Source organism: Streptococcus sanguinis (genome assembly GCF_020729765.1).
Taxonomy (GTDB): Bacteria; Bacillota; Bacilli; order Lactobacillales; family Streptococcaceae; genus Streptococcus; species Streptococcus sanguinis_Q.
The window spans coordinates 1-57,337 of the sequence record NZ_JAJEPD010000095.1 but is presented as its reverse complement, the minus strand read 5'-3'; the positions used below and the strand labels follow the sequence as shown (position 1 = coordinate 57,337).

61 protein-coding genes and 1 tRNA gene are annotated in these 57,337 nt (G+C 43.1%); 55 read left to right on the top strand and 7 right to left on the bottom strand.

Going from position 1 to position 57,337, the window contains the following annotated elements; all coding sequences use genetic code 11:
* Positions 1 to 212: 212 nt before the first annotated feature.
* The 31 genes from rpoB (at position 213) to K4H96_RS12085 (ending at position 30,194) form a co-directional block, all read left to right on the top strand.
* Entirely contained in the window at positions 213 to 3,779 is a 3,567-nt protein-coding gene (gene rpoB / locus K4H96_RS12235; RefSeq protein ID WP_223337975.1) for a DNA-directed RNA polymerase subunit beta, read from the top strand.
* 40 nt (positions 3,780 to 3,819) lie between these two features.
* On the top strand, positions 3,820 to 7,467 hold the full coding sequence (gene rpoC, locus K4H96_RS12230) for a DNA-directed RNA polymerase subunit beta' (RefSeq protein ID WP_227956549.1): 3,648 nt from the start codon (positions 3,820 to 3,822) through the stop codon (positions 7,465 to 7,467).
* A 762-nt stretch (positions 7,468 to 8,229) separates the two neighbouring features.
* Positions 8,230 to 9,387: a non-hydrolyzing UDP-N-acetylglucosamine 2-epimerase gene (gene wecB / locus K4H96_RS12225; RefSeq protein WP_124765839.1), complete on the top strand. Its 1,158-nt coding sequence runs from the start codon at positions 8,230 to 8,232 to the stop codon at positions 9,385 to 9,387.
* Positions 9,380 to 10,168 (top strand): hypothetical protein, encoded by a 789-nt coding sequence (locus K4H96_RS12220; RefSeq protein ID WP_002903501.1) that lies wholly within the window; start codon positions 9,380 to 9,382, stop codon positions 10,166 to 10,168. Before wecB ends, K4H96_RS12220 begins: the two co-directional genes overlap by 8 nt.
* Before the next feature lie 11 nt (positions 10,169 to 10,179).
* Positions 10,180 to 10,323 (top strand): hypothetical protein, encoded by a 144-nt coding sequence (locus K4H96_RS12215; protein WP_002896778.1) that lies wholly within the window; start codon positions 10,180 to 10,182, stop codon positions 10,321 to 10,323.
* Positions 10,316 to 11,626: a glycosyltransferase family 2 protein gene (locus K4H96_RS12210; RefSeq protein ID WP_002896777.1), complete on the top strand. Its 1,311-nt coding sequence runs from the start codon at positions 10,316 to 10,318 to the stop codon at positions 11,624 to 11,626. Before K4H96_RS12215 ends, K4H96_RS12210 begins: the two co-directional genes overlap by 8 nt.
* Positions 11,627 to 11,634: 8 nt before the next feature.
* Positions 11,635 to 12,741: a glycosyl hydrolase family 8 gene (locus K4H96_RS12205; RefSeq protein WP_002898648.1), complete on the top strand. Its 1,107-nt coding sequence runs from the start codon at positions 11,635 to 11,637 to the stop codon at positions 12,739 to 12,741.
* Between the two features lie 376 nt (positions 12,742 to 13,117).
* A complete protein-coding gene (locus K4H96_RS12200; protein ID WP_223337973.1) occupies positions 13,118 to 13,498 on the top strand; it encodes a DUF1033 family protein in 381 nt (126 codons plus the stop codon).
* A 129-nt stretch (positions 13,499 to 13,627) separates the two neighbouring features.
* Positions 13,628 to 14,569 (top strand): competence type IV pilus ATPase ComGA, encoded by a 942-nt coding sequence (comGA, locus tag K4H96_RS12195; protein ID WP_223337972.1) that lies wholly within the window; start codon positions 13,628 to 13,630, stop codon positions 14,567 to 14,569.
* Positions 14,499 to 15,533, top strand: coding sequence for a competence type IV pilus assembly protein ComGB (comGB, locus tag K4H96_RS12190; protein WP_263281050.1), 1,035 nt, complete (start codon positions 14,499 to 14,501; stop codon positions 15,531 to 15,533). The genes comGA and comGB overlap by 71 nt, the downstream gene beginning before the upstream one ends.
* Complete coding sequence (gene comGC / locus K4H96_RS12185) at positions 15,533 to 15,850, top strand: competence type IV pilus major pilin ComGC (protein WP_002896769.1); 318 nt, start codon at positions 15,533 to 15,535, stop codon at positions 15,848 to 15,850. Before comGB ends, comGC begins: the two co-directional genes overlap by 1 nt.
* A complete protein-coding gene (gene comGD / locus K4H96_RS12180; RefSeq protein WP_060976240.1) occupies positions 15,810 to 16,244 on the top strand; it encodes a competence type IV pilus minor pilin ComGD in 435 nt (144 codons plus the stop codon). Before comGC ends, comGD begins: the two co-directional genes overlap by 41 nt.
* Entirely contained in the window at positions 16,210 to 16,503 is a 294-nt protein-coding gene (gene comGE, locus K4H96_RS12175) for a competence type IV pilus minor pilin ComGE (RefSeq protein ID WP_061592327.1), read from the top strand. The genes comGD and comGE overlap by 35 nt, the downstream gene beginning before the upstream one ends.
* Positions 16,487 to 16,924 carry a competence type IV pilus minor pilin ComGF gene (gene comGF / locus K4H96_RS12170; RefSeq protein WP_061592326.1) on the top strand — a complete coding sequence of 146 codons (438 nt, stop codon included), beginning with the start codon at positions 16,487 to 16,489 and terminating at the stop codon, positions 16,922 to 16,924. Before comGE ends, comGF begins: the two co-directional genes overlap by 17 nt.
* Positions 16,905 to 17,297, top strand: coding sequence for a competence type IV pilus minor pilin ComGG (gene comGG, locus K4H96_RS12165; protein ID WP_223337970.1), 393 nt, complete (start codon positions 16,905 to 16,907; stop codon positions 17,295 to 17,297). Before comGF ends, comGG begins: the two co-directional genes overlap by 20 nt.
* Before the next feature lie 81 nt (positions 17,298 to 17,378).
* The gene (locus K4H96_RS12160; RefSeq protein ID WP_223337969.1) at positions 17,379 to 18,344 is read left to right on the top strand and encodes a class I SAM-dependent methyltransferase; all 966 of its coding nucleotides are present in this window, start codon (positions 17,379 to 17,381) and stop codon (positions 18,342 to 18,344) included.
* 36 nt (positions 18,345 to 18,380) lie between these two features.
* Positions 18,381 to 19,574 carry an acetate kinase gene (locus K4H96_RS12155; RefSeq protein WP_223337968.1) on the top strand — a complete coding sequence of 398 codons (1,194 nt, stop codon included), beginning with the start codon at positions 18,381 to 18,383 and terminating at the stop codon, positions 19,572 to 19,574.
* A gap of 143 nt (positions 19,575 to 19,717) precedes the next feature.
* A complete protein-coding gene (locus K4H96_RS12150; RefSeq protein WP_002907443.1) occupies positions 19,718 to 20,467 on the top strand; it encodes a CPBP family intramembrane glutamic endopeptidase in 750 nt (249 codons plus the stop codon).
* 117 nt (positions 20,468 to 20,584) lie between these two features.
* On the top strand, positions 20,585 to 21,223 hold the full coding sequence (locus K4H96_RS12145; RefSeq protein ID WP_223337967.1) for a CAAX protease family protein: 639 nt from the start codon (positions 20,585 to 20,587) through the stop codon (positions 21,221 to 21,223).
* Between the two features lie 193 nt (positions 21,224 to 21,416).
* Entirely contained in the window at positions 21,417 to 22,376 is a 960-nt protein-coding gene (gene folP / locus K4H96_RS12140) for a dihydropteroate synthase (protein ID WP_223337966.1), read from the top strand.
* A gap of 1 nt (position 22,377) precedes the next feature.
* Entirely contained in the window at positions 22,378 to 23,772 is a 1,395-nt protein-coding gene (locus K4H96_RS12135; RefSeq protein ID WP_002907440.1) for a bifunctional folylpolyglutamate synthase/dihydrofolate synthase, read from the top strand.
* Positions 23,753 to 24,307 carry a GTP cyclohydrolase I FolE gene (gene folE, locus K4H96_RS12130; protein WP_002896758.1) on the top strand — a complete coding sequence of 185 codons (555 nt, stop codon included), beginning with the start codon at positions 23,753 to 23,755 and terminating at the stop codon, positions 24,305 to 24,307. Before K4H96_RS12135 ends, folE begins: the two co-directional genes overlap by 20 nt.
* 87 nt (positions 24,308 to 24,394) lie before the next feature.
* The gene (gene folK / locus K4H96_RS12125; protein ID WP_125353225.1) at positions 24,395 to 25,207 is read left to right on the top strand and encodes a 2-amino-4-hydroxy-6-hydroxymethyldihydropteridine diphosphokinase; all 813 of its coding nucleotides are present in this window, start codon (positions 24,395 to 24,397) and stop codon (positions 25,205 to 25,207) included.
* 94 nt (positions 25,208 to 25,301) lie between these two features.
* Positions 25,302 to 26,009: an ABC transporter ATP-binding protein gene (locus tag K4H96_RS12120; RefSeq protein WP_223337965.1), complete on the top strand. Its 708-nt coding sequence runs from the start codon at positions 25,302 to 25,304 to the stop codon at positions 26,007 to 26,009.
* 1 nt (position 26,010) lies between these two features.
* Entirely contained in the window at positions 26,011 to 26,799 is a 789-nt protein-coding gene (locus K4H96_RS12115) for a lantibiotic ABC transporter permease (RefSeq protein ID WP_223337964.1), read from the top strand.
* Entirely contained in the window at positions 26,799 to 27,521 is a 723-nt protein-coding gene (locus tag K4H96_RS12110; RefSeq protein WP_223337963.1) for a lantibiotic ABC transporter permease, read from the top strand. Before K4H96_RS12115 ends, K4H96_RS12110 begins: the two co-directional genes overlap by 1 nt.
* A 12-nt stretch (positions 27,522 to 27,533) precedes the next feature.
* Positions 27,534 to 28,232 carry a response regulator transcription factor gene (locus K4H96_RS12105; protein WP_223337962.1) on the top strand — a complete coding sequence of 233 codons (699 nt, stop codon included), beginning with the start codon at positions 27,534 to 27,536 and terminating at the stop codon, positions 28,230 to 28,232.
* Positions 28,199 to 29,236 (top strand): sensor histidine kinase, encoded by a 1,038-nt coding sequence (locus K4H96_RS12100; protein WP_223337961.1) that lies wholly within the window; start codon positions 28,199 to 28,201, stop codon positions 29,234 to 29,236. The genes K4H96_RS12105 and K4H96_RS12100 overlap by 34 nt, the downstream gene beginning before the upstream one ends.
* 149 nt (positions 29,237 to 29,385) lie before the next feature.
* Complete coding sequence (locus K4H96_RS12095) at positions 29,386 to 29,589, top strand: helix-turn-helix transcriptional regulator (protein WP_002927075.1); 204 nt, start codon at positions 29,386 to 29,388, stop codon at positions 29,587 to 29,589.
* A complete protein-coding gene (locus K4H96_RS12090) occupies positions 29,586 to 29,750 on the top strand; it encodes a hypothetical protein (RefSeq protein WP_223337960.1) in 165 nt (54 codons plus the stop codon). Before K4H96_RS12095 ends, K4H96_RS12090 begins: the two co-directional genes overlap by 4 nt.
* 9 nt (positions 29,751 to 29,759) lie before the next feature.
* Positions 29,760 to 30,194 (top strand): hypothetical protein, encoded by a 435-nt coding sequence (locus K4H96_RS12085; RefSeq protein WP_223337959.1) that lies wholly within the window; start codon positions 29,760 to 29,762, stop codon positions 30,192 to 30,194.
* A gap of 54 nt (positions 30,195 to 30,248) precedes the next feature.
* Here the strand turns inward: K4H96_RS12085 and K4H96_RS12080 are convergent, their stop codons facing one another.
* Positions 30,249 to 31,733, bottom strand: coding sequence for a DUF1846 domain-containing protein (locus K4H96_RS12080; RefSeq protein ID WP_223337958.1), 1,485 nt, complete (start codon positions 31,731 to 31,733; stop codon positions 30,249 to 30,251).
* Between the two features lie 119 nt (positions 31,734 to 31,852).
* Positions 31,853 to 32,917, bottom strand: coding sequence for a glutamyl aminopeptidase (gene pepA, locus K4H96_RS12075; RefSeq protein WP_223337957.1), 1,065 nt, complete (start codon positions 32,915 to 32,917; stop codon positions 31,853 to 31,855).
* 170 nt (positions 32,918 to 33,087) lie between these two features.
* Between pepA and K4H96_RS12070 the strand changes: the two genes are divergently transcribed.
* From K4H96_RS12070 to K4H96_RS12050, 5 genes are all read left to right on the top strand, one after another.
* Positions 33,088 to 33,375, top strand: coding sequence for a DUF4651 domain-containing protein (locus tag K4H96_RS12070; RefSeq protein WP_223337956.1), 288 nt, complete (start codon positions 33,088 to 33,090; stop codon positions 33,373 to 33,375).
* Complete coding sequence (locus K4H96_RS12065) at positions 33,372 to 33,707, top strand: thioredoxin family protein (protein ID WP_223337955.1); 336 nt, start codon at positions 33,372 to 33,374, stop codon at positions 33,705 to 33,707. The genes K4H96_RS12070 and K4H96_RS12065 overlap by 4 nt, the downstream gene beginning before the upstream one ends.
* A complete protein-coding gene (gene ytpR, locus K4H96_RS12060) occupies positions 33,704 to 34,330 on the top strand; it encodes a YtpR family tRNA-binding protein (RefSeq protein ID WP_223337954.1) in 627 nt (208 codons plus the stop codon). Before K4H96_RS12065 ends, ytpR begins: the two co-directional genes overlap by 4 nt.
* Before the next feature lie 84 nt (positions 34,331 to 34,414).
* Entirely contained in the window at positions 34,415 to 34,846 is a 432-nt protein-coding gene (locus tag K4H96_RS12055; RefSeq protein ID WP_223337953.1) for a MarR family winged helix-turn-helix transcriptional regulator, read from the top strand.
* A complete protein-coding gene (locus K4H96_RS12050) occupies positions 34,839 to 35,198 on the top strand; it encodes a rhodanese-like domain-containing protein (protein ID WP_223337952.1) in 360 nt (119 codons plus the stop codon). Before K4H96_RS12055 ends, K4H96_RS12050 begins: the two co-directional genes overlap by 8 nt.
* Before the next feature lie 89 nt (positions 35,199 to 35,287).
* On the opposite strand, the gene K4H96_RS12045 is transcribed toward K4H96_RS12050, so the two are convergent.
* A complete protein-coding gene (locus K4H96_RS12045; RefSeq protein ID WP_223337951.1) occupies positions 35,288 to 35,875 on the bottom strand; it encodes a hypothetical protein in 588 nt (195 codons plus the stop codon).
* 128 nt (positions 35,876 to 36,003) lie between these two features.
* Here K4H96_RS12045 and K4H96_RS12040 point away from each other — a divergent pair, with 128 nt between their 5' ends.
* The 13 genes from K4H96_RS12040 (at position 36,004) to K4H96_RS11980 (ending at position 48,616) form a co-directional block, all read left to right on the top strand.
* Positions 36,004 to 36,399, top strand: coding sequence for a single-stranded DNA-binding protein (locus K4H96_RS12040; RefSeq protein WP_223337950.1), 396 nt, complete (start codon positions 36,004 to 36,006; stop codon positions 36,397 to 36,399).
* A 280-nt stretch (positions 36,400 to 36,679) separates the two neighbouring features.
* Entirely contained in the window at positions 36,680 to 37,666 is a 987-nt protein-coding gene (locus K4H96_RS12035) for a substrate-binding domain-containing protein (RefSeq protein WP_223337949.1), read from the top strand.
* The gene (locus K4H96_RS12030) at positions 37,666 to 38,982 is read left to right on the top strand and encodes a sensor histidine kinase (RefSeq protein WP_223337948.1); all 1,317 of its coding nucleotides are present in this window, start codon (positions 37,666 to 37,668) and stop codon (positions 38,980 to 38,982) included. Before K4H96_RS12035 ends, K4H96_RS12030 begins: the two co-directional genes overlap by 1 nt.
* Positions 38,975 to 39,658: a response regulator transcription factor gene (locus K4H96_RS12025; protein WP_002896732.1), complete on the top strand. Its 684-nt coding sequence runs from the start codon at positions 38,975 to 38,977 to the stop codon at positions 39,656 to 39,658. Before K4H96_RS12030 ends, K4H96_RS12025 begins: the two co-directional genes overlap by 8 nt.
* A complete protein-coding gene (locus tag K4H96_RS12020) occupies positions 39,655 to 40,938 on the top strand; it encodes an ABC transporter substrate-binding protein (protein WP_223337947.1) in 1,284 nt (427 codons plus the stop codon). The genes K4H96_RS12025 and K4H96_RS12020 overlap by 4 nt, the downstream gene beginning before the upstream one ends.
* A gap of 219 nt (positions 40,939 to 41,157) precedes the next feature.
* Positions 41,158 to 41,595 (top strand): PTS sugar transporter subunit IIA, encoded by a 438-nt coding sequence (locus K4H96_RS12015; protein WP_002919851.1) that lies wholly within the window; start codon positions 41,158 to 41,160, stop codon positions 41,593 to 41,595.
* Between the two features lie 43 nt (positions 41,596 to 41,638).
* Complete coding sequence (locus tag K4H96_RS12010; RefSeq protein WP_002919850.1) at positions 41,639 to 42,133, top strand: PTS system mannose/fructose/N-acetylgalactosamine-transporter subunit IIB; 495 nt, start codon at positions 41,639 to 41,641, stop codon at positions 42,131 to 42,133.
* A 27-nt stretch (positions 42,134 to 42,160) separates the two neighbouring features.
* The gene (locus tag K4H96_RS12005; RefSeq protein WP_002896728.1) at positions 42,161 to 43,006 is read left to right on the top strand and encodes a PTS mannose/fructose/sorbose/N-acetylgalactosamine transporter subunit IIC; all 846 of its coding nucleotides are present in this window, start codon (positions 42,161 to 42,163) and stop codon (positions 43,004 to 43,006) included.
* Positions 42,990 to 43,844 carry a PTS system mannose/fructose/sorbose family transporter subunit IID gene (locus K4H96_RS12000; protein WP_002896727.1) on the top strand — a complete coding sequence of 285 codons (855 nt, stop codon included), beginning with the start codon at positions 42,990 to 42,992 and terminating at the stop codon, positions 43,842 to 43,844. The genes K4H96_RS12005 and K4H96_RS12000 overlap by 17 nt, the downstream gene beginning before the upstream one ends.
* Before the next feature lie 94 nt (positions 43,845 to 43,938).
* The gene (locus K4H96_RS11995) at positions 43,939 to 44,229 is read left to right on the top strand and encodes a hypothetical protein (RefSeq protein ID WP_049553014.1); all 291 of its coding nucleotides are present in this window, start codon (positions 43,939 to 43,941) and stop codon (positions 44,227 to 44,229) included.
* 209 nt (positions 44,230 to 44,438) lie between these two features.
* The gene (groES, locus tag K4H96_RS11990; RefSeq protein WP_002916854.1) at positions 44,439 to 44,720 is read left to right on the top strand and encodes a co-chaperone GroES; all 282 of its coding nucleotides are present in this window, start codon (positions 44,439 to 44,441) and stop codon (positions 44,718 to 44,720) included.
* A gap of 23 nt (positions 44,721 to 44,743) precedes the next feature.
* Positions 44,744 to 46,366, top strand: a complete 1,623-nt coding sequence (gene groL, locus K4H96_RS11985) for a chaperonin GroEL (RefSeq protein WP_002928978.1) — start codon at positions 44,744 to 44,746, stop codon at positions 46,364 to 46,366.
* A gap of 396 nt (positions 46,367 to 46,762) precedes the next feature.
* A complete protein-coding gene (locus K4H96_RS11980; protein ID WP_223337946.1) occupies positions 46,763 to 48,616 on the top strand; it encodes a Cna B-type domain-containing protein in 1,854 nt (617 codons plus the stop codon).
* A gap of 911 nt (positions 48,617 to 49,527) precedes the next feature.
* Here the strand turns inward: K4H96_RS11980 and K4H96_RS11975 are convergent.
* Complete coding sequence (locus K4H96_RS11975) at positions 49,528 to 50,043, bottom strand: HdeD family acid-resistance protein (protein WP_003004261.1); 516 nt, start codon at positions 50,041 to 50,043, stop codon at positions 49,528 to 49,530.
* Between the two features lie 218 nt (positions 50,044 to 50,261).
* The gene (locus tag K4H96_RS11970; RefSeq protein WP_227956548.1) at positions 50,262 to 50,774 is read right to left on the bottom strand and encodes a helix-turn-helix domain-containing protein; all 513 of its coding nucleotides are present in this window, start codon (positions 50,772 to 50,774) and stop codon (positions 50,262 to 50,264) included.
* A gap of 208 nt (positions 50,775 to 50,982) precedes the next feature.
* On the opposite strand from K4H96_RS11970, the gene K4H96_RS11965 reads away from it, so the two are divergent.
* From K4H96_RS11965 to K4H96_RS11950, 4 genes are read left to right on the top strand one after another with little or no spacing between them, the layout of a single operon-like run.
* Complete coding sequence (locus K4H96_RS11965; RefSeq protein WP_002916824.1) at positions 50,983 to 51,165, top strand: hypothetical protein; 183 nt, start codon at positions 50,983 to 50,985, stop codon at positions 51,163 to 51,165.
* 45 nt (positions 51,166 to 51,210) lie between these two features.
* Entirely contained in the window at positions 51,211 to 52,188 is a 978-nt protein-coding gene (locus tag K4H96_RS11960; RefSeq protein ID WP_002896713.1) for a hypothetical protein, read from the top strand.
* Positions 52,189 to 52,199: 11 nt separating this feature from the next.
* On the top strand, positions 52,200 to 52,388 hold the full coding sequence (locus tag K4H96_RS11955; protein WP_000369785.1) for a DUF3173 domain-containing protein: 189 nt from the start codon (positions 52,200 to 52,202) through the stop codon (positions 52,386 to 52,388).
* A 1-nt stretch (position 52,389) separates the two neighbouring features.
* Positions 52,390 to 53,529, top strand: coding sequence for a site-specific integrase (locus tag K4H96_RS11950; protein ID WP_227956547.1), 1,140 nt, complete (start codon positions 52,390 to 52,392; stop codon positions 53,527 to 53,529).
* 86 nt (positions 53,530 to 53,615) lie between these two features.
* Here K4H96_RS11950 and K4H96_RS11945 read toward each other — a convergent pair.
* Both K4H96_RS11945 and K4H96_RS11940 read right to left on the bottom strand, forming a co-directional pair.
* Positions 53,616 to 53,688 (bottom strand) — tRNA-Lys (locus tag K4H96_RS11945).
* A gap of 265 nt (positions 53,689 to 53,953) precedes the next feature.
* Complete coding sequence (locus K4H96_RS11940) at positions 53,954 to 55,222, bottom strand: replication-associated recombination protein A (protein WP_223337944.1); 1,269 nt, start codon at positions 55,220 to 55,222, stop codon at positions 53,954 to 53,956.
* An 87-nt stretch (positions 55,223 to 55,309) separates the two neighbouring features.
* On the opposite strand from K4H96_RS11940, the gene K4H96_RS11935 reads away from it, so the two are divergent.
* Positions 55,310 to 55,780 (top strand): DUF3013 family protein, encoded by a 471-nt coding sequence (locus K4H96_RS11935; RefSeq protein ID WP_223337943.1) that lies wholly within the window; start codon positions 55,310 to 55,312, stop codon positions 55,778 to 55,780.
* Between the two features lie 196 nt (positions 55,781 to 55,976).
* On the top strand, positions 55,977 to 57,337 hold a 1,361-nt coding region (locus tag K4H96_RS11930; protein ID WP_227956546.1), incomplete at its 3' end, for a P-loop ATPase, Sll1717 family.

Sequence of the window (57,337 nt, the reverse complement as noted above, 5' to 3'; positions counted from 1 at the left end):
ATTTTTAGAAAAAATGGGTTATGTAATCATAATTTAATTTTTCTGAAAATTGAACAAAAGGGACTGATTGTGGCTGTTTTGCAGCATTGTAGATGACAGAGGATTTTCCTCTGAAAACATTTCACAGAACTCGCTCTAAAAAGCGTGAGGGAAAGATAGGTTTCTTCTCGCTTTACCAAGGGCTTAGTATCTTATCATAAAGGAGTAAAAACTTGGCAGGACATGAAGTTCGATACGGTAAACACCGTACCCGTCGTAGTTTTTCAAGAATTAAGGAAGTTCTTGATTTACCAAATTTGATTGAAATCCAAACGGATTCGTTCCAAGATTTCTTGGATCATGGTCTGAAGGAAGTCTTTGAAGATGTACTTCCTATTTCAAACTTTACCGACACCATGGAATTGGAATTTGTCGGCTATGAAATCCGTGAGCCTAAATATACGCTGGAAGAAGCACGCATTCACGATGCCAGCTACTCAGCGCCAATCTTTGTAACCTTCCGTCTGATTAACAAGGAAACTGGTGAAATCAAGACTCAGGAAGTCTTCTTTGGCGATTTCCCAATCATGACTGAAATGGGAACCTTCATCATCAATGGTGGTGAGCGGATTATCGTATCCCAGTTGGTGCGTTCTCCAGGGGTTTACTTTAACGATAAAGTTGACAAAAATGGAAAAGTTGGCTACGGTTCAACGGTTATTCCTAACCGCGGAGCTTGGTTAGAGTTGGAAACAGACTCAAAAGACATTGCCTACACTCGTATTGACCGGACACGGAAGATTCCATTTACAACTTTGGTGCGTGCGCTTGGTTTCTCAGGTGATGATGAGATCTTGGACATCTTTGGTGACAGCGACTTGGTGCGCAATACCATTGAAAAAGATATCCACAAGAACCCAATGGACTCTCGTACGGATGAAGCTCTGAAAGAAATCTATGAGCGTCTTCGTCCAGGTGAGCCTAAGACGGCTGAAAGCTCTCGCTCTCTCCTTGATGCGCGCTTCTTTGATCCGCATCGTTATGACTTGGCAGCAGTTGGTCGCTACAAGATTAATAAAAAACTCAGCGTCAAGACACGCTTGCTGAACCAAACCATTGCAGAGCCATTGGTAGATGCTGAAACAGGAGAAATCTTGGTTGAAGCTGGTACAGTTATGACCCGCAGTGTGATTGACAGCATTGCAGAGCAGCTGGACAATGGTTTGAACAAAATCACTTATATTCCAAACGACTCAGCTGTCTTGACAGACCCTGTAGAATTGCAGAAGTTCAAGGTAGTGGCACCGACTGATTCAGATCGCGTTGTGACCATCATTGGTAACGCAAATCCGTCTGACAAGGTACGGATTGTAACACCAGCTGACATCTTGGCTGAGATGAGCTACTTCCTCAACTTGGCTGAAGGTATTGGCCGCGTGGATGATATTGACCACTTGGGGAACCGTCGTATTCGTGCAGTTGGTGAACTTTTGGCCAACCAAGTTCGTCTGGGACTTTCTCGCATGGAGCGTAATGTCCGCGAACGGATGAGTGTTCAAGACAATGAAGTACTGACTCCGCAGCAAATCATCAACATCCGTCCAGTAACTGCAGCTATTAAAGAATTCTTTGGTTCTTCTCAGTTGTCTCAGTTCATGGACCAACACAATCCGCTGTCTGAGCTCTCTCACAAGCGCCGTCTATCTGCCTTAGGACCTGGTGGTTTGACACGTGACCGCGCTGGTTATGAAGTGCGGGACGTACACTATACTCACTATGGCCGTATGTGTCCGATTGAAACGCCTGAAGGACCGAACATTGGTTTGATCAATAACTTGTCTTCTTATGGACACCTTAACAAATACGGATTTATTCAAACGCCTTACCGTAAGGTAGACCGTGAAGCTGGTGTAGTAACTAACGAAATCGTTTGGCTGACAGCTGACGAGGAAGATGAGTATATCGTAGCTCAGGCTAACTCTAAGCTGAATGAAAAAGGTGGCTTTGCAGAACCTATCGTTATGGGACGCCATCAAGGTAATAACCAAGAATTCCCATCAGACCAAGTAGACTACATGGATGTATCGCCTAAGCAGGTAGTTGCCGTAGCGACAGCGTGTATTCCTTTCTTGGAAAATGACGACTCCAACCGTGCCCTCATGGGTGCCAACATGCAACGTCAGGCTGTGCCTTTGATTGATCCAAAAGCGCCTTATGTTGGTACTGGTATGGAATACCAAGCTGCCCACGACTCTGGTGCAGCGGTTATTGCTCAGCATGATGGTAAGGTTACCTATGCGGATGCAGACAAGGTTGAAGTCCGCCGTGAAGATGGTTCTCTTGATGTTTACCAAATTCAAAAATTCCGCCGTTCTAACTCAGGTACTGCTTATAACCAGCGTACCTTGGTGAAAGTTGGCGATGTCGTAGAAAAAGGCGACTTTATCGCTGACGGACCTTCTATGGAAAATGGAGAAATGGCCCTGGGACAAAACCCAATCGTTGCCTACATGACATGGGAAGGTTACAACTTCGAGGATGCGGTTATCATGAGTGAGCGTCTGGTGAAAGACGATGTCTACACCTCTGTTCACTTGGAAGAATACGAATCAGAAACTCGCGACACCAAGCTTGGCCCAGAAGAAATTACCCGCGAAATTCCAAACGTAGGGGAAGATGCCCTACGCAATCTGGACGAAATGGGGATTATCCGCATTGGGGCGGAAGTCAAGGAAGGCGACATCTTAGTAGGTAAAGTTACCCCTAAGGGTGAAAAAGACCTTTCTGCTGAGGAACGTCTCTTGCACGCTATCTTCGGAGACAAGTCTCGTGAAGTCCGCGATACCTCTCTGCGTGTGCCACACGGTGCCGACGGAGTGGTTCGTGACGTGAAGATCTTTACCCGTGCTAATGGTGATGAACTGCAATCTGGCGTTAATATGCTGGTTCGCGTCTACATCGCTCAAAAACGTAAGATTAAGGTCGGAGATAAGATGGCTGGTCGTCACGGAAACAAGGGGGTTGTATCCCGTATCGTTCCTGTGGAAGACATGCCTTACTTGCCAGATGGAACACCAGTTGATATCATGTTGAATCCACTCGGGGTACCATCTCGTATGAACATTGGTCAGGTTATGGAGCTTCACCTTGGTATGGCAGCACGTAACTTGGGCATCCATATTGCAACTCCAGTCTTTGATGGAGCAAGCTCAGAAGATCTCTGGGATACAGTGCGCGAAGCTGGTATGGACAGTGATGCTAAAACCATTCTCTATGATGGACGTACCGGTGAGCCGTTTGACAACCGTGTATCTGTCGGTGTCATGTACATGATCAAGCTCCACCACATGGTAGATGACAAACTCCATGCCCGCTCAGTAGGACCTTACTCAATGGTTACCCAACAGCCGCTCGGAGGTAAAGCTCAGTTTGGTGGACAACGTTTTGGTGAGATGGAAGTTTGGGCCTTGGAAGCTTACGGTGCTTCTAACGTTCTGCAAGAAATCCTGACTTACAAGTCAGATGATGTCAATGGACGTTTGAAGGCTTATGAAGCTATTACCAAAGGGAAACCAATTCCAAAACCAGGTGTGCCAGAATCCTTCCGCGTTCTTGTCAAAGAATTGCAATCTCTTGGTCTGGACATGCGCGTTCTCGATGAAGATGACAATGAAGTAGAACTGCGTGACCTAGACGAAGGTGAAGATGATGACGTGATTCACGTTGATGATCTTGAAAAAGCGCGTGAAAAAGCAGCTCAAGAAGCGAAAGCAGCTTTTGAGGCTGAAGGAAAAGAATAAGAATACACACTGATTAGAAAATGAAGAAAGGTAAGAAATAGTGGTTGATGTAAATCGTTTTAAAAGTATGCAAATCACCCTAGCTTCTCCAAATAAGGTCCGTTCATGGTCTTATGGGGAAGTGAAGAAACCTGAAACAATCAATTACCGAACCCTGAAACCAGAACGCGAAGGTCTTTTTGACGAAGTGATCTTCGGTCCAACAAAGGACTGGGAATGTGCCTGTGGTAAGTACAAACGGATTCGTTACAAAGGAATCGTCTGTGACCGCTGTGGTGTTGAAGTAACTCGTGCTAAGGTTCGTCGTGAGCGTATGGGCCACATCGAATTGAAGGCTCCTGTTTCACATATTTGGTACTTTAAAGGAATTCCAAGCCGCATGGGGCTCACTTTGGATATGAGCCCACGTGCCCTGGAAGAAGTCATTTATTTTGCGGCTTATGTGGTGATTGATCCTAAGGATACACCGCTAGAGCACAAGTCAATCATGACGGAGCGTGAGTACCGTGAACGTTTGCGCGAGTACGGTGCAGGCTCATTTGTAGCCAAAATGGGAGCAGAAGCTATTCAAGACCTCTTGAAACAAGTGGACTTGGAAGCTGAGATTGCTGTCCTTAAAGAAGAATTGAAAACTGCTTCCGGTCAAAAACGGATCAAGGCTGTTCGTCGCTTGGATGTTTTGGATGCCTTCTATAAATCTGGCAACAAGCCAGAATGGATGGTCCTCAATATCCTGCCGGTTATTCCACCGGATCTGCGCCCAATGGTTCAGCTGGATGGTGGTCGTTTTGCGGCTTCTGACCTCAACGATCTCTATCGTCGGGTTATTAACCGAAACAACCGTTTGGCTCGCTTGCTGGAACTCAACGCACCTGGCATTATCGTTCAAAATGAAAAGCGGATGCTGCAGGAAGCGGTTGATGCTTTGATTGACAATGGTCGCCGTGGTCGTCCTATCACAGGACCAGGTAGCCGCCCGCTTAAGTCTCTGAGCCACATGCTTAAAGGGAAACAAGGTCGTTTCCGTCAAAACTTGCTGGGTAAACGGGTTGACTTCTCAGGTCGTTCCGTTATCGCCGTTGGTCCTACATTGAAAATGTATCAATGTGGTGTGCCGCGTGAAATGGCGATTGAGCTCTTCAAGCCGTTTGTGATGCGGGAAATCGTTGTCCGTGATATCGTGCAGAACGTAAAAGCTGCCAAACGCTTGGTAGAGCGTGGAGATGAGCGTATCTGGGATATCCTGGAAGAAGTGATCAAGGAACATCCAGTGCTTCTTAACCGCGCACCGACCCTTCACCGTCTGGGAATTCAGGCTTTTGAGCCAGTTCTGATTGATGGTAAAGCCCTTCGTTTGCATCCGCTGGTCTGTGAAGCCTACAATGCCGACTTTGACGGGGACCAAATGGCCATCCATGTACCATTGTCAGAGGAAGCCCAAGCTGAAGCTCGTATCCTCATGCTGGCTGCTGAGCACATCTTGAATCCGAAAGACGGTAAACCAGTTGTAACACCATCTCAGGATATGGTCTTGGGGAACTACTACCTGACCATGGAAGAGGCTGGCCGCGAAGGCGAAGGCATGATTTTCAAGGATATGGATGAGGCGGTCATGGCTCTTCGTAATGGCTATGTTCACTTGCATACTCGTGTTGGTATTGCAACCGACAGTCTTAATAAGCCTTGGACAGAAGACCAGAAGCATAAGATTTTGATTACAACTGTTGGTAAAATTCTCTTTAACGCGATTATGCCAGAGGAATTGCCTTACTTGCAAGAGCCGACTAATGCTAACTTGACAGAAGGTGTGCCAGCTAAGTACTTCTTGGAGTCAGGACAAGACATCAAGGGAGTCATTGAACAGCTTGAGATCAATGTTCCGTTTAAGAAGAAAAATCTTGGTAATATCATTGCGGAAATCTTTAAACGCTTCCGTACAACAGAAACATCTGCTCTTCTTGACCGTTTGAAGAACTTGGGTTATCACCATTCTACTTTGGCTGGTCTGACAGTGGGTATCGCTGATATCCCAGTTGTCGAAGACAAGGCTGAGATTATTGAAGAATCCCACAAGCGTGTTGAACAAATTACTAAACAATTCCGTCGCGGTATGATTACTGATGACGAACGCTATAACGCAGTTACTGCTGAGTGGCGGGCGGCTCGCGAGAAATTGGAAAAACGTCTGGTTGCCAACCAGGATCCGAAGAACCCTATCGTTATGATGATGGACTCTGGAGCCCGGGGTAACATCTCTAACTTCTCCCAGTTGGCTGGTATGCGTGGTCTGATGGCTGCGCCAAATGGACGTATCATGGAATTGCCAATCTTGTCTAACTTCCGTGAAGGTCTGTCTGTTCTGGAAATGTTCTTCTCAACCCACGGTGCTCGTAAGGGTATGACAGATACGGCCCTTAAGACTGCCGACTCAGGTTACCTGACTCGTCGACTGGTTGACGTTGCCCAAGATGTGATTATCCGTGAAGATGACTGTGGTACAGATCGTGGACTTCTTATCACTTCTATCACAGAAGGCAAGGAAATGATCGAGTCTCTGGAAGAGCGTCTCAATGGTCGTTACACTAAGAAGACGGTTAAACATCCAGAAACTGGTGAGGTCATCATTGGTCCAAATGAATTGATCACAGAAGACAAGGCGCGTGAAATCGTTAATGCTGGTGTTGAAGAAGTGACAATCCGCTCCGTCTTTACATGTAACACCCGCCACGGTGTCTGCCGTCATTGTTACGGTATCAACTTGGCAACGGGTGATGCGGTTGAAGTCGGTGAAGCAGTCGGAACCATCGCTGCCCAGTCTATCGGGGAGCCTGGTACACAGCTGACCATGCGGACCTTCCACACGGGTGGTGTTGCCTCTAATACCGATATCACGCAAGGTCTTCCTCGTGTCCAAGAAATCTTTGAAGCCCGCAATCCAAAAGGGGAAGCGGTCATCACTGAAGTCAAGGGTGAAGTTACTGCTATCGAAGAAGATGCATCTACTCGTACCAAGAAGGTCTTTGTTAAAGGCCAAACTGGCGAAGGTGAATATGTGGTACCATTTACAGCCCGCATGAAGGTAGAAGTGGGCGACCAAGTTTCTCGTGGTGCTGCCTTGACTGAAGGTTCTATCCAGCCTAAGCACTTGCTGGCTGTCCGCGATGTCTTGTCTGTTGAAACTTACCTGCTTGCTGAGGTACAAAAAGTTTACCGCAGCCAAGGGGTAGAAATCGGCGACAAACATATCGAGGTAATGGTTCGTCAGATGATTCGCAAGGTGCGCGTCATGGATCCAGGTGATACAGATCTCCTCATGGGAACTCTCATGGATATTACAGACTTTACAGATGCTAACCGTGATGTGGTTATCTCAGGTGGTGTACCTGCGACAGCTCGTCCAGTCCTCATGGGGATCACCAAGGCTTCCCTTGAAACTAACAGCTTCTTGTCTGCAGCTTCCTTCCAGGAAACAACTCGTGTCCTGACAGATGCTGCTATCCGTGGTAAGAAAGACCATCTGCTCGGACTCAAGGAAAATGTTATCATCGGTAAGATTATCCCAGCTGGTACTGGTATGGCCCGCTACCGCAATCTGGAGCCTCAGGCTGTCAATGAAGTTGAAATTATCGACGAAGTGACAGAACTGCCAGGTGGATTTGAAACTGAAGAAAATATTGTTCTTAAATAAAGAACTTTCCCTCCCGAAAATCGGGAGGGATTTTTTGTTGTAGCCGATAATTTCTTGCTAGCTACTAAATACCATCCTATAATATACTTAGAAAGTTGTTTTTAAGTTCTCCGTTATGGATAAACAACTATAGAAGAAACACTCGATATTTTCTATTTCAGTTTTTCTATGATGCAAGATGCCATATTTATTTTTAATCAGGGAGGTAGCTGGTTTTTTGTAGTATGATAGCGCTAGGTTATACTATTTTAAAAATCCTAAAATAGTAGGAGAGGCAGGTTTGAAATTTAAAAAAAGAGGAGGTTGGTTTTAATGGTAGTGGTCGAAGATTGTAGAGAACAGTAGCTGGCATTTATCTAGCCAGCTTATTCATGAAGGGAGGATTTTGAAATATAAAGAATAGAAAACAATTAGATTACAAATAGAATAATATTTTATTACAATGAATAAATATTAAAAAATATAGGCAAAAACCAAGAAATTCTGCATAAAACAGGACTTTAAGCCTATAAGTTCTTTCCTTTTTATTTATTTTTTTGAGAAAACCGAAAAATTTCAGTAATTTTAAGTTACAGTTAAGTTAAGAAAATTAAAATAATCTTAAATAAGTTACCAACATGTAAATTACTATTAAGAAAGTATAAAATAATAGTTCATGCTTTGATTATTGAAACGCTTGATGGTAAAATAACTAAGGTTACTTAAAACAAACATTTTTTAGTAAAAAGTTAATATAACAATGTTGATTTTTGGTGAGGAAAAATGAAGAAAATTAAGGTAATGGTTGTTTTTGGAACTCGTCCAGAAGCGATTAAGATGGCTCCGCTGGTTATTGAACTGAAGAAGCAGTCAGACTTGTTTGAAACAACAACAGTTGTGACTGCTCAGCATCGTCAGATGTTGGATCAGGTACTTGAGACTTTTAAGATTGAGCCTGATTATGATTTGGATATTATGGGGAAGAATCAAACCCTGACAGATATTACTGTCAAGATCTTGCATAAGCTAGATGATATCTTAAAGGAAAACAAGCCAGATATTATGCTGGTGCACGGTGATACGACAACGACTTTTGCGGCTAGTCTTGCAGCGTTTTATAATCAAGTTCGTATCGGCCACGTGGAAGCTGGCTTGCGGACTTGGAATAAATATTCTCCTTTCCCAGAAGAGATGAATCGTCAGATGACCGACTCTTTGACGGACTTGTATTTTGCGCCAACGGATCAGAGTAAGGCTAACTTGCTCAAGGAAAACCATCCAGCAGAAACAGTTTTTGTGACAGGAAATACAGCTATTGACGCTCTCAAGCTGACAGTCCAGGCTGATTATCAGCACGAGGTTCTTGACCGTATTAATCCAGCTCGCAAGATGATTTTGGTGACCATGCATCGCCGGGAAAATCAAGGTGAGCCGATGAGAAGGGTCTTTCGAACTCTACGGCAGATTGTAGATGCCCATGATGATGTGGAAATTGTCTATCCCGTTCACCTGAGTCCAGCGGTTCAGGAAGCGGCTAGAGAAATTCTGAGTGACAATGAGAAAATTCATCTGATTGAGCCTTTAGATGTGTTGGATTTCCATAATATCGCAGCTAAAAGCTACTTCATCATGTCAGACTCAGGCGGAGTACAAGAGGAAGCACCTTCCTTAGGTAAGCCTGTACTGGTACTTCGTGATACAACAGAGAGACCAGAAGGAGTTGAAGCCGGCACCTTGAAGCTGGTCGGTACAGAAACTCAAGCAGTAGCAGAGGCAATGGAAGCCCTGCTGACAGATGAGTCACTCTATCAGGAAATGGCCCAAGCCAGCAATCCGTATGGTGACGGTAAGGCTTCTGAGCGGATTGCTCAAGCAATAGCTCACTATTTTAAGCAGACAGCTAGGCCGGAAGAATTTAAGACAGGAGTAAAAAATGTTTAGGAAAAAAGGACTAGAAAAATCATTAGCAGTCTTTGTACTGACAATTGGACTAATTCTTTTCTACAGTTGGAATTTTGCAGCTAACATATTTTATATCGGAATCGCGCTGATTTTATTAGGTATTTTTAGTGTCTTTGTCCTATCCGATCTCTTGGTGACATGGGCTATGATTCTGGGTGTGGTTATCGCAACTCTGATCTTGCTCTTTGATGTAACCTACCTACCGGACAATCAAGTTCTCTTCTTGCTTTATGTCTTCCCTGTCAGCGCTTGGCTGACCAGTCGAGTGAATTTCTATCTTCATCAGCGCTTAGGATTAGTGCAGGATGATAGCGAAGATGCTGCTGAGGCCTATGAAGAAATGGTTCAGAAAGTAAATCAGAAACAAGCTCCAGCCTTTCAGGCCTTGTTGGTCCATTGGGCGCACAATCATCATTTTTATCAAATTCACTCTCGGGAGTACAAGCGGATGCTCAAGAGAATTTTACGACTGCTTAACTGGGACTTCCAGAATGTAGAAACAGTTTACTATGTATCCAATGGTAACTTTCTCGTTCTGGTAGAAGATCTGGATCAGGAAGTCAAGGAATATTTCCAAGAGAAAGTGCGTGAAGATTTAACGATGATGCACTTTGAGAATAAGAAAACTGACCAAAAAATTCAGTTTCAGTCCGGCAGTTTAAAACTGAACGCTCAAAACATTGACAAATTCCATAATTTTGATGACGCTTTGAGCAATCTGGAGCGTCAGCTTGAAACCGACATTATCGTAGAATACTAGGAGGTAAACACATGTCTTTAACAGAAGTATTTTTTATCATCTCTATGGTGCTAAGTATCTTTTTTGCTATTAGCTTTTTGGTCCTCTTCATTTATTATCTGGTTATTTACAATCGGGTCAATAAAAATTTTAGGGCGGTGACTCGTCATGATTAGTCAACTTATTATGATTGTCACTCTGTTCTCCATCTGGATGTCTCTGGCTTGGGCTTTGGTTATTCTATGCTCTTCCGTGCATTTCTGGATGAAACGCAGTGACTTCAACGTGGATACCAGCCCATTGGAACATTATCCTATGGTTACAGTCGTTGTCCCAGCCCACAATGAAGATGTGGTTATCGCTCAGACGACCAAGGCCATTCTGGATTTGGATTATCCTCATGACCGAGTGGAAGTTCTGCTCTTTGCGGACAACTGCTCAGATGACACTTATCAAGAAATGCTGAAAGTTCAGGCTATGCCTGAGTACGCTGGACGCAATATTACAATTACAGACCGTACTGGTACGGGAGGTAAGGCAGGGGTGCTGAATGACGCCCTGAAGATGGCCAAGGGTGAATATATCTGTGTCTATGATGCGGATGCTATGCCAGAAAAGAATGCTCTTTACTTCCTAGTCAAGAAAGTTTTGGAAGATCCAGAACGCCACGTTGCTTCTTTCGGACGCAACAAGACTCGGAATGCCAATCAGAACTTCCTGACACGTTGTATCAACCAAGAAATCGTTGTAACTCAGCGTGTTTACCACGTAGGTATGTGGCACCTCTTTAAGATTGGGCGGATTCCAGGTACAAACTTCTTGATTAACACTGAGTTTGTTAAGAGTATTGGTGGTTGGAAAAATGGTGCCTTGACAGAGGATACGGAAATTTCCTTTAAGATTATGCAGAGCGGCAAGCTGATTGCTTTGGCTTATAACTCAGAGGCCTTCCAGCAAGAGCCAGAAACCCTCAAGTCCTACTACATGCAGCGTAAGCGCTGGGCTAAGGGGAATTATGAGGTAGTTCTTGCCAACTTCAAACATCTTTTTAGTGGCGGTAACTGGCGCGTGAAACTGGAAGTGTTCAATTATTCTTGTATCTTCTTCTGGTTTAATTTGGCGATTGTCTTATCTGACTTGGTTTTCTTTGCCAATGTAGCGGCGATGATTACCCAGCTCTTTGTACCGGATGTGCGGATTCCTTTCGCTTTTGATGCTCAGAATATCTATATCGTCCAGCTGATGCTCTTTAACTGGCTTCTGATGATTTTGCTTTATCTTTTGCAGATCAATATCGCCCTGGCTTCTCAGTTTGGACAGGCGACCACCAAACAGATTTGGCTGGCCCTTGTGTCCTATTTGACTTACTCTCAGCTCTTTATCGTTGTTTCTTTAGATGCAGTAGGATCTGTTATCTTGGACAAGATTTTGAAGCGGAAAGAAACCAAGTGGGTTAAAACAAAACGATTTGCAGGTTAGGAGAAAGTGTGAAAAGAACAAGATTAAGATTTATTTGGTTTGTGACAATTCTGGCTGTCTTGGCTGGTATCCTGTTGTACACCCGTATGGGCAGTACTCCTAATATCAAAAAGAAAATATACAGCCAATGGTCTAAAGAATATGTCGTAACCAAGGACAAATTGTCTTATATCAGGACGACAAACAGTAAGACTGAAGATGTTGTGCTGTCTGAGGCACAGGGTTATGGCATGGTGATTGCTGTGGATGCAGCTAAGCAAGGCGATGCCAGTTCGGCTGATTTTGAAAAGCTCTACCAATATTATCTAGCTCATCGTCTGAAAGATACCCAGCTCATGTCTTGGAAACAGACGATTAAGGATGGTAAGAGCAATCATGAAGACGAAAACAATGCTACAGACGGCGATCTCTACATTGCTTATGCTTTGATTCAGGCGGCTAAACAGTGGCCGGACAAGGCTAAAGAATACCAAGATCAGGCTCAGGCTATTCTGAAAGATGTCTTGGCATATAACTATAATGAAAGCAACGGCGTTTTGACGGTTGGGAACTGGGCAAATGCAGAATCGAAATTTTATAATCTCATGCGGACTTCTGATACATTGCCGCAGCAGTTCCAAGCTTTCTATGAGCTGACAAAGGATAAGCAGTGGCTGACAATCCGAGATAACATGCTCAGCAAACTTGAAGCAATCAGCGCTGATAATAAGACTGGTTTGATACCAGACTTTATCTGGGTTGAAGGCGACAAAATTCGGGCAGCTGATGCTGATACGGTTGAATCTGCAAATGATGGCTATTATTCTTATAATGCCTGCCGACTTCCTTACAACCTGGCTCAAAGCAAGGATGAAAAAAGTCAAAAAATGCTGAAGAAGATGTTAAACTTCTTCCTCAGTCAAGAAAAGATCTATGCGGGCTACACTCTGAAAGGGAAAGCTCTCAATAGTAATCAGGCTGGCAGCTTTACCGCTCCAGTATTCTATGCGGCGAATAACAATATGGAATTCCGCAAATTGGTGCAGCAGAATAAATATCTCTTCATGCAAGGTTTGCCGTCAGATAATTACTATGACGCAGCTGTGACAACGATGATTGCTTTAGAAACTTTATAATGCAGAAACAAGCAAGATGAAAATTTTGCTTAAGATCATGCAGACAATAGGGTGGGACAAAATGACATTTGTCTCACCTTTTTTGAAGAAAAAGATTGAGATTTATTTCAGAAATTGTCAAAATAGAAAGCTTGTATTTATGCTAAATCAGGACTTATCCAGTTTCTAGATGTTRAGAAACCTGTCGTATGTGTAAATGGACCAACACTATTTGTTCGCATGGTTAAGAATACTATCCGTGATGTTAATCTTCATATTATGAAGAGYGATGTGCTTGYCTCCGTTCCAATAAAGTTCTTGTTTTCTGATTTTGAGCAAAATAGTTTTGTTCGTCAAAGAATTCATATATAATATACGGTACAAAGAGAGGACGAGTATGTATTGTGTAATTGAGATGTACGGGGACTATGAACCGTGGTGGTTCCTAGATGGCTGGGAAGATGATATCGTTGCAAAGAAGCAGTTTGATGATTATTATGAAGCCCTTAAGTATTATAAAAGCCGCTGGCTGCAAATGGAAGAGCAGTCACCTTTGTATAAGAGCCGCAGTGATTTAATGACAATTTTTTGGGATCCGGAGGATCAGCGCTGGTGCGAGGAGTGTGATGAGAATGTTCAGCAGTACCACTCGCTGTTTTTGCTGGAGAATGACTGCCAGATTCCTAAGAGTAAGTACCGGCCAGGCTATACTAAGCAGAACGGCCTTGAAAAGCACCGAGCTTGCTCAGTCAAACTAAAATCCGCTAAGCCTCTTTAAATCGAAAGAATATATTTTGCAAATCTGATAATAGAGCAGCAGAAGAGACCTAACTTGTTAGAAGTTAAGTTTCTTCTGCTGTTTTTTCTTTTTCTGGATTTTTTGCGAATAGTAAGGTGAGGAGGATGTATGGTTCAAGAAATTGCAAAAGAAATGATTAGGCAGGCTCGGCAAGAGGGGGCGCAGGATATTTACCTCATTCCTAAGACTACTTGCTATGAGCTTTATATGAGAATCGGTGATGAACGTCGCTTTATAAAAACTTATGATTTCGAGATTCTGTCAGCTGTTATCAGCCACTTTAAGTTTGTCGCAGGTATGAATGTTGGAGAGAAGCGCCGAAGTCAGCTGGGGTCTTGCGATTATGACTGTGAGGAAGCCAAGGTTTCAATCCGGCTGTCGACAGTTGGGGATTACCGTGGTTTTGAAAGTCTGGTCATCCGACTCCTGCATGACGAAGACAGGGAGCTGCGCTTTTGGTTTGAGCAATTGCCGGAGCTGCGCAAGAAAATTCAGGCTCGCGGTCTCTATCTTTTTTCGGGTCCTGTTGGCAGTGGCAAGACGACCTTGATGTACCATTTGGCTCAGCTCAAATTTTCTGGCCAGCAGGTTATGTCGATTGAAGATCCGGTTGAGATTAAGCAAGAGGCTATGCTGCAGCTGCAGCTGAACGAAACCATTGGCATGACTTATGACAGTCTAATTAAGCTGTCTCTGCGACATCGGCCGGATCTTTTGATTATCGGGGAAATCCGTGATCGAGAGACAGCTAGAGCAGTGGTTCGGGCAAGTTTGACCGGAGCTACGGTCTTTTCAACAATTCATGCCAAGAGTGTTCGCGGTGTCTATGAGCGGCTTTTGGAATTGGGCGTTAGCGAGGACGAGCTAAGAATGGTGCTTCAAGGTGTTTGTTACCAGCGTTTAATTGGGGGAGGAGGTGTCGTTGATTTTGTCAGTCAAAACTATCAAGAGCACGAATCCGAGATCTGGAATCAGCAGATTGATCAGCTTTTTGCAGAAGGACATATCAGTGCTGAGCAAAGGCAGACCGAAAAAATTGTCTACGCCTAAGCAGAAAAAGATTATTGAACTTTTTCATAATCTCTTCAGCAGCGGTTTTCACTTAGCAGAGATTGTAGACTTTCTGAGACGAAGTGCCTTGTTGGAGGAAGTATATGTTACTGAAATGCGGGCAGGCTTGTCAGCTGGTCAGTCCTTTTCAGAGATTGTCAGTCGACTGGGATTTTCCGACAGCGTTGTAACCCAGCTTTCCTTATCTGAGCTGCATGGCAATCTGACACTTAGTCTGGGCAAAATTGAGGCCTATCTGGAAAATCTGTCCAAGGTTAAGAAAAAATTGATAGAGGTAGGGACCTATCCTCTCATGCTGCTGGGCTTTTTGGTCCTTATCATGCTGGGATTGCGCAACTATCTTCTGCCTCAATTAGACAGCCAGAATCTAGCTACTCAGCTGATTAATCACCTGCCTCAGATTTTTTTGTGGAGCAGCCTTGCTTGGGCCGCCTTGGTTTCAGTGGCTCTCTTTTATTATCGAAAGTCATCCAAGATTCGTTTTTTCAGCAAACTAGCAGCTCTGCCCTTTTTTGGACATTTGGTACAGGCTTACTTGACCGCTTATTATGCTCGTGAATGGGGAAATATGATTGGCCAGGGCTTGGAACTGAGTCAGATTTTTGCGATTATGCAGGAGCAGCCTTCCCAGCTCTTTAAAGAAATCGGAGAAGATATGGCTGCAGCTTTGCAAGGCGGTCAAGGCTATGCGGACAAGGTGGCAAGCTATCCTTTCTTTAAGAAAGAATTGTCCTTGATGATCGAGTATGGTGAGGTCAAGTCCAAGCTAGGAAGTGAGCTGGAAGTCTATGCTGAAAAGACTTGGGAGGAATTTTTCCTACGTATCAACCGAGCCATGAATTTCATTCAGCCCCTAGTATTTATTTTTGTTGCCTTAGTGATTGTTTTACTTTATGCGGCAATGCTCTTGCCCATTTATCAGAATATGGAGGTTCATTTGTAATGAAAAAACTTAATACCTTAAAAGTTCAAGCATTTACCCTTGTGGAAATGCTGATTGTCTTGCTGGTTATCAGCGTTCTCTTGCTGCTCTTTGTGCCTAATCTGACCAAGCAAAAAGATGCTGTTTCAGATACAGGAACTGCAGCGGTGGTCAAGGTAGTAGAAAGCCAGGCAGAGCTGTATGAACTGAAGAATACCAATGAAAAGGCTAGCCTGAGCAAGCTAGTCAGCGCAGGAAATATCAGCCAGAAACAGGCAGATTCTTATAAGGCTTACTATGGAAAACACAGTGGCGAAACTCAAGCGGTTGCCAATTAAGGCTTTTACGCTGCTGGAAAGTCTCCTCGTTCTTTTTGTTGTGAGTTTTCTCTTACTGGGCTTGTCTGGCTCGGTCAGGGCTGGTTTCAATCAGGTTCAAGAGCAACTCTTCTTTTTAGAGTTTGAGAGGCTCTACCAGGAGACGCAGAGGTTGAGCTTAGCCGGTCATGAGAAGCTTTCTCTCAAGATTTCAGGACGTCAGATTTCCAATGGCTATCAAGAGCTGGACTTTCCACAAACTTTGCAGGAACATGAGCAGCAGGTCATTCAGTTTGACCGATCCGGTGGGAATTCATCACTCAGCAAAATTACTTTTCAGACGGAGGACAGGACAGTTGTTTACCAGCTTTATATGGGTAATGGAAAGTTTAAAAAGACGACAGCTTCAGGCTAGCATTCTGCTGGAAGCTCTGATTGCCATGGCAGTTTTTGCGGCTATTGCCAGTCTGCTTCTGGGACAGATTAGCCAGTCTCGTAAGGAGCAGCAGATCCTTCTGCAGCAGGAAGAGGTGCTTCGGGTAGCTCGTATGGCCCTGCAAACAGGACAAGAAGAGCTTCATATCAATGGAATTGCAGTGCGTCAGCTTAAGACAGATAAGCAGCTGCTGGTCTATCACGAAGGGGAGGTAGTTATCCGTGTCCAAAAACCTTAAAGTCAAGGCCTTTACTCTCTTGGAGGCTTTAGTAGCCTTGCTGGTTCTCAGTGGCGGTGTGTTAGTCTTTCAGGCCATGACCCAGCTCATATCTTCAGAACTGCATCAGCAGGAGAACAATCAACAGCAAGAGTGGCTTTTGTTTGCCGACCAACTGGAGACGGAGCTTTCGCGAAGTCAATTTGACAAGGTAGAAGACAATAAAATCTACATCAGACAGGATGGCAGGGACTTGGCCTTGGGTAAATCCAAGGGAGATGATTTCCGTAAAACAGATAAGAGCGGTCGCGGCTACCAGCCTATGATTTATGGTTTGGAAGCAGCTGATGTGCGTCAGGACGGTAAGATTGTCCATCTTCATTTTCGCTTTGAAAAAGGCTTAGAGAGGGAGTTCGTCTATCGTGTGGAAGAAGAAAGTTGAGGCTGGTATTTTACTGTATGCGCTATTGATGGCCGCTGTCTTTAGCCTGCTCCTGCAGTTTTATCTCAACCGTCAAGTCAGCAGTCAGCGTTTGCAGCTTTTCAACAGGGAAAGGACGGAAGCCTATGCAATGGCAGTTCTGACAAAAGCTACAGCCAAGGATGATAGCGGTGAGATGGAGTTTGAGCAAGGCAAGGCGGCCTACCGTAAGGAAGGGAAGGAACTGGAAATCAGCAGTCGGCTCAGCAGCGGTCATGCCTATTCTTTTACTTTTGTCATTTCTAAGAAGGATGAGGATAAAGCTAAGGAAGACAAGAAAGCAACTGACAAAAAGGAGAGAGCGGTTTCGGACAAAGCTGGTAAGTCGGACTAATATAACTGTAAAATCTTTGTAATTTTATATATCTTGGAAAGGGGCCTTATTTTTGGTATGATAGGATGAACGGAGGATTCCATGAATTTTGAAAAGATAGAACAAGCTTATACTCTGATTCTCGAAAACGTCCAGAATATCCAAAACGCTCTGGCGACTAATTTTTACGATGCTCTGATCGAGCAGAATGGCATTTACCTAGATGGAGATACGGATTTACAAGAGGTTCTGACCAATGATGAAAAAATCCGCGCTCTGCATTTGACCAAGGAAGAGTGGCGGAGAGTCTATCAGTTTATCCTGATGAAGGCTGCCCAGACGGAGCCCATGCAGGTCAATCATCAATTCACTCCTGATACAATTGGTTTTCTGATTACTTTCTTATTGGACCAGCTAGCTCACGGAGAGGAAGCTGATGTATTAGAAATCGGCAGTGGAACTGGAAATTTGGCTGAGACTATTCTCAATCATACCCAAAAGAAGATTGACTATCTGGGTCTGGAACTAGATGATTTATTAATCGACCTTTCTGCCAGCATTGCAGAAGTTATGAACTCTAAGGCTCACTTTGCTCAGGGGGATGCAGTTCGGCCTCAGGTTCTGAAAGAGAGTGATATCATTATCAGTGATTTACCGGTCGGTTATTATCCAGACGACAGTATTGCCTCTCGCTATGAAGTGGCTAGTCCGGATGAGCACACTTATGCCCACCATCTTCTAATGGAGCAATCGCTCAAATATCTAAAGCCGGGAGGCTATGCCATATTTCTGGCACCAAATGATCTCTTGACCAGCGCTCAAGCTCCTCTGCTGAAAAAATGGCTCCTAGCCAAGGCTCAGTTTATTGCGATGATAACCTTGCCAGAGTCTATTTTCTCAAGCAGCAAGCATGCCAAAACTCTCTTTGTCTTGAGGAAGCAAGAAGCGAATAACATTCAACCTTTTATCTATCCTCTGAGGGATTTGCAGGATCATGATGAAATGTTTAAATTCCGTCAAAGTTTTCAAAACTGGTACAAAGATAGTGAAATTCAAACAAAATTTTGATATAATAATTTTGAAAACGCTTAAAGAGGTGAAGAAATGTCGAAAACAATTTCTATTAATGCAGGAAGCTCAAGCTTAAAATGGCAACTCTACTTGATGCCGGAAGAAAAAGTATTGGCTAAGGGCTTGCTGGAACGGATTGGTCTCAAGGATTCTATTTCAACAGTGAAGTTTGACGGTCGGTCAGAGAAGCAGGTTCTTGATATTGAAGATCACACGCAGGCCGTAAAAATTTTGCTGGATGATTTGAAACGCTTTAATATCATTGAATCTTATGATGAGATTACCGGTGTGGGTCATCGTGTTGTGGCTGGCGGTGAATACTTTAAGGATTCAGCCCTCGTTGATGAAGAAGTGATTCAAAAGGTAGAGGAGTTGTCTCTTCTAGCTCCATTGCATAATCCGGCCAATGCTGCAGGCATCCGTGCGTTTAGAGAAATTCTGCCAGATATCACCAGCGTGGTAGTCTTTGACACCTCTTTCCATACAACTATGCCGGAAAAAGCATATCGCTATCCGATTCCGACTAAATATTACACTGAAAATAAGGTTCGCAAGTACGGAGCTCACGGGACCAGCCATGAGTATGTAGCCAAGGAAGCTGCTAAAATTTTAGAACGTCCAATTGAAGAACTCAAGCTTATCACTTGCCATATCGGTAACGGAGCTTCCATCACAGCAGTTGACAAGGGCGTTTCTGTAGATACCTCTATGGGATTCACACCACTTGGCGGCGTCATGATGGGGACACGTACAGGGGATATTGACCCAGCCATCATTCCTTACCTGATGCAATACACAGATGACTTTAATACTCCAGAAGATATTAGTCGCGTCTTGAATCGTGAATCTGGCTTGCTTGGAGTTTCTGAGAAGTCAAGTGATATGCGCGATATCCATGAAGCGATGCGGGCAGGTGATGCCAAGGCTCAATTAGCTAACGACATTTTTGTAGACCGGATTCAGAAATACATTGGTCAGTATCTTGCTGTCTTAAATGGAGCTGATGCTATCATCTTTACTGCAGGAATCGGTGAAAATTCTGTGACCATTCGTGAACTGGTTATTAATGGTATTTCTTGGTTTGGCTGTAACGTAGATCCAGAAAAGAATGTGCGTGGTGCAGAAGGCGTGATTTCCAGTCCTGATGCCAAGGTCAAAGTCTTGGTTATCCCGACTGATGAAGAATTGGTCATTGCGCGTGACGTCGAACGTTTCAAAAATCAATAAATTAAGAAAATTCAAAAGCTCAGTTTGACTGGGCTTTTTGTATGTTTTAAGAACGGATTTTCTTGGTTGCTGGCCTTGAAAACATTGAGCGATTCTATCTCATAGTCACTATCAGCACTAGTTTTCAATAAGTGATATACAAAATGCTTGCAGTTAAGAATTGTCTATACAAAAAGAGAAAATTGAGCTATACTAGGAAGGAAAAGGAGGAAGACATGAAAGCAATTCTAAAAAAATTAGAGTACATTCTACTGACTTTGTTTGTCTTATTTCTCAGCCAGATACCATTTATATTTATCCGGCAAATGACATCTTCTGAGAAGAGTTTTTCAGCTGGACAGACTATCTTTGTGCTGGTTGTATATCTTTTGATTGTCTTTTTTGTTCTGAGAATGGCTAAGCAAGAAGAACTGCTGAGCCTTGACTTGAGCTTTTTTAAATGGTCTTCGTTTGGCTGGTTAGCTGTTTCTAATGTTGTCATGATTGGCGTCAACATGCTGGGAGCAATTATCATGCTGCTGGAAGGTCAGGCCATATCCACTGCCAATCAGGATGCCTTGAACGCTTTATTTCAGCATGTACCCAAGATTTTATTAGTGGTAGGAGCTGTGATTCAGGCTCCTATCTTGGAGGAAGTAGTCTTTCGCGGCTTGATTCCTCAGAAAATTTTTACCAAGCATTATGTTTGGGGATTGGTTGTAGGAGTCATTCTTTTCGGTCTTTTTCATGGTCCGACCAATATCGGCAGTTTTGTTATATATGCAGGTATGGGTGCTGTTTTAGCTGCGGTTGCTTATATATTTAAGCGTTTGGAGATGTCTATTTTGGCACACATGCTGAGAAATGGAGTTGCAGTACTCATTATGATACTGACAGGTTTGGTGAACAAGTAAGAAAGCAGAGAATATCTGCTTTTTTTGTCATTTGAGGCACAAATTAGGACATTTGAGGGGATTTCTACCAGCTTGCTCTTACTTCTTCTATAATGATAAGAGAAGAATGGAGAGAATATGCTGAAACTAGAGAAAATCATTCAATTGTTACTACTGGCTATGTTGACTCAGACGGGACTGCTGCTCATGATCCATCCAATGCCTCATCGCTTGGTCTTTAGTCATGCTAATCTGCTTTTTATGGTGGGCTTACTGGGATTGCTTTTTTGTTGCGTCTTTTATTTTTCCAGAGAACTGCAGGAAATTAAAGGTTCCTTGCGTCAGTCAAGCAATTATCGACACTTGCTTTTCTTGTATTTTTTGATGATTTTGGTCAATGCTGCAGGGGTTCTTCTGCTGTGTGGCAAGGAGGCGCAGTCAGGACAGGCGGTGGAGCAGATGCTGACGGAGAGTTTTCTGTCATCTTCTCTTTTGCTTCTGGGGATTGACATCGCCGTTTTATCCCCTGCAGCACCGAAATTTATTGACAGTGACTCCTCTCTTCGCTATCGGAAGAGCTGGGGGATTGCACTAGGTTTGCTCTGCTTTTCCCTTGCGAAAAATCCTCAGGAAACTCTGTGTTTTCTGTCTTATCTGGTTTTGGGGGTAGCTTTTGCCCATCTCCTCAGGCCTTATTTTCAGCGTTTGGAGCTGTCTATGCTGGCCCATATTCTCCGAAATATGATTATTCTCAGCCTTTTACCCTTTTGCTTTTAGAAAGTATTTTGTCAAATAGAAGAATTATGGTAAAATGGTAAATGAAACAAGGGACTAGACAAGGTCTTCTTGTGAAGTCGAGTGCAGTTCATAGGACTGGATGCTGCATCTGCTGAGAGCTTTGCGGTACACTAGATGAGTGTGCCTTTTTGTTGAAGAGCAGGGCAGTCAATAGAAATGAGATGAAAGTCAAATGGTGAATCTAAAAGCAATTGCTCCAGATGGTCGAACGGGCCTCTGTGGCATTATCAATGCGACGCCGGATTCTTTTTCAGATGGTGGGCGCTACAATACGGTTGAGACGGCATTGGCTCAGGCTAGAAAGCTGATTGCTGAGGGAGCTCACATGCTGGATATTGGTGGTGAGTCTACTCGGCCAGGCAGTCATTTTGTGGCTATTCAAGAAGAGGAAGAGATAGAGCGGGTGGTGCCAGTCATTGAAGCTATTCGTCGGGAAAGTGATATTCTGATTTCTGTGGATACTTGGAAGTCGGAAGTGGCTGCAGCGGCTTTGGCTGGGGGTGCAGATATCATCAACGATATTACTGGTCTCTTGGGTGATGAAAAGATGGCGGAGACGGCTGCGAAATATACCGCGCCAGTCATTGTCATGTTTAATCCAGTGATGGCTCGTCCTCAACATGCCAGCTCAAAAATTTTCCCAGAATTTGGCTTTGCCCCTGCTTTTAGTAAGGAAGAATTGTCTCTTTTTGCAGAGCTGCCGATTGCAGAACTAATGTGGAAGTGTTTTGAGAAATCTTTGAAGGTGGCCGAAAACGCTGGCCTTTCGCGTGATAATATCATGCTGGATCCAGGGATTGGTTTCGGTTTGACAAAGCGGGAGAATCTTCTTATTTTGCAGGAGCTGGATAGTCTCCATCAGGCTGGTTTTCCTATTTTTCTTGGAGTTTCTCGTAAGCGGTTTCTCGTTCGTATCTTAGAAGAAAACGGCTTTGAGGTCAATCCTGAGACTCGGGAAGGCTTTGAAAACCGTGATACAGCTTCAGCCCATCTGACTAGCCTTGCGGCTAGCAGAGGTGTTGAAGTTGTCAGAGTGCACGAGGTGGCTAAGCACCGGATGGCTGCTGCTGTTGGCGATGCGATTCGTCTAGCGCAGCAGACAGAAGATCTTAATCTAGGTCAGTATAAGTAAGATGAAAAAACAAGAATTACCTGATTTAAGTTGGCTGGATGCTTATCGGACAGCCAGTCCCAATTTTGGCTTGGAGCGGATGGAGCGTTTGCTAGAGTTGCGGGGGAAACCGCATTTGCGGCTGCCAGTCATTCATATTGCAGGGACTAATGGCAAGGGCTCGACCATTGCCCATCTGCGCCAACTTTTGGAGGTGCGAGCCCTGCGTGTTGGCACTTTCACCTCTCCCTACCTAGTCAGCTACAATGAGCAGATTGCCATTAATGGCAATGCGATTTCCGACCAAGATCTTCAGCGATTGCTTTCTCTTTACCAAGAGCTTTTGGCCCAGCATGCGACAGACTCTAGCTTGCAGGGGGTGACTGAGTTTGAGATTGTGACTGCTTTAGCTTATGATTATTTTGCCCAGCAGCAGGTTGATGTGGCTATTATCGAGGTCGGCATGGGTGGGCTTTTGGACAGTACCAATATCTGCCAGCCCTTGCTGACTGCAATCACAACAGTCGGTCTGGATCATGTGGCCTTGCTAGGTGACAGTCTAGAGGCTATTGCCCAGCAGAAAGCTGGCATTATCAAGCATGGAGTTCCCATTGTGACCGGTAGGTTGGAGCCAGAGGCTCAGGCAGTAGTCGAGCAGAAGGCTGCTGAAAAAGATGCTCCGCTCTTTTCTTGGTCTCAAGACTATCAAGTGGAACATCAAGAGTCAGAGAAGGGGGAGTGCTTTTCCTTTTCGAATGCCTATCGGGCCAAAGACTCGTATCAAACAGCTCTGATGGGACTGCATCAGGCAGATAATGCTGGACTAGCTCTGCACTTGTGTGACCTATACTGTCAGCTACAGTCGCTGCCCTTATTGACAAAAGCAGAGGTTGAGAGGGCCTTGCTTGCTGCTGTATGGCCTGGTCGTTTGGAAAGGATATCGGTTCAGCCGCTTATTCTTCTAGATGGAGCCCATAATCCCCATGCCCTGCGGTCGTTAGCAGCGACAATGGACCAGCATTATCCGACTTATAAGAAGCACATTTTATTTGCTTGTATCCAAACCAAGGCCTTGGATGATATGGTGGAGCTGCTGCAAAAGATTCCCAAAGCAGCTATAAGCTTGACAGCCTTTGCTGATCCGCGGAGTTTTTCTAAAGAGAGCATGCGAGCCTTGGCTGAGCAGCAAAGCCTGTCTTACAAAGAATGGCCGGATTATGTAGCAGATTATTTAGCAGTAGAGCATGAGTCAGATGAGCTTTTGCTGATTACGGGTTCTCTTTATTTTCTAGCTCAGGTTAGAAAATCAATCCTTGAGAACCGCAAGTTAGACTTTGCTGAGCGTCCTTCTCAGTCAAGTCAATTATCAAAAAATAAAAATGAACATAGGAGCATATATGGACACGAAGAAAATTGAAGCAGCTGTTGCCCAGATTATTGAGGCGGTTGGAGAAGACGGAAGCCGCGAAGGTTTGCAGGAGACGCCACAGCGCATTGCTAAAATGTACCAAGAAATCTTTGCTGGGCTGGGCGAGACTGCTGAGGAGCATCTGGCCAAGTCTTTTGAAATCATTGACAATAATATGGTAGTGGAGAAGGATATTTTCTTTCATTCCATGTGTGAGCATCACTTCCTGCCATTTTACGGAAAAGTTCATATCGCCTATGTGCCTAATGGTCGGGTAGCAGGCCTGTCCAAGCTGGCCCGAACAGTAGAGGTCTATGCCAAGAAACCGCAGATTCAAGAGCGATTGACCGTAGAGATTGCTGAGGCCTTGATGGACTATCTGGGTGCTCAAGGGGCCCTGGTCTGGGTGGAAGCTGAGCATATGTGTATGAATATGCGCGGAGTCAGAAAGCCTGGCACTGCAACGGTTACTACAGCAGCGCGTGGCGTTTTAGCGACGGACAAGGATCTAAAAAATGAAGCTTACAAACTGATGGGGCATTGATCTTATCAGTAGTAGAGCGTGTCGGGAAAGGCTAGATAGTTTTATCAAGGATAAAATGCAGAAACTTGAATCAGAAAGGATAAGAGAATGGATCAGCTGCGCATTAAGGATTTGGAAGTGTATGCTTATCACGGTCTGTTTGGAGCGGAAAAGGAATTGGGCCAGCGTTTTGTGCTGGATCTGATTTTGGACTATGATATGACTCGGGCTGCTAAAACAGGCGACCTGACAGCTTCTATCCACTATGGAGAATTGGCTCAGGATTTGACCCACTGGTGTCAGGAAAGCAAGGAAGACTTGATTGAGACGCTGGCTTATAAGCTTATTGATCGGATTTTTCTGACTCATCCTTTGGTGCAAAAGGTCAGCTTGGAGGTCAAGAAGCCTTGGGCACCAGTTCCGCTGCCTTTAGAGACCTGCTCAGTTAAGTTAGTGCGTCAAAAGCGGAAAGCCTTTATTGCTCTGGGCAGCAATCAAGGCAGCCCAGCTGCCAATCTGGATGCAGCTTTGGAAAAAATAGCAGAGCAAAATATAAGAGTTTTGCAGGCATCAAGTCGTATCGAGACGGAGCCTTGGGGTGGGGTTGAGCAGGATCCGTTTCTCAATCAAGTTGTTGAAGTTGAAACTTGGCTCAATCCTGAGGAGTTAATGCAGACGCTCTTGGCTATCGAAGCGGATCTAGGGCGCGTGCGGGAGATCAAATGGGGACCTCGTGTGATTGATCTGGATATCCTTTACATAGGGCAGGAGGAGATATATAGTCCAGATTTGATTGTTCCTCATCCTTATGTGGCTGAGCGAGCTTTTGTCTTGCAATCTCTGGTGGAAATCGCCCCACACTTTGTCGATCCCGTGCAGAAAAAAAGCACCCGCCAGCTCTGGGATGCGGTTGAAAAATGAGAAAAGAAGCTTGTCGTAAGGCAAGTTTTTTTATTGTCTGAACTTTCTCTGAACTTGTCCTTGTATACTAAAGAAAAATCAAAAGGAGTTCAATATGGAACATATGGTGAAAATAGAAGGAGTCTGCAAAAAGCATGGCAGCAAGCAGATTTTAGAAGATATTTCTTTTACAGCTAGAAGCGGTCGGATTACAGCCTTTCTGGGTCCAAATGGTGCAGGGAAAAGTTCAACCTTGAGGATTTTGTTGGGGTTAGATCGGGCGACAGCAGGGACGGCGACTTTTGATGGGCAAACCTATCAGTCAATGTCCTATCCGCTCAGAACGGTAGGTGCAGCCTTTGACGGCATTGGCGGTCTGCCAAATCGAAAGGTTTATGACCACCTGAGAATTATTGCGGCGAGTAATGCTATTCCCAAGTCTCGGATCGATGAGGTTTTGGAGATGACTGGAATCGCTCATAAGAGGAAGGACCTCTTGTCAAGCCTGTCTCTGGGGGAAGGTCAGCGGTTAGGTTTGGCCGCAGCTTTGCTGGGTGATCCTCAGTTTCTTATATTAGATGAGCCGACTAATGGCCTGGATCCAAGTGGGATTAAGTGGTTTAGAAAGTTCATCCGTCAGCAGGCTGATTTAGGGAAAACGGTACTTCTATCTTCTCATATCCTATCAGAGGTGCAAATGGTGACAGATGATGTAGTCTTGATTCATCATGGGCGAATTATTGAGCAGGGACGATTAGAAGAGGTGCTGCAAGATTCAGACAGTCTAGAAGATCTCTTCTTTGATTTGACAGAGGAGGTTTAAGATGAAAGAAACGATGTCCTTATTGCATTCAGAATGGTTGAAAATTTGCTCAACCAAGGCTTTCAAAGTGAGTATGGCCTTCATGCTGCTATTGGTGCCTGCCGTATCCTGGCTGGAGGGTCGACAGTATTTATCTGTCGGCTTGGATGCCACGCCTGAGACGGTTCCCGGCCTGGCAGAAGCCATTGACCCGCTGGAATATCTAGGCCTCAATGGGGCTTCTATGGCAGGCATGGTTTTGGTCATCTTAGCTGGAATTTTGGGAGCTATGGAATTTCAGTCTCATAGCTTGAGAACTAGTCTCTTGACCTGTAATAACCGCCTGAAGTTGCTTGTGGGGAAACTCATGACCTTTGCTTGCTTTTCTCTTGCCAGTAGCTTTTTATCAATCTACTTTAGTTATATGGTCATGCACCTGGCTTTAGGAAAGGAAGGGCTTAATCCAATTCTGCTCAATCAAGCAGCTTGGAGTTTGATTTTGTGGAAAATCTTATCTCTAACCTTATTGGGAATCCTTTCATTTTTGTTAGGTTTATTGGCTCGGACCATGCTAGTTCCTCTGCTTTTTCTCGTACCCCAGATCTATAATCTGGGAAACTACCTAGCTGCTCACACGAGTTGGGGAGCTTATCTGCCACAGCCAGCAGGAGAATTGTTTGCGGCAACGCCAACTTCCCAATATACCAACAATCCCTTGCAAGGACTGTTGATACTTGGTGCATGGTTACTAGTCATCGGCGGTATGACTTCTCTGCGCTTTTTGAAGACGGACTTAGGAGGGCGATACTGATGATAAAAGCTCTGCTTAGAAGTGAATGGATTAAGTTCCGTTCTTACTATCTCGCTCTTGGTGCCGCCTTGGCGGCTCTGGTAGTTGTTCCATTTTTTCTAATGAATCTTGACTACAGTCAGACAGCAGTTGGCCAGACGAAGGCTCTGAGCGAGGCTTTGCATGCCCTCTATCTGGCGCAGCCTGTCATCGTCATCTTTACTTCCCTCTATTTTGCCCAAGAGTTTGTCAAGTCTGGGATGCGAACGAATTTTCTAACTGTATCAAATAGAAAGGCTTGGTTGGCTGGGAAATTCCTTTTTCTGGCCTTGCTGCTCTTGGTTCTTTATAGTGTCATTATAAGTAGCTGTTTCTTTGTTATGCTGGCTCGATTTGACTTAGACTTTAGCTGGTCCTTGCTGGGGAAATTCCTTTATTACAGCTTTTTTGGTCTTCTCAGCAATCTTTTTCTGGCTTTTTTAACTGCCGGCCTCGCTTTGCTATTTCAATCTTGGGTTGTGCCGGTGTCGGTGCTCTTTCCTCTCTTGATTGGTCTCAGCCGTTTATTGGCAACGTTCATCAAAGAAGCAAAATACTTGCCCGATCTGGCTACGCTAAATCTTTTTGAGTATGAAGGGCTTCAGCATTCAATAGATCTATTAGGTCTGGGAGTACAGATGATATGGTTAGCTTTGATTTGGAGCTCTGCTATATTCTTAACCTTGAAACGAGATGTTCGCTAGAGGTATGCTATAATGGAAATCATGAGACAGTATCGTATTTTGGTGGTTGATGACGACCGGAGCATTTTGAAGTTGGTGAAAAACGTCCTAGAGCTCGATGCTTATGATGTGACGACGCTTGATCGGATAGAAGACCTAGAGCTGACGCATTTTGTCGGATATGACTTGATTCTGCTGGATGTGATGATGAAGCCTGTTGATGGTTTTGAGCTGTGTTCCTACATTCGTCCTCATTTTTCGTGTCCAATCATCTTTTTGACGGCTAAGGAGTTGGAGGCGGACAAAGTAGAAGGGCTCTTTCGCGGAGCAGATGACTATATTGTCAAGCCTTTTGGGACCAAAGAATTGCTGGCACGTGTCAGGGCTCATCTTCGGCGGGAGGAAAGACGTGAGGAGCGCTATTCTGAGATTGCTTCTTGTCAATTTTATCCTGAGCGCTATGAAGTTGCCTGTTTTGGTAAAGTCTTGAAATTTTCAGAGCGAGAGTTTAAGTTGCTGCATTTACTAGCTAGCAATCCCAAGCAGACCTTTTCAGCTGAACGCCTGCATACCTTGCTTTACCCAGAAAGCTCAGAAACACAGCTTCGCTCCATCTCAGAATACGTGTATCAGATTCGCCAAAAATGCAAACAAGAAGGGCTGCAAGCAATCGCAACAGTGAGAGGAGTAGGCTATAGATGGCAATTAGAACCCGAAATTTCAAAAGCCTAGTCTGGACAACCAGTTTAAAAATCGTCTTTTTCCATGTTTTGATTTTTGTGCTTATAGGCTATGAATTTACGCAAGGAAGTAATCACGTTCTTTTCACCTTGTTCTTTTGGGCAGGGAGCTTGCTGCTGATTACTTTTTATCATATTTTGAAATTGCTCCGAAAAATCGACAGGGAAATAAAAATGCTAAAGAGCGAGAAGCTTTTAGAAGAAAATCAAAGCCAGCTTTTTCGGATCGAGGAAATGCTAGAAGTCTATAGCGATTTACGGAGCAGCCATCAAGAAAATGCTCGTCTTCTAGAAAGAGAGCAGCAGCATAATCAGGAGTTGATTTTACAGCTATCAGCGACATCGCACGATTTGAAGACGCCCCTAACTGTGATTAAGGGGAATGCTGAGCTTTTGGAGTTGGCGCAGTTGGGCCAGCCACAGGCAGACTATGCTACTGAGATTTTGCAGGCTAGTCACAAGATGGAAGAGTATTGTGGCTCTTTGATTGATTACGCTAAGACCTTTCAGATTGATTCTAATCAGTTCAGTCAGCTTTCCTTAGGGGACTTTTTGGCTTATCTCCAGGACGATTGGGCACTGTTCAGCAAACAGGAAAGCTATCGTTTTTATCTCCAAGAAGATTGTGATCTTAGTCTGATTTTGTCAATTCATTTGGACTATCTCAAGCGAGCTTTGCTCAATATTTTACTGAATGCGCTTGAACATGCAGACCAGAATCAAAGGGAAGTCAAGCTAACGGTATCAGTGCAGCAGGACCAGTTGGTTTTTTCTATCTGGAACAATGGCCCTGCATTTTCAGAGGAGATGCTGCTGGGAGCGGAACAGCTCTTTTATCAGAGTGACCAAAGCCGCAATTCAGCTAATCCCCATCATGGTATCGGCTTAGCCTTTTCTAAGCAGGTAGCTCTCTTGCATGGTGGTCGTCTGACCCTGCTCAATCCAGACCAAGGAGGAGCTTGTGTAGAATTGACTGTAGCTTTGGAAATCAAATAACAAAGGAAATCAATAAAGATGATGAAAGGACTGCAATGTTTAAATTTTCAGTCCTTTTTCTGCCGCTTTCTTCTTGACAAAATATGTAAAGGAAGCTATACTATATTTGAAAAGTAAAGTTTGTTTTACATTGTAGAAAGGAGGCAGCCTTGGAAAATCGAATTCAAGAATTGCGAAAAAGAAAAAAGCTCAGCCAGGAGGAGCTGGCTGAGAAGCTAGAAGTTACGAGACAAACGATTATTTCTTTGGAAAAAGGCCGCTACAATGCCTCGCTGCTTTTGGCTCATAGAATTGCATCCTTTTTCAATTTAAGGATTGAAGAAGTGTTTCTCTTTGAGGAGGATGAATCATGAAATGGACTTATTTGTGTAAATGGATATTGGCTATTTTGGTGGTGGTTGGCTTATCTTATCTCCATTTTCAAGCCAATTTTATCCCTAAGGAAATCCTGCCTTTTGTGGGAGTTATCTTAATTGTGGTGATGTTGAAAATTTTTCAAGCGTATGAAAAATAGGAGGCTGACATGGAAACATTAACTAAACAAGAATTTCGAAAAAAACTTCAAAGGAAAGTTATCGTGGGGCGAATCTTAACTTTTATCATCTTGCTAGGACTGGCCTGGAGCCATTTTCATTCTCTGGATGATCAGCAGGAAGGAGTCATGGTCGGCATCCTGCTGGGGCTTTCTTTGATGACCATTCGGTATAATCTGGCCTTAAGACGGGAGGAAAATTTTGAGAAGTTCTACATTCAGGTGACTGATGAGCGTAATCGCATGATTGACGAAAAGACTCGTACTTTGCTTTTTAATATCCTTTTGCTGCTGGCAGCCTGCTTGAGTGGCCTGTCCATGATTTTCCCAATCATCTTAAGTCTCAATCAATTTCTGACCTTGACCATTATCCTGGTTTTGGGACTTTACTATCTCTTGCGTTTTCTCCTATCTAAGCGTTATTAAGAAAAAAAGCTGGCAGAGCCAGCTTCCTCAACAAGCTTTTAACAGAGCTTGTTTTTATTTTCTATAGAGTCGATCATACTGGTAAACAGGGTCCATGGTAACGTGGATGCCCAACTTACGCAGGACGTTTTTGTCTTCATCTGTCAGAGTGACAGTGGAGTGAGCCTCGCTGCCCTTGAGATTGCCGAGTTGCTGCATGGCATTTGCCGCATCTTGATTTTCCATGGCTGTGATTGCCAGAGCCATCAAGATTTCGTTTGAGTGGAGGCGCGGATTTCGGCTGCCCAGATGATTGATTTTCAGGCCTTGGATTGGCTTGACATACTCAGGCTCAATCAGTTTGGTCTCTTTGGCAATATTGGCTAATTTCTTAATGGCATTAATCAATACAGCAGCCGTAGGACCAAAGAGTTCAGAAGTCTTACCGGTTACGATTTCACCGTTTGGCAATTCCAAGGCCAGAGCTGGCTCACCAGTGCTTTCAGCCTTGGCACGCGCAGCAACTGTTACTTTACGATCCAGCGGTGTGATGCCTAAGTCGTTCATCAAGAGTTCGATTTTCTTGATAGCTGATTCAGAGACGCGCTCAGCCTTGAAGTCCAGAATAGTCTGGTAGTAGCGGCGGATGATTTCCTGTTGAGATGCTTCAATGGCAGCCTCATTGTCCACAATGGCAAAGCCGACCATGTTGACGCCCATATCCGTTGGGGATGCATAAGGTGATTTTCCAAGGATGCGCTCTAGCATACGCTTGAGGACTGGGAAAATTTCAATATCACGATTGTAGTTGACTGTGGTTTTTCCGTAGGTTTGCAGATGGAAAGGATCTATCATGTTGACATCGTCCAGGTCTGCCGTCGCTGCCTCATAGGCTAGATTGACCGGATGGTGCAGGGGCAGATTCCAAACTGGGAAGGTTTCAAACTTGGCGTAGCCTGATTTGATGCCATTGATTTGGTCGTGATACATATTGGATAGGCAAGTAGCCAATTTACCAGAACCAGGACCAGGTGCGGTAACAACGACTAGATTACGGCTGGTTTTGATGTAGTCGTTTTTCCCCATACCTTCAGGCGAAATGATATGGTCCATGTCGGTCGGATAGCCCTTGATCGGGTAGTGGATGTAGGAGGCGATGCCATTCTTTTCCAGCTGACTGCGGAAGAGGTCAGCTGCTGGCTGGCCAGAATACTGAGTGATGACCACGGAGCCTACGTAAATATCCAGCTCATTAAAGGTATCGATTAGCCGCAGCACTTCCTGGTCATAGGAAATGCCCAAATCGCCACGCGCCTTAGAGTGCTCAATATTATTGGCATTAATGGCAATGACAATCTCTACTTGGTCTTTGAGTTCTTTCAGAAGTCTGATTTTATTGTCCGGCTCATAGCCTGGCAGGACACGGGCAGCATGGAAGTCTTCCAGCATTTTACCGCCGAATTCCATGTAAAGTTTGCCCTCAAATTGATTAATGCGCTCCAAGATATGGTCGCGCTGCAGGTTTAAGTATTTCTCAGAATCAAAAGCAATTTTTTTCATGTATATTTTCACCTCTGCTAAGCATTATAACAAAATTTTCTTCAAATTGGAAAGTTGAAAGGGAAAGTATTAGACAAAAGAGATAGCAGCCCGAATGAAGAACGGGCTGCCTTTTGAAATTAATAGTTGCTAATCGTGTCCACTGTTGAGCGATCCAGCTTTTTGACCAAAGCTTGCAGGAAAGCTTGGGCTTGCAAGAAATCGTCCATGGCATAGAGAGTTTGGTGAGAATGAATGTAGCGGGCGCAGACGCCAATGGTAGTAGATGGTACGCCGCCGCTTTGGAGATGAGCAGCACCAGCATCCGTTCCGCCCTTGCCGCAGTAGTATTGATACTTGATGCCGGCTTCCTCAGCAGTTGTCAAGAGGAAGTCCTTCATAGCTGGCAGCATGAGATGACCAGGATCAAAGAAGCGAATCAGTGTTCCGTCACCAATAGCTCCTTGGCCGCCATAGATATCTCCTGCTGGGGAGCAGTCCACAGCTAGGAAGACCTCAGGGGCAAATTTTGTCGTTGAAGCATGGGCGCCACGCAGACCAACCTCTTCTTGAACATTGGCGCCGACATAGAGTTGGCTGCCTAGTGATTGACCGGACAAGGATTGAGCTAATTCGCTGACCATAAGGACGCCGTAGCGGTTGTCCCAGGCTTTAGAGATGATATTCTTGCCGTTAGCTGTGAGAATAGCAGAGCTGTCTGGCACGATCGTGTCTCCTGGACGGATACCGTAGCTTTCAGCTTCCGCCTTATCTGCAAAGCCACCGTCAAAGACAATATCTGCAATCTGTGGCATAACTGGTCCGCCAGATCCGCGCGTCAGATGAGGAGGGACAGAGCCTGAGATGAGAGGGATTTCCCGACCTTCACGAGTAAAGAGTTTGAAGCGTTGGCTGCTAACGACCAGAGGGTTCCAGCCGCCGATTTCCACTACGCGGAAGGTTCCGTCCGGCTTGATCTCGCTGACCATAAAGCCAACCTCGTCCATGTGGGCCGCTACCAACACACGGGGAGCATTTTCAGATTCTGCATGGCGTACCCCAAAGATACCGCCCAGACCATCAGTGACGACCTCATCGACATGGGGAGTGATTTTTTCCCGCAGGTAGCTGCGAACAGGTGCCTCGTGACCCGAAATAGCAGAAAGCTCTGTTACTTCTTTGATTTTTGAAAATAATGTTGTCATAAACTTACCTTCTTTCTGCCCCCTATTTTATCACTTTTTGCGGTAAATGAGTAGGGAAATCTTATAGCTTGCCTGAATCAAGAGGACTGCCCGCCCAAGAATCCAGCTTCTCCCAGGAAAATCTGGAATATTGTTTGTCGCCTCTGCTCTTTTGTGTTAAAATATTCTACATGAAAGCTAAAAAAATCATTTTAACCACAACCGCCCTTTTGGGGGCTGGAGCGCTGGCTTTTGGGGCAGCCAAACTCGTACAGGAACAGAAAAGACTGCGTAATCGGGAGGAAATCATCGAGCTTGTGCGAGATTTCTTTTCCAGTCAGGGTAGTATTTCCTGTCTCTATGTCAAGCTCTATGAGTCCACAGATGACCGCTTGGTTGGCGGTCTGGTCTTAGAGGACGACCGTCATTTCACCTTTGTCTATGAAAATGGTCAGCTAAGCTACGAGGAAGAAGTATGATTGTTCCTGTAAATATAGAGGAATTGGCTTCTTATGTCAATGATGGGGAGAAGACTATCTTCTTTTTCACGGCTGACTGGTGCGGTGATTGCCGATTTATCAAACCTTTTCTGCCAGAGATAGAAGCCGAAAATCTTGACTATCGCTTTATCCAAGTGGATCGTGATGCCTATCTGGATCTGGCCAAAGAGTGGGACGTTTACGGGATTCCCAGCTTAGTAGTGCTGGAAAAGGGACAGGAGATTGGCCGTCTGGTCAATCGTGAACGCAAGACCAAGGGTCAAATCAATGAATTTTTAGCTAGTATAAGAGAAAAAGGAAGAATAAAATGATTTTTACCTATAATAAAGAATATGTCGGCGATGTGCTGATGGTTATTGCTGCGGACAATCAAGGAGCCAAACTGGCAGCTGAGCGCAAGGGACGAGTAGCGCGTGTTTACCGCCAAGATAATGGTCAGACAGTAGCTTGGAATATTTTTGAGCAGTCTGACCTTTTTGAAATAGCAGAGCGCGGCCAGGTCTTTTTGACAGATGAGCAAGTGGCTATTCTCAATCAGGAGCTGAGCAAGGAAGGATTCCCAGCGGACTTGGTTAATGACAGCCAACCGAAGTTTGTGGTTGGAGAAATCGTTGATATGGTAGCTCATCCAGATAGTGACCACCTGAATATCTGCCAAGTGCAGGTAGCTGCTGATAAGACTGTTCAAATCGTGGCCGGTGCTCCTAATGCCAAAGTCGGCCTCAAAACGATTGTGGCTCTGCCAGGTGCCATGATGCCTAAAGGGAATTTGATTTTCCCAGGAGAACTTCGAGGCGAAAAGAGTTTTGGCATGATGTGCAGCCCGCGGGAACTTCAGCTGCCTAATGCGCCTCAAAAACGCGGCATCATCGAATTAGCCGATAGCGAACTAGTTGGAACTGCCTTTGACCCAGCCAAGCATTGGCAGGGATAAATAAGAATCTGCAAAATTGCAGGTTCTTTTTTTGACAAAAAAATATTTTTGTTATATAATCAGTTAAACTGATTATCAGAAAGGGTGATTAATATAGATGTAAATAAATCGTTGGGTTTTCAATTAAGCAAAATGGCTCAGGAAATGGATTGGCGTTTCTCAGAATTGTTGAAAGAATATCAAATAAATTCAAGAGATTATGGGATACTGTTGGCCATATCTAACAAGGAAGATCTAACGCAAATAAATGTTGGCGATTTGCTTAAAATTGATAGAACAACTATTGGACAATTAATTGATTGCTTGGAGATGAAAGGACTAATTTTTCGGAAGCGGAATCCACAGGATCGCCGGCAAAACATCGTGTTGCTAACAGATAGCGGTAGAGAACTTGTAGAAACAATGTGGTTAAAAATGCTAGGAGTCGAGAAAGAAGTGCTGAATGACTTATCAGGTATTCAAGAGAAGGTTATCTTAGATATTGCTCAATTTATAAAGGAGAAGAACAATGGATAAATTAGAGTTTTTAAAACTGCAAACAGAGTTGACTATTAGTCCGATGGACTATTTGACACAAGCTAAATCAGGAACAGAGTTCATGTTAATTGATGTGCGAAATGCCCCTCCGCATTTGAAGAAAGAAAAAATTCAAGGAGCGATAGAAATTCCTCTGAATAACTTAGCTTCCTGTTTAGAGGAGTTGCCTAAGGATAAGGAAATTGTTGTTTATTGTTGGGATGTTTGGTGCAATATGGCTAAAAAAGCTTCCATTATCTTGTTGGAAAATCATTTCAAAGTAAGAGAATTATCTGGTGGTATAGCTGCTTGGAAAACTTTAGGTTTATCTACAGAAGATTTGCATAATTAACAATAGCAGTGAAGCAAATGAGCTTAATTTCTCATTTGCTTCACTGCTGTAATGATTGTAAGTATTTTAAAAATTTTCCTCACATTGTCTCAAAAGAAGACGCTGTCGCTATTGCTTTGCGAGTCGGTTGATGATTGAGGAGTGGCTGTGGGACTCTGACTTGGACTGCTGTATTTGTATTGGTAGATGAGACTATTTAGGCCTTGGTCTTCCAATATTTTGAGGCGCTTTCTTTTGAAAACGATGCCGATGAGTTGGCTGTCAGGATAGGCATAAATCTTATGGCGGGGATGATTAAAGGCTGCAAAGTCATGGAAGCCGTCCTCCATCCAAAGACTAATCTCGGATTCTTCACTGTCTCGGTTGTAGCGAGCATGACTAATCTGCTGCATAGGAATGCAGTAGGTGGCAGCTGATAAGAGTCCGCTATAATGGTAGGTTACATATTCGTGGTCAAAGGAGAGGATAGTCGCATGAATGGTTAGTCTGCGAATAGCAAAGATAAGGAGCAGTAAGAAGAAAGCAGCAACCAGCAGACTAAGGACAAAGAAACTAGTATCTTTGTAGGGGTTGGAGCTGGTCAGATAGTCTACGGCAGTCCAGGCAGAAAAGCCTCCGAACCAAAGAGAAATCAGTATAAAAAGAAGATTTTTCACAGGGGAATGTTTAATGGTCATGGGAGCCTCCATTATACAAGTCTAGTCAGAAAGGGACAGAAGCTGCAACTTTCCTTTTTATCTATACTATACCACATTTTTTTCACTTTTTGCCTCCTATTACGAATGATAAGTTAGGAGGATATAAAATGTATAATAAAGTAATTGTAATCGGCCGGCTGACGGCTACACCTGAACTGCACAAGACTCCGAATGAAAAATCTGTGGCTCGTGCAACGGTCGCGGTTAATCGCCGTTATAAATCTCAGAGTGGTGAGCGTGAGGCGGATTTTGTAAATGTCGTTGTCTGGGGTCGTCTAGCTGAGACTTTAGCCAGCTATGCAAGTAAGGGCAGCTTGATTTCTCTGGATGGTGAGCTACGGACTCGTCGCTATGAGAAGGAGGGGGCAACTCATTATGTGACAGAAGTGCTCTGTCATAGCTTCCAGCTCCTGGAAAGTCGGGCCCAGCGCGCTCTGCGTGAAAATAATAGCGGAGCTGATTTAGCAGATTTAGTGTTGGAAGAAGAGGAACTTCCCTTTTAAGCAAGGAGCAAAGACTGAGAAATGACCTTGCTCTAAAAAATCATCATTCAGTTTTGCAGGACGCAAAATCTGTGTGAGTGAAAGTCTCTTTCTATCAAACTTTTAAAAGTTTAATTATGATCATCAAGGTGGGACCAAGAATCAAAAATCATGGATTTTTTAGATTCTGTCTCGCCTCTTTTATTATGGCCATTTCTGGAAAGATTTTGCTTTTTGGCGGCTTTGTAATATAATAATACTATATGTTTCATAAAGGTGCTTGCGGCATAGGGGGTGGAAAATGGTATCAGCTAAGGTCAAAAAACGGATACAGCATTATCAGAAGAAGGCTCTCTGGCCGCTTTTCATTCTGCTTATCTTGGGTTTGCTTTTTGTTTATTTCAAGGGTGTTCTGCCAGATGAGAAGCAGGTCAAGATTGGGGTGACCTACATGACCATGAACAATGACTTTTACAAGACCTTAAATGCGGAGCTGGAGAAGAAAACCAACCAGCAGGGCAGCAAGCTCTACGTTCGGGATCCTGAGCTGGATGAGGGCAAGCAGAGTCAGCAGATTGACTTTTTTGTCCGAGAAAAGGTTGATGTCATTGTCATCAATCCGGTGAAAAGCAATAGTCCAAGTATCATTTCCTCTCTTCAAAAAGCCAAGAAAGCTGGGATTAAAATTATCGTAGTGGATGCGCCTATCAGTCAGGATGTAAAAGTGGATACGACCATTGTGTCTGATAACTACCAAGCAGGCGTCCTGATTGCCCAGGACATGATGAAGCGTCTTCCTTCTGCCAATATTCTCCTTCTAGAGCACCGCAATGCCGTCTCGGCCATGGACCGGATTCAGGGATTTATTGATACGATTGAAAAACAGCCTAGCTACAAGATTATTTCCCAGAAAGAAACACTAGGCCAGACTGAGGAAACCATGCCACAGGTCAAAAGGGCTCTGGATGAAGGTTTGGACTTTAATGTAGTTATGGCGCTTAATGACCGAGCAGCCATCGGGGCCTTGGCTGCTATTAAAAATCAAGGTCTTGATAAGAAAATCTCAATCTATGGCGTGGATGGTTCACCAGATATCAAAAACTTTCTGGCTACAACTAGCGACATAGAGGGAACCGTGGCCCAATCTCCTATTCAGATGGGACGCAAAGTGGCGCAAGTAATTGAGCTGATGCAGGAGGGCAAATCCTACGACAGCCAATATCTGATTCCTGTTCACTTAGTCAACAGAGATAATATCAGTCAATACACAGTTACAGGGTGGCAATAATGAGACCTCAAAAAAGTATATTTTACAGCAAAATAGCCTTGATGGTCATCAATCTGGTTGCCATTGTCTATAATGCGTCCATCTATCTCTTTGCGACCAACTATGTAGCAGCTAAGGGCTTCAGTCATTCGCTTTTGGAGCGTTTGGATGCTATTCCGGGCTCTCCCAGCTTGATTTTCTGGGTATCAATTAGCCTCTATGCCTGTCTGCTTTTGGTCATGTACTACCGGGAGCGCCACCCCAATCAGCTGTCCGTCTATGACAAAGCGACTATTATTGAAATCCTGCTCATGCTAGTCATTTTTTCCGTTCTGCACTCGTCCTACAATGGCTTGATTCTCCTGGTGTTTGCGGATATTTTCTATGGCTCTAAGGAGTTCAATTCTTCTAAGGACAAGAAGTACTGGTTTTCTTTCATTATTTTGAGCTTTGGCATGCTGCTCTTGTCCAACTATGACCTCATGTCGCTCTTTATCAAGCTGCCTTCGCTGGATACCTATATTCGGTTTTACCCAGAGTCCGTTCGGCTGTTACTGCTTTTTGGTAAGAACTTTCTCTACTCCCTCAATATCGTTGTCTTTATGATTTCCTTGCTCTTCTATATCTTGTCGGCTATTACAGAGCGTCATCGGATTGAGGAAGAGCTGCGCATGACTTCTCAGGCCAATCGCGAGTTGAACTCTTATCTGGCCTTGTCTGAGAAAATAGCAGAAGATCGAGAGCGAAAGCGGATTGCCAGAGAGATTCACGATACATTGGGCCATGCCCTGACGGGAATTTCGGCGGGTATTGATGCGGTCAAGGTCTTGGTTGATATTGATACCAATCGGGCTAAGGAGCAGCTCAATAATGTTTCAGTCGTCGTTCGAGATGGTATCCGTGATGTCCGCGGCTCGCTCAATAAGATGCGACCGGGAGCTCTGGAAAATAACACTTTGAAGGAAGCTCTGATTAAGATTATCCGTGAGTATGAAGCCATCTCCAATTTGGAGATTCATCTCCGCTACGAATGGGATAATATTGACCTGGATATTGCAAAGGAAGACATTGTGTTTCGGGTGATTCAGGAGTCTATTACCAACTCTGTCCGCCATGGGCATGCCAAGACTATCTGGATTGAGTTACTAGAGGAAGAAGAAGCTTATGTAATGACCATTCAGGATGATGGTATTGGCTTTGATGAACTCCACTATGGCTATGGCCTCAAGCAGATGCAGGAGCGCCTAATGATTATTGGCGGAAGCGTCCGCTTTGAAAATCGGGACGGTTTCTACACGCATATCGAAATCCCAAAAATAGGAGGAAGACATGATTAAGGTTTTAATAGCAGACGATCAGGCCTTGATTCGCGAGTCTCTGCAAATCATCCTGTCAGCCCACGCAGATATTGAGGTAGTCGGGACTGTCGGAGACGGCAAGGAAGTGCTGGAAAAGCTTCATCGGGTACGCCCGGATGTGATTTTGATGGATATTCGCATGCCAGTCATGGACGGTGTTCTCTGTACCAAGGCTGTCAAGGAGCAGTATCCGGATGTTAAGATTATCATTCTGACGACCTTTGATGACGATGAATTTATCTTCTCCGCTCTCAAATACGGTGCGTCTGGTTATATTCTCAAAGGGGTTTCGACAGAAGAACTTCACGAAGCCATTCAGACTGTCTATCGAGGCGGAGCCATGATTAATCCCAATATTGCCACCAAGGTCTTCAAAATCTTTTCACAGATGGCCCAGTCCAACTTTGCTATCACGGTGACGGAGGAAAATATAGAGGACATGAGCCGGACGGAGTGGAAGATTATCCAGCAGATTGGCTTTGGGATTTCGAATAAAGAAATTGCTGCCAAGCTCTTTCTATCAGAAGGGACAGTCCGAAATTACCTGTCAGGTATCTTAGCCAAGCTCAACTTGCGCGACCGAACCCAGCTGGCTATCTGGGCTGTGCAGACTGGAGTCACCCAGAGAGATTTTAGTAAGGAAAGCGACAAATGAAGTGGAGACTGAGACATTTGGCCCTACTGGTTGTCCTGATTATATCTGTTGCTTTGGCTTTTGTCTTTTGGGCTTCAGCTCAGGAAAAAGTCCTGCGTATCGGGGTCTATGCTGGATCTAGCTGGGATGTGCCTAATAGCCGCGAAAACAAGGTCTTGGACAGTCTGATTAAAAAATTTGAAAAGACACATCCTCATGTCAAGGTCGTCTATGAAAGCGGTATTCCCAAGGATGATTACGCTGACTGGCTAGCAGAGCAAGTCTTGAAAGGCGAGCAGCCGGATCTCTTTATGGTACCGGAAAACGACTTTAGCATGTTGGCTTCGACTGGCGCGCTTAAATCCTTGGATACCCTCCTAACGGATGATGAACGAAATGATTTTTATCCGGTGGCTTATGAAGCCGGGCAATATCAGGGAGTCAGCTATGCTCTTCCAGTTGAGAGCAATCCTATCATGATGTGTGTCAATAAAGACTTGCTCGAAAAAGAAGGAATTAGCATTCCAGAGTCAGGTTGGACTTTAGAGGATTTCTATGAGATTTGCAAGAAAGTAACCAAGGATACCAATGGCGATGGTGTGGTGGATCAGTACGGTATTACAGATTACACTTGGCAGCAGGCTTTGGTAGCTTATGGCGGCCATCTTACCGATAAATCCGGTATCAATGTAGACAGCTCAGAGATGCACCAAGCCTTGGCCTTTATGAGCAAGCTAGACATGCTCAGCCAGCATTATAAGGTGACTTCTAATGACTTTGATGAGGGGCGCGTGGCTTTCTATCCTATGAGTCTGGCCCAGTATCGGACCTACAAGCCCTACCCTTACCATGTTGCCAAGTATTCTAGCTTTTCTTGGACCTGTATCCCGATGCCGACTGCCAATAGCCAGGTGATGGGAACACAGGTTAAGACCTCGCTCTTTGCCATGTCTTCCAATAGTAAGCAAGAGAAGCTGGCTTGGGAATTTATGCTCTTGCTATCACAGGATAAAGAAAGCCAGCAGACCTTGTTTGAAAAATCGCAGGGGACCTCAGTCTTACCATCTGTGGTGAAAAGTCAACAGGCTAGAGAAATCTTACAGGCTGATGATTTTGGCTTGGATTCCTTGACTTCTGAGAGGCTAGACCACATGATGAATCGCTCCATCATTGACATCAGTCTAGAAGTAGATCGTCATACGATGGACCGGATGGACTATCTGATTCAAAATGCTATGCAGAATCAAGAGATTGACAGTGCCTTGCCGAGCATTCAAAGAGAAATAGAAAGCGGAAAATAATCTGCTTTCTTTTTTATTGCTAATTAAGCCAGAAAAAGTACAGCTGACTAGACCAATATGACAATTGTCATATTTTTCCTAACAAATGTCATCTGGGCAAAATGACATTTGACAATATGAAACCGGTTCCATATTCTGTACAATAAAATCATCAATAAATTCTTCGTCATCTAAAGCCTGACTTAGCTAAGAAATCGAAGGATAAAGGAGGCAGGAAAGATGAAATACCTTGTACTGGTCAGCCATGGGGGACTGGCTGCAGGCGTGCAGAGTTCCTTGAAGATGTTTGCCGGAGACAAGACGGATCAGGTGATTGCGGTCGGTCTTCAGGAAGGTAAGTCAGTTGATGATTTTGCAGTTGATTTTACTCAGGCCTTGTCTGGCTTAAGCGCTGATGACAGTGTCTTAGTTCTGGCTGATATTGTAGGAGGCAGTCCTCTGACGACAGCAGCTAGCGTCTTAGCTGACATGGGTAAGCTCGACTCAGCAGTTATCTTGGGAGGTTTGAACCTGACCATGGGACTTACTGGCTTGGTTATGAAAGACATCTTGGACGGAAAAGAGCTGGCTCAGGCCATCCTTTCCGAGGCCACAGCTGCTTTGCAGGAATTTGAAGTCGTAAGCGATGCAGCTGACGAAGATGAAGACGACATTTAGTGCTTCCGCTATACATTATAAAAGATAAAAGGAGATTTTAAAGATGACAGTATCATTTGTACGGATTGACGACCGCATGATCCACGGTCAAACAGTCACTCGCTGGGCTAAGGAATACCCTTGTGATGGCTTGATTGCAGTTAATAATGCTGCGGCAGGAAACAAGGTTTTGATTCAGGCCTACAAGGGAGCTTCTGACAAGAAGACTTTTGTTTGGACCAAGGAAGCCTTCAAGGAAAAATCAGGCAAGGTCACAGAGTCAGATAGTCGCTATTTCCTCATTACGAAAAATCCTGTGGATATGAAGGAAATCCTAGTGGACCAAGGTTTTGTACCTGGGGATGTTAAGGAAATCATCGTCGGTCCTGCTAATGACCGTCCGGGAGCTGTTAAGCTGGGCAACAACCAGTCCATCACCCAGGAAGAGGCAGAAGCGATTGAGGCAATGGAAAAAGCTGGTTACAAAGTCAAATTCCAGCTCTTACCAGATGTTTCCATTGGTTACTGGAGCGATTTCAAGTCTAAATTTGGTTTTTAATTACAATAATGAAAAGGAGAGTCTATTATGACAATTTCTTGGCTGCAAGCCGCTTTACTGGGTCTTTTTGCTAGTTTAGCTTCTATGCCTGGTATGGGTGGTTCTAGTATTGGTAACTACACTCTGGGACGTCCTCTGGTCGGAGGCTTGATTAGTGGCTTGATTCTTGGAGATTTAAAAACAGGGATTATGGTTGGGGTAGCCCTTCAGGTCCTCTATATCGCTCTGGTAACACCAGGTGGTACAGTTTCCGCTGACGTGCGGGCGATCTCTTACATTGGGATTCCTCTCGCAATCTTGTTTGTTCACTCTAAAGGAATCACGTCTGAATCTGCTATCGCTGCAGCAGCTGCACCAATCGGAGCAGCAGTTGGTACTATCGGTACAGTTCTCTTCTATGGAACAGCTACTACAAACTTGCTTTGGCAACATATTGGTTGGAAAGCTGTTGAAAAAGGCGAATTCAAAAAGCTTTACGCTGTTGACTGGGTCTATCCTTGGATTTCCCACTTTGTCTTCTCTTTCCTTCCAACCATGATCATCACGAAGTTTGGTCCGAATATGGTTGAACTGATGAAAACCCACCTGCCAATGGATGGCTTCATCATGAAATCCCTCTTTACAGTCGGAGCTCTTCTCCCATGTGTCGGTATTGCCATTCTCTTGAAACAAATCGTTACCAAGGCTGCTGACTTTATCCCATTCTTTGTGGGCTTCACCTTGGCTAAGTCACTTGGTCTTAATTTGGTTGCCAGTGCAGTTGTTTCATTGATTTTTGCAGTAATTTACTATGAATTGGAAGTAATCAAATCAGCTCGAGTAACCGCGCCGGCTGGTGGAGCTGATTTTGATGACGATGAGGAGGATATCTAAGATGGCTGAAAGAAAGAAAATAACTAAAAAGACTTTAGCGAAATCATTCCACCATTGGTACTATGGTCATTTGACTTGCTTCTCTCAAGAGCACATGCAGACTTTCGGCTACTTGACCTCTATGCTGCCAATCGTGGAAGAACTCTACAAAGACAAAGCTGAGCAGAAAGAAGCTATGCAGACCTATACAGCTTTCTTCAACACAGAACCTCAGCTTGGAGCTTTGGTAGTGGGGATTACAGCTGGTTTGGAAGAAGCGCGTGCCAATGGTGACGCTGTTGACGGCGAAACTATCAATGGTATGCGTGCCGGTCTCATGGGACCTATCGCAGGTATCGGTGACTCTTTGGTTGTTGGAACTTTGATTCCAGTTCTGCTGGGGATTGCCCTTGGCCTCTCGAAAGGTGGAAATCCTATCGGGGCTCTATTCTATATCCTTGTCTGGAATGTTCTCATCTATGGCGGTATGCGCTTTGCCTACTTCAAAGGCTATGAATTAGGGGACAAGGCGGTAGAATTCCTTGTAGGACCTAAAGGACAGGCGCTTCGTAAGGCAATCAGTGTCATTGGTGGTATGGTTATCGGGGCAGTTGCTGCAACTTGGGTCTCTGTAACGACTTCATTAGAGCTGAAAAATGCTGATGGCGAAGCCTTCCTGAAGCTGCAAGAAAAGATTGACGGTGTTTATCCAGGGCTCTTAACAGCTGGCTTTATCACTCTTTGCTGGTGGCTGATGGCTAAGAAAAAGGTATCACCAAACCTTGTTATGCTCCTCTTGGTTGTCATTGCTTTGATTGGTGTAGCGCTTGGCATCTTTGACCCTCAACTGAAATACTAATCCTCGCTCAATTTTAGGCTAGCAGTAAGTCCGATGTGCTGCTAGTCTAATACAAATTTTTTTGAGCAGAGTAAAAGAAAGAACGGAGAAGATCATGACAGAACAAGAATTGATTCAAGGCTATGAAACAGAAATTCACTACCAGAAGCATATGATTGAAAATCTAGGACGCTGGTTTAGTCTCTTCTTTGCCGTTGCCAGCATCGGTCTTGTTCTGATTTATCTCTTTCATGAGACCAATCTCCTAGCGCTGATTGCAGGAATCGTCCTAGCTCTACTAGGGATCTTATCCATGCTCGTATTTGGCTATGGCATCTATAGAGGGCGCCTAAATCTGCAAAAAGTGATTGATGATTTTGAAGCAAAACTAAAACTTGCAAGGTAAACATTCCCCCTAAAGACAAGTCTGAGAGAATTTTAGCTCGGACTTGTTTTTTTCTTTGGCTTTAGGAGCAAGTAAAGCAAAAAAATAAAATTTTTCTTTCATCTAGCCGGTTTTTTTCTTGACTATTTCTGACCAAGTGATAAAATAATAACTATAGATTAGCACTCGATAGTTTAGAGTGCTAAAAATTCAATCTTTGGAGGAAAACTATGTTAAAACCATTAGGAGACCGTGTGGTCCTGAAAGTAGAAGAAAAAGAGCAGAAAGTTGGCGGATTTGTCATTGCAGGCAACGGCCAAGCAGCGACTAAGACAGCTGAAGTTGTAGCAGTCGGACAAGGTATTCGTACTTTGAACGGTGAGCTGGTATCCCTGAGTGTCAAGGAAGGAGACAAGGTTCTCGTAGAAAATCACGCAGGCGTGGAAGTCAAGGACGGAGATGAAGCTTATCTCTTAGTCAGTGAAGCCAATATTCTAGCAGTTGTCGAGTAAGATTAGAAGAGAGGAATAATAAAATGGCAAAAGATATTAAATTTTCAGCAGATGCAAGAAGCAGTATGGTTCGTGGAGTTGACATCTTGGCAAATACTGTCAAGGTGACTTTGGGTCCTAAAGGCCGCAATGTCGTTTTGGAAAAATCCTTTGGCTCACCGCTTATCACCAATGATGGTGTAACCATCGCCAAGGAAATCGAACTAGAAGACCATTTTGAAAACATGGGCGCTAAACTGGTGTCAGAAGTAGCTTCAAAAACCAACGATATTGCTGGTGACGGAACAACAACAGCAACTGTTTTGACACAGGCTATCGTCCGCGAAGGGATTAAAAATGTTACAGCTGGTGCTAATCCAATCGGTATCCGCCGTGGGATTGAAGCAGCCGTTGCGACAGCTGTTGAAGCCCTGAAATCTAACTCAGTACCAGTTTCTAACAAGGAAGCTATTGCTCAGGTTGCTGCCGTATCTTCTCGTAGCGAGAAAGTCGGTGAGTACATTTCTGAAGCTATGGAAAAAGTTGGAAATGATGGCGTCATTACCATTGAAGAGTCCAAAGGAATGGAAACTGAGCTGGATGTAGTTGAAGGTATGCAGTTTGACCGCGGCTACTTGTCTCAGTACATGGTAACTGACAATGAAAAAATGGTAGCCGAACTGGACAATCCTTACATCCTGATTACTGACAAGAAAATTTCTAACATTCAAGAGATTCTGCCATTATTGGAAAATATCTTGAAGACCAACCGTCCGCTTTTGATTGTTGCAGATGATGTGGACGGAGAAGCTCTGCCAACGCTGGTTCTTAACAAGATTCGCGGAACCTTTAATGTCGTAGCTGTCAAGGCACCAGGCTTTGGCGATCGTCGTAAGGCTATGTTGGAAGACATCGCTATCTTGACGGGCGGTACAGTGATTACAGATGATCTTGGCCTAGAGCTCAAAGATGCTACGATTGAAGCGCTTGGACAAGCTTCTAAAGTCACTGTTGATAAAGACAGCACTGTGATTGTGGAAGGTTCTGGAAATCCTGAAGCCATTGCTAACCGTGTGGCAGTCATTAAGTCACAGATTGAAAGCAGCACTTCTGAGTTTGACCGTGAAAAACTGCAAGAGCGCCTGGCTAAATTGTCCGGTGGTGTAGCTGTGATTAAGGTCGGAGCTGCAACCGAAACAGAACTCAAAGAAATGAAACTCCGCATCGAAGATGCCCTTAATGCAACTCGTGCAGCGGTAGAAGAAGGAATCGTTTCCGGTGGTGGTACGGCCTATATCAACGTACTGGACGCTGTCGCAGGTCTTGAGTTGGCAGGGGATGAAGCGACTGGACGTAACATCGTTCTTCGCGCCTTGGAAGAGCCTGTTCGTCAAATCGCTCTGAATGCTGGCTTTGAAGGCTCAATTGTGATTGATCGTCTGAAAAACTCTGAAGCTGGTACAGGCTTCAATGCTGCGACTGGTGAATGGGTTAACATGATTGAGGCTGGAATCATTGACCCAGTTAAGGTGACTCGTTCAGCCTTGCAAAATGCCGCTTCTGTTGCCAGTCTTATCTTGACAACCGAAGCAGTAGTGGCTAATCAACCAGAACCAGCAAGCCCAGCTCCAGCTATGGATCCAGGCATGATGGGCGGTATGATGTAGACCAAAGTCACAAAACGCTAACTGATAAAAATAGAAGATTGCCCCAGTCTGATGGTGACTGGGGCAATTTTTTGTTAATCTTTCTATATCGTCTAGATATGCTTGAAGGATTTGCTTTTAGCTTTTTAAATTATCTTTATAAATCAACCTTAAAATTTTAGCAAAACCCGGAAATAATTGTAGTTTTCATATATAAAAACAGGTAAAAGCTTAAATATATTAGACAAAGTTGACAATTTGTATACTAATTCCGAACTTTGTACAAAAATACGGTCTAATATTTGACTTATATAAAATCCTATGATAGGCTAATATATGTAGTACACCAGAAAAGTAAGCTGGATTTAATCTAATTTCAACATTTTTGGTAAAAAAGTAATATTGGAGGGATTATTTATGAAAAAAATATCTCATACTATTGCGCGCTTTTTCTCAGTAGTCTTTGTGCTCCTCTTTAGCCTGTTTTCTAGCAGTCAATCTGCCAGAGCTAACACGGTAGATGATGTTATCACATCAATCAATGTCTACAATCAGAAGGGTGAAGAACTGACTGACGGCCTTTCCCCTTGGGAAAAATTTCAAATTGACGCAAACTTTGCCTTCAATTACGGCAAGGTTCAGCCAGGAGATACTACTACCATTGGACTTCCTGTTGAGTTTGCCTTGGAGGGAGCTGATTTTGAAGTCAAAGATGATGACGGCAATCTCGTAGCGACAGCTGTGGTTGATGCAAGCTCTAAGCAGCTTACACTGACTTATACAGACTATGTCCTGACTCGCTCTCATATTGAAGGGAAAGTTCACCTTTTAGCTCGCGTTGATCATACAGTAGCCAGAGATAAAGGCTCAATCCCTCTGAAACTTATCGTTGGCAAGAAGATTGTCGAATATGGAAAAATTGACTACAAAGGTCTTCCTGGCCAAGCAACTCCTTATACTTTCATAAAATATGGCTGGAATAATGCGGATAATATCAAGAGCATTACTTATAGTCTGAATATCAACCAACAAAATCAAGAACTGGATAATGTTGTTATTTCAGATACTCTGGGCTTTAATACCGGAGAAATTGATCTTAACAGCTTCCAAATTCTTAAAGGTTCATGGGTTGTTGACCCAGCTGATAACTCTTATCGACTAAGTCAGCAACGCGAGGATGTGACAGCAAATTATACGATTAATCTTGCTGCTGACAAGCGTTCCTTTACCATTAACATGGGGCATATCGGTGCCAATGAAGGCTTCTATGTCCGCTACCGTGTTAATTTCCCAACAATTCCGGCTGACGGAACTGTCTTCCCGAACGAAGCAATTATGCGAGCAGATAATATTGAAGAGCAAAAATCATCAGTTGCTGTCCGTTACCAACGTGCAAACGGCTATGCACATGGAGATGTCTACGGTGTGCAGGTGACTAAGAAAGATGAAGCTGGTAAAGCCCTAGCAGGTGCTGAATTCACATTATACGATGAAGATGGTGTGACAATTGTTCAAAAAGCAACCAGTGATGCTAACGGGATTGCTTCTTTCAGCAACTTGATTAAGGAGCATTATCTGATTAAGGAAACCAAGGCACCAGAAGGTTACCAACTGTCAGATGAAGAGATTCAGGTTAATGCCGCTCAGCTCAAAAATTATGGTTCTGGTATTATTTACAAAGACTTTACCAACCGTAAGGCATTGATTACCGCTTCAGGTACCAAGACTTGGAATGATGACAATGATAAAGATGGCAAACGTCCAGACAAGATTACCGTTCGTCTCTATGCAAATGGCACTGAAGTTGCTCATAAAGAAGTTGGTCCGAATGATAAGGGTGAGTGGAAGTATGAGTTCACTGACTTGCCAGCGACTGGTGAAGATGGAAAAGATATTGTCTACTCAGTTACTGAAGACCGTGTTTATGGTTATACAGCTACTGTTGATGGTATGAACATTACTAATACACCAGTTCCAGGAGTTCCGCAACCGCCGAAACCTAGCTCGGACAATAGCTCTAAGAGCAGCAGTAGTAGTTCTAGCTCTAGCTCAAGTAGCAGTAGCACGACTTCTAGCTCAAGCAGCACTACAGGAAGCACTGTTGTGATCATCGAATCAGACAATGGTACTGGCGGAGGAAATGCCTCTAATGTTGGAACCAAGAAAGTTCTCCCTAAAGCGGGTGAGAATGCTAGCTGGATCATGATTGCTGCTGGAGTAGCTCTAGTAGGCTTGGTAGGCTTCATTGTCTTCCGTGCTAAGAAGAAATAAATTTCATCTCTGTTCCTTTGAGGGACAGAGATTTTTTACTCCAAACCCGGATTAGCAGTGGTCGCTTTTTAGAAAGAAGAAATAAGAATGTTTTTTACAATCAGTCACTATCTTGTATCCTTTTGTTAATCAAGACTGTGATGTTCCGTAATATAGTTGTTTTAAAATAAAAAGCAACTAAGATGTTTCCTAGAACAAATTAGTTGCTCAGAACTACGGGGAAGACCGCTTTGATGTGCAAGCGTGAGGTACATCAAAACTTGATATATATAATCTTTCTTAATTCCTAAACCAAAAAAATTATAAGACATCCTTAGGAATATGCTCGGTGTGTAACCATCTTTGTCAAGTTTTCGTCAAACTTATTTTACTTCAGTCTTCTCTCGTAGTTTTTGTTATGCAATGCCCCCTCCTTTCTTGTGCCTAAAGGAAGGGGATTTTTCGTGTGGAAAATCTACTTTGAATTTAAGGAGATGATTGAGCTGAAAAAAGCGAAATTAAATAAGCAAAAAAGCCTTGATTTCAAGGCTTTTTTGCTGTTGTTTAGATGCCCCCTACATGGATTTGTAAGAACTTTTCATATTGAAAATAAACAAAAATGTTGAAATATAGCTGATTTTAGGGAAATACTTTTAGGTATTTTCAATGTCAGGATTTAAAAATGGGGCAAAAGCGGGGCAAAAACGAATGACTCGTATTTTGTTTGAAAACCTATAATACCTAATGATTATGCTATTCTAGATATATAGTTTTGTTATAAATAAATGTCAGTGCGAGATCAAATTGGAGAATAAAATGGAAAAACAAATTTCTACGTAGAATGGAATGCGAAAAAGTGATAATTAAAGAGACGAAAAAGCTGAGAATATGATTTCCCAGCTTTTTTGAATGCGATAGAAATAGCAACTAGACTATTTACGAAAGGCCTCAATAATGTAGGTGAAGCCAGTAACTAAAAAWGAAAAGGCAATGACATAAACGACAAAGACACCTGTAGCCACTGGATTGAACAGAATCACTAGACCTAGTAAAAATTCAAGCAAGGCTACCCACATGATATTGCTACCAATAATAGGGAAAATCAATCTTAGACGATTGCCTTTAAAGAAAGCAATAATGGCTTCTACAATTAACCAAATTCCTACAATGGTCGGAATGACGACCGGCAGGGTCACAAAGCCATAAGCAACGAGGTAAAGAGCTAAGAGAAGACTAACAAATCCTTGGAAAAGATAAACAGGTGAGCGAAGCTCTTTTGGTGCAGAGAAATAGCCTAAAATAGCTGCTATAGAAGAAACCAGTAAACCAAATGAAATCCACCAGCTGTAAGCAACAAGATTAGCTACTGGGTTTGTAAATAGGAAAAGTCCTAAAAGGACAAAAACAACTCCTGCAAGGAATAGCAGTAAACGATTAGAAAATTTCATTTCAATACCTCCTATATAGTATAGTTTGCTAATAAAACTATTGTACTTATTTTTATAGAAAATGTCAATAAAATAAATAAACAATTTGGAAGTTTCAGTCTGACTTACAAAAAGAAAAGGAGTTTTCACTCCTTTTCACAGATTGAAGACAAAGTCCTTATAAAAGTGTCTTCTAAAGATTTTAACTTCAATCTGAAGCGAGGTTATCCTCGCTTTTTCTATTTATCAAACAATTCCTTATTTTCAATTAAGAGYTCTAGTGGAGATTTATCYCTTGCTTCAATAAAACCAGGTTCATATTGGTTATGAAGTGTTCTTTTCTGAGAAGTTGGATCAATATACAACTCWTCTCCATCTTCTGTGTATAGTTGGTTGCCTCTTGTTAAGTAAAGTAAATCCTCTAAGTACTGTCCATCAGTTTCTAGAAAATGTTCGATGTATTTGACAGCCTTTAAGATCTCACTTACTTTATCAGAGTATTCATTCGATTCAAGAACACTCTTTTCTAATTCAATCTCTTTACTAGTTCCAAAAAGTTGAGTTGGAGTTGCATTAAAATATTCTGCTATCTTATCTAAATTTGCAAAGGTAGGATAGCTTTTTTGTTTTTCGTAATCAGAGATGGATTGTTTACCGATTCCTAAATCTTCCGCAAGTTGAGTTTGACTTACTCCTTTTTCTATGCGCAATCGTGCCAAATTGGGTCCAAAATTTTGAATAATAAAGGTCATGATAAACTCCTATGTTGTATTTTAAACTTATTCTATCATCTATAAACTTACAAATCAAGTTTTTAGTTGACTGCTCCAAATATTTTTTATAAAATATATTTATAACTTAGAAATAAGTTATAAATGATAAAAAATAGTTCATAAGTTTAGGGACAGTGAGTGAGGAGGAAGTTGAGGATGAGACTATGACTTATGACTATTCGAAGCCTTGGAGCTAGAAATTGTGTGGACAAGGACAAGGGACGAGCCTGACGGGAAGTCAGGCGAAGTCCTGCAGACTGCCGTCCAGACAATTTCTAGCCAAGCAAAAGCTGGCTATTCTAACAGCCAGCAAAAAGGGACACTTAGGGCAACGCCCAAAGAACGACGGAACGAGCAATCGTTGATTTGACGGTGTTTCTGAAACCTAAAAAATCTAAAAGAAGGGGGGACAATTTTGTTGGTTTCTATACAAGATTTAAGAAGTATTCAAGAACGATGTGATGTAGGAGAATTAGTACAGCGGTTAGATGTCAGTATTGATAGATTAACGGTTATCTGGGATACAGACATTGGTTCCCTAAGACAAATTTTTAAAAATCTGAAACAGGCAATAAGTACAAGAGTTGATTCATTTGAAATACATGATAACGTACGAGATGATGTATTTACTTTAGCTAAAGATTTTAATGAGTATGATTCAATCAATATTATATTTTTTCAATTATCCACTTATGGAAATGAACAATTGATTCGAATTGATTTCAATCCTAATACTTTAAAAGAATTTGATGGAATGAAAGTATGGAGGCAATTAATGTACTTTGCTAGATTGAATTCATTGACAGTACGTTTGTCTCGTTTTGATTTGGCATTTGACATTTTCAATAGGCCTGAAATCGTTAATTTGCAACATATTAAAGGTGGTGTTACCCATAAGGTCTTCTATGGTAGAGGGGGTGAATTAGAGACGAAATATTGGGGTTCTAGCGGTAGTAATGTACAAGTTAGGTTATATGATAAGAATAAAGAAATCATTGCTCACAAGCGCGATGAGAAGCTAGATTTGGCTGTAAATCCGTTTTGGTGGAGACTGGAATTCCAACTTAGAACCAAAGCGATTGGTGAGGAGATGGTCCAAGATGTTATGAATCGACTTGATAATTTCGGATTTTATAAGCTAGAACATATTCGAGTGGAGCAAAGAGCATTTACAATTATCTTTCTCAACAATCCTGAACTGTTATCATTGGCTTTTCCAAATTTAAAATCAGACAGCATCAAAAAGAAAAAAACAAGAGTCCGCAAACTATTGAGAGAAGAAACGAACCAATTTGCGGAAGAATTAAAAGAAGTATTAATACAGAATCTCCCTAAATTAAATGCAGAATTACAACTACTTGTAGGCGAGTTTCTGAATTTAGAAAATAAATAAGGAGGATAACTATGGACAATAATTTAATTAGTAACAAAGAATTAATTGAAATGGGCTATCGCCCTCATACAGCAAATGATATCATTCATCAGGCAAGAGAATTACTTGTCTCACGAGGCTATACATTTTATAATCGCAAACGTTTGATGGTTGTTCCAAAAAGTGTTGTAAATGAGATTCTAGGAACTGAGGTGGCGTAATATGGCAAGTGTTCGTTATCGAAAGCGAGGAGATAGTAATTTATGGACCTATGAAATTCGTAGCGAAGGGAAAACTGTTGTTCATAATAGCGGTTTTAAAACAAAAAAACTTGCAGAGTCAGAAGCTGAASCGATTCTGCAAGAACTTCGTTTAGGAAAAAGAATTTCTAGAGATATTTCTCTTGTAGATCTGTATCAAGAATGGCTTGAACTAAAAATTCTACCGAGTAGTAGGTCGGAAGAGACAAAGAAAAAATATCTTCTCCGTAAAAACACAATTGAAAGATTATTTGGAAATAAAAAAGTCACTCAAATTCGTGCGAGTGAATACCAAAGAATTATGAATAAGTATGGACAAACAGTTGGTAGAAATTTTCTTGGTAGATTGAATACTGGGATTCATCAGAGCATCCAAATGGSAATTGCAGACAAAGTTCTAATAGATGATTTTACACAACATGTCGAGTTATTTTCATCCAAAGAACAACAGATGACAGAAGAGAAATATTTACATACAGAAAAGGACTATCTGGATTTACTTTTAGCAGTAAAGAGAAAATTTGATTACCAACGTTCAATTGTTCCTTATATTGTCTATTTTCTATTAAAAACAGGCATGAGGTTTGGAGAGTTAATAGCGTTAACTTGGAATGAAGTTGACTTTGACAGAGGACTGCTAAAAACATATAGGAGGTTTAATACCCTTTCTCATAAATTTGTCCCTCCAAAAAATAAAACGTCTATTCGGATGGTACCGATAGACGAAGAATGTATTAAGATATTACAAGTCCTAAAAATTGAACAGGAGAAGGCTAATAAAGAGCTAGGAATCAAGAATAGGTATAAAATGATTTTTCAGCATTATGGATATATTCACTTGGTACCAGACATTGCAAGTGTCAATAAAGCTTTGAGTGTTCTTTTAAATGAATTAGATATTTATCCAATTATCACGACAAAAGGAGCACGTCATACCTATGGGAGCTACCTCTGGCACAAAGGTTTTGACCTTGGAGTTATTGCAAAAATTCTAGGGCATAGAGATATTTCAATGTTAGTAGAAGTATATGGACACACTTTAGAGGAGAAAATTTTTGAGGAATTTAATCAAATCAGAGATGTCTGGAAAGATTGCTCATAAAAAAATGTGGGGCAAATGATGGGGCAAATCAGTTATAGACAAGCAAAAAAGCCTTGTAAATCAAGGCTTTTTCTTATCTATTTCTATGCCCCCTGCAGGGATCGAACCTGCGACCCACGGATTAAGAGTCCGCTGCTCTGCCAGCTGAGCTAAGGAGGCAATAGAAAAAGCTGTATTGGTGCCGGACCTTCACGATTTGTATTGAACCCGCGCAATTAAGCAGGTGGGCAACTCGCTCTAACTGAAGCTGCTTCCGCGTGACACGGCTTGCATGCTGTTAGAAGTCTTTTGTTTCCCTAATAATACAAAAAATAGTCGGTCAACACTTAAGTGTGAAGTCGTACACCACAGCGTTTCTATAATTATAATACCATAAATTTTGAAAAATTCAAGAGAAAAATGTGATTTTTTGCAAACGATGTCATCATTTTTTTAAGTCATCAATCTTATCCTTGGTCATTCCAAGGGCTCGCTCGTATTTGCCATTCTCATTAGGAGTGAAATAATTGGCGTCTTTTATCTTGTCAGGCAGATAGTCCTGCTTGACCCAATTGCCAGGATAGGAGTGAGGGTAGAGATAGTCCTGTGCGTTGCCCAATTCCTTGCTGCTGGCATAGTGGCCGTCTCGTAAATGGCGGGGGATGGGGAGGTTCCCATTCTTTCGTAAGTCAGCTAAGGCCTTGTCCATAGCCAGATAGGCTGAGTTGGACTTGGGTGATAGAGCCAAATCAATGACAATATTGGCAATGAGGATCCGGGCTTCAGGGAAGCCAATCCGCTGGGCTGCTTCCAGAGCTGTGACGGTATGGACTTGGGCGTCTGGATTTGCCAGACCAATATCTTCGTAAGCGATAACGGTCAGGCGGCGAGCCAGGCTAGGTAGGTCTCCAGCCTCAATGAGACGAGCTGCGTAGTGGAGACTGGCATTGACATCGGAGCCACGGATGGACTTCTGCAGGGCAGAGAGCACATCGTAATGGCCGTCCCCGTCCTTATCCATGGTGATATAGCTCTTTTGCAGGCTGTTTTCCATCACATCAAGCGTGATGTGGCGGATGCCCTTGTCATCTTCTGGGGTAGAGAGTACGGCTAGGTCCAGTGAATTATAGGCGGAGCGCAGGTCTCCGTTGGTAGAGATGGCAATGAAATCCAGAGCTTCATCATCTAGCTCCACTGGGAAATCAAATCCTCGTTCCTTATCCGTCAAGGCTAGCTGAATGGCTGTCCGGATGTCTTTGTTGCTGAGGGGCTCAAGCTCAAATATCTGAACCCGGCTTCGAATAGCAGGGGTGACAGAAAAGAAAGGATTTTCTGTCGTCGCTCCAATCATGATGACCAGGCCGCTTTCTAACAGCGGTAGCAGAAAGTCTTGCTTGGTCTTGTCCAAGCGGTGAATCTCGTCTAGCAGGAGCACCAGTCCGCCGGAAAATTTCGCTTCTTCAGCAATTTCCTGCAGGCGCTTCTTGCTATCTAAGGTGGCGTTCAAGGTCCGAAAGGCAAACTTGGTTGTGCCGGCAATAGCCGAGGCGATAGAGGTCTTGCCGATGCCGGGTGGCCCGTAGAGAATCATTGAGGACAGGCGGTTGGCTTCAGCCATGCGACGGATGATTTTTCCAGGTCCGACCAGATGTTGCTGGCCGATGATTTGCTCAATGCTGGTCGGCCGCATGCGCAGGGCGAGGTTTTCTGGCATAAGATTTCCTTTCTGCAAGTGTTTTTCTTGGTTTTTTGTGTTACTATTGTAGATAGTAATATTTTATCACAATGAAAAGAGGAAATCATGGCTAAGTACGGTTTTTTGGAGATATTGGACGAGGAAATGGGGAAGAGCTTTCCTTTTGACTATGAGATAAACTGGGACAAGAAGAATCACGCGGTGGAAGTGGCCTTTCTCCTTGAGGTGCAAAATCCGGGCGGGATTGAGACTGTTGATGCTGAGGGCAATGCCTCGGCTGAAGATATTTACTTTGAGGAAGTCGTGCTTTTCTATAATCCAGTCAAGTCTCGTTTTGAGGCTGAGGACTATCTGGCAGCCCTGCCCTATGAGCCTAAAAAGGGGCTGTCACGGGAGTTTCTGGCTTATTTCGTGGATTTTCTAACTCAAACAGCTGAGTCTGGTCTCGATGCACTCATGGACTTCTTAGCGGATCCAGAGGCAGCAGAGTTTGAGATGGCTTGGAATGCTGAGGCTTTTGAAAATGGCAGAGCAGATGTGGCTGAGACGGATTTCTATTCATATCCGAGGTATTAGAGAAATTCACTTAGTAGTGTATTATAAACTTTTTTATTGACATCTTACGAATAATAAGGTAGTATAGTGTTATACAAGTATGTTAGTTATTAGTTATAAAAGACTAGTGCGGTAATTTTAGTGTCAGTAATCGTATATTAGGCGATGAAGTTATGTCACTAGGCGCACTAGTTTTTTTGTGTGGAGGAGACAAGTATTGAATATTGATGAAGTAACAATGAAAGATTTTAATTTTGGTGATGTGAGTGGAAGTGAGGAATCTCAGGAGCCAAAGTTTCAAGATTTATTTTATGATGAAGATTCCAAGATTGAAAATCAGGTTAATTCTAAGAAGAAATTTATAATCTATGGACGAAAAGGTACAGGTAAAACTTTATTAGCATCATATATAAACGAAAAGAATAAGAAAGTTCAAAATAGGGCTAGTAAAATAGTCTCTTATGATGAATATATTCTTGAAAAATTGAAAGAATTTAAGTATGATTCTGTAAAAAAAGAAGAGCAATCTCTGTTCTGGCGATACGTTTTTTTACAGCAATTTATTGATTTAATTAAGGATGATTTTAAAAGATTGTATTTTTGGCAATTCTTCAAAAAATATAAAATAAAGAAACTCTTAAAGAATGTAGAGCGCCAATTTTGGGAGGTGCGGGAATTCATTGAGCAATCTCATTTGGGAGGAGAGAATATGGGAAAATTAGAATTCTCTAAATCTGATATTGGGTTTAGTACGGATTCTAAGTCAACTTTTTCTAACACTCAAACAACAACTAACAAGGTTTCTCCATATTTTAATAAATATGAAGTGATCGAGTCTATTATACTTAACTATATTGAAAATTCATCTAAAATCTATACTATATTTTTTGACGACATGGATCGTCTAGAAGAAATTATGGATAGGGAAAATTTTTTATATTTTATGATTTCTATGATTAATGGAGCACAGGCATTAAATAAAAAGATTCCGAAAGCTTCAAAAATTATCCTTCTATTAAGAAGTGATGTAATAAAACTACTTTTTGGGAAATCAGGTGACATAAATAAGCCAATTACATCGGGAGGAATTGAACTTCGGTGGTATGGTTCCAACTCTAAGGCATCTGGCACTCCGTTAATGAAAATGATTTTTCATAAAATGTCTCAAAGTATTGATACTGCACATTCTCTAGAGGATATAAGAAATACGTTTTTCCCAAAGAAAGAAACAGTATTTTTTTATATCATGTCAAGAACTTTCGGACGTCCAAGAGATGTGGTTGCTTTTTTGAATATATATAAAAAAAATTATCCTAATGATTCTAAAGTTGTAATGTCGAATTTAATTGAAATTGAAAAAGAATATTCGGATTGGTTTTATAGAGAAATATCGAATGAGCTGAAGATGACAGGACGATTTGATGAGATAAACGATGTGATTGGTATAATTTCGGAGTTAGGGAAAGGGGAGTTTGCTTATCTTAAAATAGAAGATTTTATTAGAAAAAGAAATGGAGAAATCGGGGAGTTATTACAAATTTTGACGATTTTAGTAAATCATGGAGTATTAGGAATAAA

Coding starts and splice junctions, on each gene's coding strand:
- wecB (WP_124765839.1), top strand. CDS start 8,230: ATGAAGAAAATTAAGGTAATGGTTGTTTTTGGAACTCGTCCAGAAGCG.
- K4H96_RS12220 (WP_002903501.1), top strand. CDS start 9,380: ATGTTTAGGAAAAAAGGACTAGAAAAATCATTAGCAGTCTTTGTACTG.
- K4H96_RS12215 (WP_002896778.1), top strand. CDS start 10,180: ATGTCTTTAACAGAAGTATTTTTTATCATCTCTATGGTGCTAAGTATC.
- K4H96_RS12210 (WP_002896777.1), top strand. CDS start 10,316: ATGATTAGTCAACTTATTATGATTGTCACTCTGTTCTCCATCTGGATG.
- K4H96_RS12200 (WP_223337973.1), top strand. CDS start 13,118: ATGTATTGTGTAATTGAGATGTACGGGGACTATGAACCGTGGTGGTTC.
- comGA (WP_223337972.1), top strand. CDS start 13,628: ATGGTTCAAGAAATTGCAAAAGAAATGATTAGGCAGGCTCGGCAAGAG.
- comGC (WP_002896769.1), top strand. CDS start 15,533: ATGAAAAAACTTAATACCTTAAAAGTTCAAGCATTTACCCTTGTGGAA.
- comGD (WP_060976240.1), top strand. CDS start 15,810: ATGGAAAACACAGTGGCGAAACTCAAGCGGTTGCCAATTAAGGCTTTT.
- comGE (WP_061592327.1), top strand. CDS start 16,210: ATGGAAAGTTTAAAAAGACGACAGCTTCAGGCTAGCATTCTGCTGGAA.
- K4H96_RS12160 (WP_223337969.1), top strand. CDS start 17,379: ATGAATTTTGAAAAGATAGAACAAGCTTATACTCTGATTCTCGAAAAC.
- K4H96_RS12155 (WP_223337968.1), top strand. CDS start 18,381: ATGTCGAAAACAATTTCTATTAATGCAGGAAGCTCAAGCTTAAAATGG.
- K4H96_RS12150 (WP_002907443.1), top strand. CDS start 19,718: ATGCTTGCAGTTAAGAATTGTCTATACAAAAAGAGAAAATTGAGCTAT.
- K4H96_RS12145 (WP_223337967.1), top strand. CDS start 20,585: ATGCTGAAACTAGAGAAAATCATTCAATTGTTACTACTGGCTATGTTG.
- folP (WP_223337966.1), top strand. CDS start 21,417: ATGGTGAATCTAAAAGCAATTGCTCCAGATGGTCGAACGGGCCTCTGT.
- K4H96_RS12135 (WP_002907440.1), top strand. CDS start 22,378: ATGAAAAAACAAGAATTACCTGATTTAAGTTGGCTGGATGCTTATCGG.
- folE (WP_002896758.1), top strand. CDS start 23,753: ATGGACACGAAGAAAATTGAAGCAGCTGTTGCCCAGATTATTGAGGCG.
- folK (WP_125353225.1), top strand. CDS start 24,395: ATGGATCAGCTGCGCATTAAGGATTTGGAAGTGTATGCTTATCACGGT.
- K4H96_RS12120 (WP_223337965.1), top strand. CDS start 25,302: ATGGAACATATGGTGAAAATAGAAGGAGTCTGCAAAAAGCATGGCAGC.
- K4H96_RS12115 (WP_223337964.1), top strand. CDS start 26,011: ATGAAAGAAACGATGTCCTTATTGCATTCAGAATGGTTGAAAATTTGC.
- K4H96_RS12110 (WP_223337963.1), top strand. CDS start 26,799: ATGATAAAAGCTCTGCTTAGAAGTGAATGGATTAAGTTCCGTTCTTAC.
- K4H96_RS12105 (WP_223337962.1), top strand. CDS start 27,534: ATGGAAATCATGAGACAGTATCGTATTTTGGTGGTTGATGACGACCGG.
- K4H96_RS12100 (WP_223337961.1), top strand. CDS start 28,199: ATGGCAATTAGAACCCGAAATTTCAAAAGCCTAGTCTGGACAACCAGT.
- K4H96_RS12090 (WP_223337960.1), top strand. CDS start 29,586: ATGAAATGGACTTATTTGTGTAAATGGATATTGGCTATTTTGGTGGTG.
- K4H96_RS12085 (WP_223337959.1), top strand. CDS start 29,760: ATGGAAACATTAACTAAACAAGAATTTCGAAAAAAACTTCAAAGGAAA.
- K4H96_RS12080 (WP_223337958.1), bottom strand. CDS start 31,733: ATGAAAAAAATTGCTTTTGATTCTGAGAAATACTTAAACCTGCAGCGC.
- pepA (WP_223337957.1), bottom strand. CDS start 32,917: ATGACAACATTATTTTCAAAAATCAAAGAAGTAACAGAGCTTTCTGCT.
- K4H96_RS12070 (WP_223337956.1), top strand. CDS start 33,088: ATGAAAGCTAAAAAAATCATTTTAACCACAACCGCCCTTTTGGGGGCT.
- K4H96_RS12065 (WP_223337955.1), top strand. CDS start 33,372: ATGATTGTTCCTGTAAATATAGAGGAATTGGCTTCTTATGTCAATGAT.
- ytpR (WP_223337954.1), top strand. CDS start 33,704: ATGATTTTTACCTATAATAAAGAATATGTCGGCGATGTGCTGATGGTT.
- K4H96_RS12050 (WP_223337952.1), top strand. CDS start 34,839: ATGGATAAATTAGAGTTTTTAAAACTGCAAACAGAGTTGACTATTAGT.
- K4H96_RS12045 (WP_223337951.1), bottom strand. CDS start 35,875: ATGACCATTAAACATTCCCCTGTGAAAAATCTTCTTTTTATACTGATT.
- K4H96_RS12040 (WP_223337950.1), top strand. CDS start 36,004: ATGTATAATAAAGTAATTGTAATCGGCCGGCTGACGGCTACACCTGAA.
- K4H96_RS12035 (WP_223337949.1), top strand. CDS start 36,680: ATGGTATCAGCTAAGGTCAAAAAACGGATACAGCATTATCAGAAGAAG.
- K4H96_RS12030 (WP_223337948.1), top strand. CDS start 37,666: ATGAGACCTCAAAAAAGTATATTTTACAGCAAAATAGCCTTGATGGTC.
- K4H96_RS12025 (WP_002896732.1), top strand. CDS start 38,975: ATGATTAAGGTTTTAATAGCAGACGATCAGGCCTTGATTCGCGAGTCT.
- K4H96_RS12020 (WP_223337947.1), top strand. CDS start 39,655: ATGAAGTGGAGACTGAGACATTTGGCCCTACTGGTTGTCCTGATTATA.
- K4H96_RS12015 (WP_002919851.1), top strand. CDS start 41,158: ATGAAATACCTTGTACTGGTCAGCCATGGGGGACTGGCTGCAGGCGTG.
- K4H96_RS12010 (WP_002919850.1), top strand. CDS start 41,639: ATGACAGTATCATTTGTACGGATTGACGACCGCATGATCCACGGTCAA.
- K4H96_RS12005 (WP_002896728.1), top strand. CDS start 42,161: ATGACAATTTCTTGGCTGCAAGCCGCTTTACTGGGTCTTTTTGCTAGT.
- K4H96_RS12000 (WP_002896727.1), top strand. CDS start 42,990: ATGAGGAGGATATCTAAGATGGCTGAAAGAAAGAAAATAACTAAAAAG.
- K4H96_RS11995 (WP_049553014.1), top strand. CDS start 43,939: ATGACAGAACAAGAATTGATTCAAGGCTATGAAACAGAAATTCACTAC.
- groES (WP_002916854.1), top strand. CDS start 44,439: ATGTTAAAACCATTAGGAGACCGTGTGGTCCTGAAAGTAGAAGAAAAA.
- groL (WP_002928978.1), top strand. CDS start 44,744: ATGGCAAAAGATATTAAATTTTCAGCAGATGCAAGAAGCAGTATGGTT.
- K4H96_RS11980 (WP_223337946.1), top strand. CDS start 46,763: ATGAAAAAAATATCTCATACTATTGCGCGCTTTTTCTCAGTAGTCTTT.
- K4H96_RS11955 (WP_000369785.1), top strand. CDS start 52,200: ATGGACAATAATTTAATTAGTAACAAAGAATTAATTGAAATGGGCTAT.
- K4H96_RS11940 (WP_223337944.1), bottom strand. CDS start 55,222: ATGCCAGAAAACCTCGCCCTGCGCATGCGGCCGACCAGCATTGAGCAA.
- K4H96_RS11935 (WP_223337943.1), top strand. CDS start 55,310: ATGGCTAAGTACGGTTTTTTGGAGATATTGGACGAGGAAATGGGGAAG.